This window comes from Trinickia sp. Z7, from assembly GCF_056498045.1.
This window is the reverse complement of sequence record NZ_JAUEQW010000018.1, coordinates 1-57,671: the sequence shown is the minus strand read 5'-3', so window position 1 is coordinate 57,671 and position 57,671 is coordinate 1. Positions and strand designations below refer to the sequence as shown.

Sequence of the window (57,671 nt, the reverse complement as noted above, 5' to 3'; positions counted from 1 at the left end):
CGGTTTCGGTTGCGCCGGAGCGACCACTTCGATCGAGACAGGCGGAACGACGGGTGGTATGTCCGCTTGCTTCGGCTCGAAGTGGCTCGCGAGGGCGACGAGCGCCGCGCCGTGCGCGAGCACCGATGCACTCCATACGGCTACGCTAGCGGCACGCCCGCGGCCCGCATGCGCGGACGCGAGCGTGGGACGATGCTGCCACTGCGGTGCTGTTCCGGGCCGGGCGCTCATGCGAGTCCCGCCCAGATGGCCAACGCGAGCGAACCGGACACGAGCACGACGGCAAGCGTCTTCGTTCGATGCAACTGTGTCCAGAGCAATACGCCCGTTAGCGACAACAATACGAGCGAACCGGCGATCGTATCGATCAGCAGCACCCACCCCACGCCGAGCCCGACGCCCCGGTGCAGATTCACCAGCGTGGCGACGAATGCGTTTTCGCTGCGTTTGAGCGTGACGAAATCGTTGCCCATCCAATACTCGGCCATGACGTTTTCGTTCGGCGCCGAAAACATCAGTTGCCAGTGCTCGGGCTGCATCGCGTCGTGCGCACCCCATGAAACGCGATGCGCGGGTTCGTGCTGTATGCGGCCGAGCCGCCCGGTCAAGGCGTATTGCTCGCGCAGCCAAGCCGCGAGCGCCTGCGGCGTTGCCGGCGCCGGGTCGGGCAATTTCGCCTGCACGGTCGAAACCCGTGGGGCGCCGGTCGAAATCCGCAGCGGCTCCGCGCGATGGTTGAGCACGAACCCCGTGACGCCGAACAGCATGCCGAGGGCCGCGCCCCAGAGTCCGACCCAGCCATGCACGTGACGCAGCCACTTGATGAAAGTGGCGCGCCGGCCGCGCTTCGAGCGTGGTTCTGCCATGCCGGAGTGAACTACGCGCAGCGGTGGGGGGGCTTCGGAGACGGTCATGGTTCGCTCCAGAGGCGCAAGAGATTGTGATAGCAGCCGACCAGATCGCGTCGCGCGATCTCGTCCGCTTCGGTTGCGTTCAGGCGTTGAATCGCGTTGTCCATATCGAAGAGCAGGGCGCGCTGTGCGTCGCTGCGCACGAGGCTTTGCACCCAGAAGAAGCTGGCGACGCGCACGCCGCGCGTGACGGGCGTCACGCGATGGACGCTGGTGGCCGGATAGACCACGAGGTCGCCCGCCTGCAGCTTCACGGCGTGCGCGCCGTAGGTGTCCTCGATCACGAGTTCGCCGCCGTCGTATTCCTCGGGCGCGGACAGGAACAGCGTGGCGGATACGTCGGTGCGCAGCTTGACGCCGTTCGGAAGCAAGCGCACGGCGCCGTCGACATGATTGCCGAACGTCATGCCCGCTTCGTAACGATTGAACAGCGGCGGGTAGACCTGATTCGGCAGCACGGCGCTGATGAACAACGGATGCCGCTCGAGCGCGGCCAGCACGGCATCGCCTAGTTCGCGCGCGATCGGCGAATGCTCCGCGAGTTGTCGATTGCGCTTGAGCGGTGCGCCCGAATAGCCCGCGGTTGCACGGCCGTCCACCCATGCGTCGCCCGCGCCCTCTAGCCGGCTGCGCACGATTCGTAGTTGCTCGGCGTTCAACACGCCCGGTATGTTCAGCAGCATGGTGTTCCTTTCCTCGGAAGCCGCCTAGCGAACGAACGCGCGGGTAGAGCGCGCGCCGTGCACGTGGCGGCCGCTTTCATCAAAGCCGATATTCGAGCGTGGCGAGCAGCGTGCGGCCGACGCCCGGCACGGAGCGGCCGCCGTCCGACTGAATCAGCGCGTCGTAGTAGAACTTGTTCGTCAGATTCAGCAAGTTCAAGCGCACATCCCATCGCTTCGCGTGGTACGCGGCCATCGCATCCCAGCGCGTATAGCCGCCCACCTGAACGTAGTTCGTATTCGCCGCATAGCGCGCCGACATATAAGTGGGGCCCCCGCCGATCTCCCAATGCGGCGTGAGGTTGTACGCGGTCCATAACGTCAAGGTATTGCGCGGCGTATTGGCCGGCACGTGACCTTGTGTGCCGTCTGCCGCTCGCAGAATGACCGCGTTCATGTACGTATAGCCGCCGAACACCTGCCAGTTCGGCGAGAGATGACCTGTGACGCCGGCTTGGTAGCCGCGAACTCGAATGTCGCCTTGCAGCGTGTATTCGGTTGCGGACACTTGCGTGCGCGCATTGTCTTTTTCCTGCTGGAACAACGCCGAGGTGAGTGAAAGCTTGCCGCTGAGCAAATCCCACTTGCCGCCGATCTCATACGATTTCGTATGCTCGGGCGCGAGGTTTTGCGTGAGATTGGTGACGGTTAGCGCTTCGAGCGAGGGGTCGAACGAGGTGCCGTACGAGAAGTAGTAGGACTGCCACTCGGTGGGCTGATAGATCGCCCCGCCGCGCACGCTCGTGAAGTAGTTGGTTTGCGCCGCATAAGCCGGCGCGTTGACGGTATTGCGGATGTGCGCTTGAAAGCGATCCCAGCGGACACCGCCGATGAGCTTCCAGTGCTGTCCGATCGAGATCGTGTCGTTCAGATATGCCGCCAGCGAGGTGGCGCCGGAATCGGCACGGTTGCCGGCTGCTTGCGTGACGTTCGAAGGCGTAGCCATATATACGGGGTCGACCAGCGACACGACCGGCATGTGATTGCGCGTATAGGCTTGATTGCCGTAGCTGTCGTGGCCGATCTCGGCGCCCGCGATCAAGTCGTGGCCGATCGACCCCGTGTCGAATCGATAACGAACCATCGTGTCGTTGTACAGCGAGTGATTCTCGATCACGCGGTCGTGACTGGCCAACTGCACGTAGAGCGCTTCGAGCGGCAGGCTCGTGTAGTTGCCGTTCGAAAGCGCGGTGCTGCTGGAAAGCGGCCCGGTGAGCACTTTGGCTGCCGCGGTTTCGCGCGCGTCCGTCATCGAATGAGAGAAGCGCGTTTGATTCGACAGCGAGAGCGCATCGGAGACTTTGTGCTCGATGCGCGCCGTCAGCGTTTGGACGTCCTGGATCGTTCGATCGTCGGTCAGGCCGTAATACGTGTGCATGGACGGCGCAAATGGGTGCCCGTCGATCGATTGCACGCCGTAGTCGGGCATGTCGTAGTTGTGCTGAATCAGCGCGGACAACGTGATTTCGGTGGGCGTGCCTATTCCGAAGCGAATCGACGGCGCAATGCCGTAGTCCTTGCTCTTCATTTCGTCGCGCGTCGAGCCGAGCGACTGGCCGAAGGCGTCGATGCGAAAGGCAGCGGTATCCGTGAGCGGGCGGTTCAGATCGACCGCGGTGCGGTAGCGATCGTTCGTGCCGAGCGTCGTGGAGATCTCGCCCGAAGCTTTCAGTGTGGGCCGCTTGCTGACTTGATTGATCACGCCGCCGGTCGAGCCGCGGCCGAACAGCATCGAGGAGGGGCCGTACAAGACCTCGATCGATTCGAGGTCGAACGTGTCTCGATAGTACTGATTGCGATCGCGAAAGCCGTCGAGATAGATGTCGTTTTGCGCCGTGAAGCCGCGCAAATTGATGTTGTTGCCGATCTGGCCGCCTTCGGCGCCGCCGATCGTGATGCCGGGCGCATTGCGCAAGCTGTCTTGGAACGACGTTGCCCCTTGCGATCTCATCAGCGCTTGGTTGATGACGGTGACCGATTGCGCGATGTCGCGCAGCGCGGTGGGCGTTTTCGCACCGACGGTGGAAGTTTCGCTGTGGAAGTCGTTGTGCAGAGCGTTGCCGCCGACTTTGACCGCGGGCAACGTCGCGACGGGCGAGGCGCCGGGGTCCGTCTTTGCCTGCTTGGCGGCGGCCGTGTCGCCGGTCGTGGCTGCGGTGTCGGCGCGCGGCGGGCCACTGGGAGTGGCGCGAGCCGATGAAGCTTGAGCATGTGCGGCGAGCGGAAGCGCCGTGACGTGTAGCGCGAGTGCAAGCTTGAGCGCGCGCGCAAGCGGCGTCTTGGTCAGCATAAAAACCCCCTGTGTCGATCGCGGCGCCCGTTCTGGCTGCGGCGGGCGCTCTTGTTACGCGGCTGCGTGGTTTGGACTGCGGTCGTGATTATAAATGCAAATGAGAACGATTAGCATTAATAATTTGGGATGCAACGAGGCGCGTTTGAAACGCCGGGAGACCGATCGTCGGCTGGAAGGGGAACGTGCGGCGGGCGAAGACGGCTGAGGTTCGTGGCTGCGGAAGGCGGCCGAGGAAGGCGGCCGAGGAAGGTGGCCGAGGAAGGTGGCCGAACGCGAGCGCGGCGCACCCGCCGCTCGCGCGCCGACGTCGCATGGTGCGAGTCGGCGCGGCGCCGCGCGTGGCGGCGCGCGCGAACGGCCCTATGCCACCGTTTCGCGTTCGGGCGTGGCGCTGATCTTGTGGATCGATAGGTCGGCGCCGTCGAATTCGTCTTCGTCGTCGAGCCGAATGCCGACCGTCGCCCGCAGCACGCCGTAGACGAGCGCACCACCCGCCGTGGCAATGACGATGGCCGCGAGCGTGCCGATGATTTGCGCGACGAGCGAGACGCCTCCCGCGCCACCGAGCGCGGTCATGCCGAAGATACCCGCGGCGATGCCGCCCCAGGCGCCGCACAGTCCGTGCAGCGGCCAGACGCCGAGAACGTCGTCGATGCGCCAGCGGTTCTGCACGCAGGTGAACATGTGGACGAAGAGGGCGCCCGCGATTACGCCGGTGATGAGTGCGCCGATCGGATGCATGATGTCGGACCCGGCGCAAACGGCGACGAGTCCCGCCAGCGGGCCGTTATAGGCGAAGCCCGGGTCGTTGCGTCCGGCAAGCCAGGCGGCGATCGTGCCGCCCACCATCGCCATCAGCGAATTGACCGCGACGAGCCCGCTGATCTTGTCGAGCGTCTGCGCGCTCATCACGTTGAAGCCGAACCACCCGACCGCCAGTACCCAAGCGCCTAAGGCGAGGAATGGAATATTGGACGGCGGATGTGCTGCGATACGCCCGTCGCGTTGATACCGCCCGCGTCGGGCGCCGAGCAGCAGCACGGCGGGCAGTGCGACCCAGCCGCCGAACGCATGCACGACGACCGAGCCGGCGAAATCATGAAACTGCGCGCCGAACGTCGCGGCCAGCCAGCTTTGCAGACCGAATCGGCCGTTCCAGGCGATCCCTTCGAAGAACGGGTAGACGAAGCCCACCAGAACGAATGTGGCGCAAAGCTGCGGGTTGAACTTGGCGCGTTCGGCGATGCCTCCCGAGACGATCGCGGGGATCGCGGCGGCGAACGTCAGCAGAAAGAAGAACCGCACGAGGTCATAGCCGTTGCGCTGTGCGAGCGTCGCGGCATTGCCGAAGAATTGAATGCCGTATGCGATCGTGTAGCCGATGAAGAAGTAGGCAATCGTCGATACGGCGAAATCGACGAGAATTTTGACGAGCGCGTTGACTTGGTTCTTCTTACGGACCGTGCCGAGTTCCAAGAAGGCGAATCCGGCGTGCATCGCGAGCACCATTGTGGCGCCTAACAGGAGGAACAGCGTATCGGCGCCCGATCTCAGCTCATTCATGGTTTGGTTGCGCGCAAAAAAATAGGCGCAGAACGCAAGAAGCGTACCAAACGCGGGAATTGCTGCTTGTATTTTGGGCGGAACGAGCGCAGATGGGGCGTTGCGCACCTTCATGGGTCGCGCGACACGCAGGCGGATCCAAGCACGTATGCCCTAGGTTAGTGCCTTTGATGCACGCAGTTCGAGCGCACGCACTCGCCGCGAGCATCTGGATGCACCGCTACGGCTCGGCGTTACGGCAGAGGCCTTCGGCCGGCCTCGCCGCAAGCCCGTTTCTGTCACAGCCGATCAGCAGTTTCCTTTCTTGGCCTGGCCGGGCGGGCAAAAGCCGTTGCCAGGTCCGCCCTGCGGCCGCACCACTACGCCCGGTTCATCCGGCACGTACACGGCGCAGGCCGTGAGCGCATTGGAGGCGAGCGCCAAAACGATGATGAGTCTTTTCACGATTTCCCCGAGAAGGAAGGGGGCAGCGCGTGCCCCCAAGGTGGACGATGCGGTTGCTAGAACGAGAAATTCACATTGCTCTGGCTGCCAGTCGCGATGTTGACCGCGCTCGATTGCGTCGCGCCGGAAGCTGCATCGGCTTCGACTGTGTATTGACCCGCCGATGCCGCCACGGCGGTCAATGCGATGGGCAGCGCGTTGCTGTAGCTGCCGATCATCGGCGCGGCGACCGGCAAGCTCATCGTATAGGCGCCCGTGTCCAGATTGGCGTTCGCCGACCCGATCTCATAGACGGCTCCCGACACCGTCTGAAGACCGCGCAGGCTCGCGTCCGCCGACGCGGTCACCGTCCCGCTGATCGTGTTCATTGTCGATGCGGGTAGCGTGATCGGTTGGCTCGCCGTGGAAACGTGCGTCGTCGCCCCAACGACGACGGGCACCGAGGTGATGATCCCGGTCGTCTCGTTCGGTTGCGCGATCACGATGTCGTAATTGCCGTTGGTCGAACTCTGGACCAGGGTCGAGAAGAGGAAATGGCCGGTGCCGTCCGCCAGCGTGCCGCCCAGCACTTTGCCGTTCTGCTCGGCGTATACCGCGGCGCCCGCTTGCGGCGGGGCGACATAGCCGTCGATCGTTCCGGCGACGTTGGTGGGAGTGGCGGTGATGACGGGTTTGAGTGCGTACGATCCGTTACCCTGCTGGACCACGGACTTGCAGGCGTTGAAGTCGAGCACGAGGTCGACGGTCGTGTTCGCGGCCACGTCGAACGGGCGGATGATCTTCAAACCGCTTTGCGTGGCGCTCGGTGTTGCCAGCGCTTGTTCGGTGGTCGTCCCGGAAACGACGACGGAGTTAGCCGCCGTGTTGCCTTGATTCTGTGCGAGCACGAGCCGCACTTGCTGATAATGACCCGCCGGCAGCGTGGCTTGACCGAGCGTGGACATGACGCCGTTCGTCAGCGCGAGCAGATCGACTTTTTGCGGTGCGGCGGGGGTGATCGTCGTCCAGCCCGCATCGTTGTCGCCGGCGCTGGAGCTTGCGTTGATGCGCACTTGGCTCACGGTCACATACACGTGGTCGAAGCCGCACGAGGGCGCATCGGTCATTTGAACGTTGACGGTACCGGTCGGCGTACTGCCGCCGCCGCCGCCGCCTCCACCGCACGCCGCCAGCGCGATCGATGCGCACACCGCCGAAAGCATGGCCTTACGGATGCCGTTCATGTCCCACCCCACTCGTGTTGTTTGTGATGCGAAGAATACATTTGGCGCCCGACGCTTTATCTTGCAAATTGAAACTATCCGTAACTATTACCTGATCAGTTGTAAGCCGTGCAACAAGCTGCGCGAGGTCGCCCGACCTTGCATGCCATGACGCCTCGACAAAGCGAGGGTGCGTGAGCGCAGCCCGGGCGTGGGACGGCCGCTCGCCCTTGCAACGAGGCTGACATCGAACCTTCATTCGCCGCAGCTATCGTTGCCGCACTCCATGCGTGCGACGCATGGCCTCTACGCATCAGCGACCCGGGCAATGGCCGCCCGAGTTTGCTTGCGTTCGAAGCTCGCCCCGACACGCCAATGCCTGCACCGACGCCTTCCGCCGTTTCACAGAGGCGCGAGTCGGCCCGCGCGTGGCCCAAACATTTGTGAGGCACAGACGATATGACGAAGAAGAACACGACTGCCGCATCCTCGACCGAAACGAATGCCGGTGTATCGCGGCGGGGCTTCTTGAAGCTCGCCGGCGCCTCGGGGGTCGCCGGCGCGGCCGGCGCACTCACCGCCGCTGTGAAAGCGGCCGACGCAAGCGCGGCTGCCGACGGTACCCCCGAACAAATCCATTTGACGTGGGGCGCGGATCCTACCAGTGAGGTCGTCGTGTCGTGGGCGTCGCAGGCTGCGTCTGTCCGCCCGCGTGTCACCTTTGGCGCGGATCACGGCCATAGCGAGACGGTGCATGCCGTGCAGCGCACCTACACGGACGGACTGAGCGGCGTCGTGGTGTTTGCGTACCACGCGACCCTGCGCGGATTGAAACCGAACACGACCTATCGCTACGAAGTGACGGCGGACAACAGCAGCCGCACGAGCAACCCGTTTACGGCCAGCTTCACCACTGCGCCGCGCGGACGCAAGCCGTTTCGATTCACGAGCTACGGCGATCTCGCGACGCCGAATACCGCGTGGGTCTTGTCGTCGCCCCAAAGCCGTTTCGCAGTCGAAGCCGTCGAGCGCTTCCAACCGCTGTTTCATTTGCTCAACGGCGACCTGTGCTACGCGAACCTGAATCCTGCCCATCAAACCGACGTGTGGCGCGACTTCGGCAACAACAATCAAACGTCCGCGGCGAACCGCCCGTGGATGCCGTGTCCCGGCAACCACGAGCTCGAGTTTCATAATGGTCCGCAGGGGCTCGATTCGTACCTGACACGCTATGCGTTGCCCGAGAACGGCACCCGTTTCCCGGGGCGTTGGTACGCGTTCCAGGTGAGTTCGGTGCTGTTCATCTCGCTAGATGCCGACGACATCGTGTATCAAGACGCCGCTGCGTTCGTCGCGGGCCCGGCGCCGCTCGTGCCGGCGGCAAGCACGGGCAACGCGCCGATCCAGCCCGGTACTTCGCTCTATGTGCGCGGCTATAGCAACGGCGAGCAGACGCGCTGGCTCGAGAAAACGCTGCGCCGCGCGGTCGACGATCGTGACATCGACTGGATCGTCGTGCAGATGCATCAAGACGCGTTGAGTTCGTCGAAGACCGGCAACGGTTCGGACAAAGCGCTGCGCGAAGCGTGGCTGCCGCTGTTCGAGCGCTACGGCGTCGATCTCGTGCTCTGCGGGCACGACCACGATTACGAACGCAGCTATCCCGTGTGCGGCTGCTTCCGCCACATGGGCACCGACCTCGCGACCGGCGAGCGCGTCGACACGTTGACGCCGCGACCGGTGCGTCATGCGCAGCAAGGCGCCAATACGTTCGACATGAGCCGCGGCACGATTCACCTGATTCTCGGCGGCGGCGGCACGAGCGCGCCGCTCGACGTGTACGGTGTCGATGCGGGTACCGGCAACCCGCAGGCGAAGGTCTTCACGAAGCCGAACCGGCCGATACCGGGCAAGACCGAAGGCACCTTCGTGCGCGCGCCCGCCGATGCGGTGGAAGATGCCGTGTGGTCGGCGCAGCGCGACACCGGCACGGGGTATGGCATCGCGGTGTTCGACGTGGACCCTGGCGAGCACGGCGGCAAGACCACGATCACGATGAACTATTACCATGCGCCCGGCGCGGATCAAGCGCCGACGGGCGAGTATGAGCTGTTCGAGACGGTCACCTTGACGAAGCGGCGCCGTTGAGGCCCGGCGCGCTCCCCTCGTCTTGTCGATGAGGTGGGCGCGATCTTGCGCGGCGAACTCACCATCCGCCAAATAGTCGTTCCAGCGCCGATATGATTTCGTCTTGCCGATGTACGAGTGAGCTAACCGGCTTGGTCAACGCAATTCGTGGAACTGCAGCGAGCGTCGGGGTATCGAGCATGCACTCGATACCCTCGACGACGAACACGGGAATCAGATCGGGCGGAAGCGGTACCGGGGTCATCCGGTCCAATCGGCGTAGCGGTATGACCACGCGGGTCGCCAATCCGGACAGATGATTGCCTTGGGCGTCGACGACATAAGGCACACCCGGATGACGTCTGTAAGAAAACTCCCCGCCGCCCTCACATAATCGCCCCCAACTGCCAAGGCACGAATTCGTTCTGCCCGTAGCCGTGGCGTTCGCTTTTCGTGCGCTGTCCCGATGCCGTCGCGAGCATGAGTTCGAAGATCGCCGAGCCGACCTGTTCGACGCTCTGCTCGCCGTCCGCGATGGTCCCGCAGTTCAAGTCGATGTCCTCTTGCTGGCGGTGCCACAAGGTGCTGTTCGTGCCGAATTTCAGCGAGGGCGCCGGCGCGCAGCCGTAAGCGGAGCCGCGTCCCGTCGTAAAGCAGATCAAGTTGGCTCCGCCGGCCACCTGGCCCGTCGCGGATACGGGATCGTAGCCGGGCGTATCCATGAATACGAGCCCGCTCGCGCGCACCGGCTCTGCGTATTCGTAGGTTTCGACGAGTTGCGTGGTGCCGCCCTTCGCCACGGCGCCAAGCGACTTTTCGAGGATCGTCGTCAACCCGCCTGCCTTGTTGCCGGCCGAAGGGTTGTTGTTCATGTTCGCGTTCATCCGCGCGCAATAGTTCTCCCACCAACGCAGCCGCGCGACGAGCTTTTCGCCGACCTCGCGCGAGGCGGCACGGCGCGTCAGCAGGTGCTCGGCGCCGTAGATCTCGGGCGTTTCGGAAAGGATCGCCGTGCCGCCGTGCGCCACCAGGCTGTCCACGGCCGAACCGAGCGCGGGGTTGGCCGTAATGCCCGAATAACCGTCCGAGCCGCCGCATTGCAGCCCCACCATCAGATGGCTCGCGTCCACCGGCTCGCGCGTCACACGGTTCGCCTGCGGGAGCAGCTCGCGCACGCGTTCGATGCCCGCGGCCACCGTGCGGGCCGTTCCGCCGGTTTGTTGGATCGTCATCGTCGCGAGTTGCGCGCTACGTTCGAGATGCTCCGTCTCGACAAGGGCATCGATTTGATTCGTTTCGCAGCCGAGCCCGACGATCAGTACTGCGAAGAAGTTGGGATGCCTTGCATAGCCCGCGAGCGTACGCCGCAGTACGGCGATCGGCTCGCCTTCGGAGGCCATGGCGCACCCTTGTGCGTGCGTGAGCGCAACCACGCCATCCACGTTCGGGAATGCTTCGAGCGCCTCGGGATGAATGTCTCGGCGGAAGTGATCGGCAATCGCGCGTGCGACCGTGGCCGAACAGTTGACCGTGGTCAGAATGCCGACATAGTTGCGCGTCGCGATGCGGCCGTCCGCACGACGAATGCCTTCGAAGGTCGCGCGCTGCGCAGCACGCGGCGTCTCGTGCGCGTCCACGCCGAACGCATAATCGCGCTCGAACTCGCCCATCGAAAGGTTATGCGTATGGACGTGCTCCCCGCATCGGATCGGGCGGCTCGCGAAGCCGATGATCTGCCCATAGCGGCGTACCGGCGCGCCCGGTGCGAGGTCGCGCACGGCGACCTTGTGGCCGGGAGGGATGAGCCCGGCGACGCGATGCTCGGCGTCGAGCGGCGCGCCGGGCACCAGTTGTTCGCGCGCGAGCGCAACGTCGTCGCGCGGATCGAGCAGAATCAACGCGCCGGAAAGCTGCGGTGCACAGGGTCGATTGTCGGGGTTCATCACTGGCCTCCCGCATAAGCGCCGCGCACGCCGACATAGATCGAATACACAGACGTGCTTGCCGCGATGAAAAGCCGATTGCGCAGCGGCCCGCCGAAGACGAGATTGGCTACGGTTTCGGGAACGAGGATCTTGCCGAGCAAGGTACCGTCGGGCGCATAGCAATGGATGCCGTCGCCGGCGCTGGTCCAGACGTTGCCGTGCTCGTCCACACGCATGCCGTCCGGCACACCCGGCGCGACTTCAGCGAAAACGCGCCCGTTGCGCAAGCGCCCGTGCGCAGCGACGTCGAATACCCTGATATGGTGCGGGCCATTCTCGATATGCGATGCGCCGGAGTCGGCTATATACAGTCGCGCTTCGTCCGGCGAGAACGCCAGGCCGTTCGGCTTCGCGAAGTCGTCGGCCACGCGCTGCACCGCTCCGGTTTCCGGCGCGACGCAGTACACGTGACAGGCACCGATCTCACTCGGCGCTCGATAGCCTTCGTAGTCGCCCAGAATGCCGTAGTCCGGATCCGTGAACCAAACGGAGCCGTCCGAGTGCACGACCACGTCGTTCGGCGAATTGAACCTGCGGCCGTCGTGGCGGTCCGCGATCACGGTGATGCGGCCATCGTGCTCGGTGCGCGTGACGCGGCGCGTGCCGTGCTCGCAGCTCACGAGCCGGCATTCTCGGTCCAGCGTGTTGCCGTTGCTGAAGTTCGAGTTCGCGCGGAACACGCCCGTGCCGATGCCCGGCACCCAGCGCATCATACGGTTGTTGGGGATGTCGCTCCACACCAGCAACTGAGCCGCCGGAAGCCACACGGGTCCCTCCGCCCACATGCAGCCGCCCGCGAGCTTTTCGAACTGCGCGTTCGGCTGAAGCAGCGCGCGAAAGCGTGCATCGTGAACCTCGTATTCGTTTGAATTCATCCTTGTTCCTGAAGTGACTTGATCGCGCCCGTCGAAAGCGCCGAAGCGGCGCTCACTGCCGCGCTTTGCGTCCGCTCGCGACGACGACCGCGATGATGAGCACGCCATAGACGATCGAACGTATGCCGGCGCCCGCGCCTACCGCATTGAGCATTGCATTCGTGAGATACAGGAATAGCGACGCGCCCCATACGCCGGCCACGGTGGCTTTGCCTCCGGCGACTTGGGTGCCGCCGATCACGACGACCGCCACGGAGATCAACATGTATTCGACGCCCATGTCGAGCGCGGCGCCGCCCGAGACGGCCGCTAGCAGCAGCCCGGTCAATGCGGCGATGATCGCCGCAAGCACATAGGTCACACAGCGCACGCGTTCGACTTGCACGCCGGCGAGCCACGCGGCCCGCGCGTTTTGCCCGAGCGCCGAAAGTGCGCGGCCGAACACGGTTCGATGCAGCACGAACGCCAGCGCTAGCGACAACGCCAGCGCGAGCCAGGCGATCTCGGGCACGCCGATCAAGCGCGCATTCGCGAATGCTTGCAGCGCATGGGGCGGGGCAGGCATGCCGCGACTCTGCGTGATGGCGATCGACTGGACGATGAAGCTCGACGAGAGCGTGGCGATGATAGGCGGGATGCGCAGGACGCGAATCAGCACATAGTTCGCAAGGCCCACGAGCACGCCCACCGCAAGTGCGACCGCCACGCCCAGCACGATCAAATCGTCGCGGCCTTTCATCAACTGCACGCCCAACACGCCGCTCAGCACGATCGCGGAAGGCATCGACAAATCGATATTGCCGGGGCCGGCCGTGATGACGATCATCTGGCCGAGGCCGACGAGCACCATGAAAACGGCGAACACGAGCGCGGTGACCGCGACGTTGCCGGCAATCGAGAAGCCGAACACGCCGGCAATGACGAGCCATACCAGCAGCGCACCGGCGAACGACCATAGCCAGGGCGTCTCCAGCGAGCGCAGCCGCGCCGCGACATCGATCCCCACGGGCGGCTCGACCGATCCGCCGCCCGACGCTTGCACGGTCGCGGCCGTGCGGGTACCCGAATCGTTGCCGCTCATCGCCGACCTCCACGCCGTTGTTGCAGCAGCACGCGCAGAGAAAGCACGACGATCAAAATCGCGCCCTGCATACCGACCTGCCAATCCGGCGACACGTTCAGAAACGCGAGAAACGAGGCTGCCAGCGTGAGCGTCGTCGCACCCATGACCGCGCCTATCACCGAAACGCGTCCGCCGATGAATTCGCCGCCACCCAGTATCACGGCGGCAATCGACAGTAGCGTGTAGCGCAGCGCGAGATTGGCATCCGCGGATGTAGTCAGGCCGAGAAGGCAGAGCCCCGAGAGCACGCCGAAGATTCCCGCGATGCCGTACAGCAGCGCCTTGCCGCGCACGAGCGACCAGCCGAAACGCCGCATCGCGCGCGGGTTGCCGCCCGTGCCGCGCAGCCGCACGCCGAACGAAGAGCGCATCAGCAGCAGATGCACTAGCACGGCGATCAGCGTCGACCAGAGGATCGGCGCGGCGACGAAGGGCGTTTGGTACCCCATGACCGAGGTGAGCCACGTCGGGCTCGCGCCGCCCGGCGTGGGCAGCAGCAACACGGCGAGCCCGTTCCACACGAACGAGAGGCCGAGCGTCACGACGATGGAGGGAATCTGCCGGAATTCGACGAGGGCGCCCACGGCCGCATACAGGAGCACGCAACCGGCGAGCGCGGCGATGCCGACGAGCGGCCGGTCCGCCAGCACCGTCGCTCCGATGCAAGCCACCAAACTCACGAAGGGCCCAATCGACAGATCGAGATCGTTCGCGGTGATGATCGCCAGTTGCGCGAGCGTGGCGAGCACGAGCGGCACCGCAAGATTGAGCAGCAGGCCGACGCCGAAATAGCTGAACGTGGCGGGCTGCAGCAAGAAGATCGGCACCAGCACCGCCACGAGCGAGAAGGCGGGCAGCAGCGCGCGCAGCGTAGCGCGATCGAGCGTCCAGTTCATGCGGGGGCCTCCTCGAAGTCTGCGAAGCTCGCCGCCAGTAGCGACTGCTCGTTGCATTCGTCGGCGTGCAGCAATCGCGTCACCCGGCCCGCGCGGAACACGTAGGTGCGGTTGCAGTGCACGAACTCGTCGTTCTCGGTGGTGTACCAGATGAACGTGCGGCCGCGCGCGGCCTCCTCGCGCACCAGCCGGTACAGCTCGCGCTTGGTGCCGATATCGACGCCGCGCGTGGGGTCGTCCATCAGGATCAGCTGTGCATCGGATGCCAGAGCGCGCGCAAACAGCACCTTTTGCTGGTTGCCGCCCGACAGCGAGAGAATGCCCGCGCTCGATGGGGCGCCGCGTACACCGATGCGCTCCGTCCATTCGGCGGCGAGGGTGCGGGCCGCGCGGCGATCGATCATGCGCGGCAGCAGGGCGAAGGGCTTCATCTCGCGGTTCGGTGTGCGGCGAGCGCCGAGCAGCCAGCGAATGTCTAGATTCTGCGCGATCGTCCATAGCGGAAAGACGCCGTCGCGCGGGCGGTCGCCCGCCACGAATGCCACACGTTCGTGTCCTTTCGCAGCCGCCTCGTAGATCGCGAGCAAGGCCTCGCTCTGCCCTTGGCCGGCGAGGCCCGCGAAGCCGATGACTTCGCCACGCGAGGCATCGATTCGGGTCCTCGCACCCGCACCGAGCGTCCAGTTATAGGCGAGCGTCGCGCCAGTGTTACCCGTGCCGGTCTCGCGCCGCGTTGTTTGCACGACGCTCGCATCGAGGTCCTGGCCCATCGCCGCAACGATGGCGTCTTGGGTAATCGCCTCGCGCGGCAACACAGCGGCTACGCGGCCGTCGCGCATCACCAGCACGCGATGCGCCGCGTGCACGATTTCACCGAGCATGTGGCTGATCAAGATCGTCGCGATGCCGCGCTCGCCCGCTTTTCCGACGAAAGCGAGCAACTGCGCGGCGGTATGCGCGTCGAGACTCGAAGTGGGCTCGTCGAGGATCACGAGCTTCACGGGATCGCTGACCACCGTGAACGCGCGCGCGATCTCCACCATCTGGCGCTGCGTCAACGTGAGGTCCGCGATCAGTTCCTGCCCCTTCATGCCATGCCCGGGAAAAATCGCGTCGAGTTGCTCGAGCATGAGCCGCGTGGCGCGGCGCCGCCAGTCTCGGCCGCGCAGCTCCGGGTGCAGGATCGACATGTTCTCGGCCACGCTCAGGTTCGCGCAGAGCGACAACTCCTGAAACACGCAGCGCACGCCTGCGGCACGGGCCGCATTCGGATCGTAGGCCGAGACTGCGCGGCCCTCGACGGTCATGGTCCCCTCATCGGGCTGAAAGACGCCCGTGAGCACGGCCGTCAGCGTGGATTTGCCCGCGCCGTTGTGGCCGGCAATGCCGACGCATTCGCCGGATCGAAATTCGAAGCGGATGTCGGCCAGCGCTTTCACGCGGCCGAACGTCTTGCCGATTCCCTCCAGCGTGATCAGAGCCGTCGGCGCGCCTCTCGACTGCGGCTCTCCGGGGGCATGAGCGTCTTTCAATTCGTCCTCCTGCGTTTCGTTCGTCGGGCGTCGCCGGCAGCACGCGGCTATTTGGCGTCGACGATCTTCGTCACCTCATCCAGGCTGTACAGCTTGTTGGCGATGCCGCCAGGCGGCGTCTTCGCGAGTACGGCGTCGAGTTCGTCGGCCGTGACGGCCATGAGCGGCATGCGGATATCGTGCGGGAGCTTCTTGCCCGCCAGCAATTGCTGCGTGACCCAGAATGCAAAGGTCGAGCAGCCGGGCGGGATGGTTACGGAGAGCGTCTCGTAGCCGCCGTTCTTGCGCTGCTGCGCCCACCAAGCGAGCTCCTCCTGGCGATTGCCGAGGATGATGATCGGTGTGGGGCGCCCGGCTTCCTTGATGGCGTTGGCTGCGCCAAAGCCGTCGCCGCCTTGAGCGACGACGCCGTCGATCTTCGGCAGGGTCGGCAAGATGCCGGCCACCTGTTTCTGCGCGACCGTCTGCGTCCAGTCGCCGTGCACCGAGCCGACGATCTTCAAGCCCGGATACTTCTTGATTTCGTCGGTGATGCCGCGGTGAATCTCGTCGTCGACCGATACGCCGGCCAGACCTCGGATTTCAAGCAGGTTGCCTTTGCCGTTCAAGCGCTTGGCCATGTAGTCGATTTGCATGGCGCCGAGTTGATGGAAATCCACGGCGATGCGGTACGCGCAAGGTTCCGTTGCCGTGCCGTCGAAAGTGACGACGGTCACGCCTGCCGCGCATGCTTGTTTGATCACGCCATTGAGCGCGGTGGGCGAGGCCGCATCGATCGCGATGGCCTTGTAGCCTTGCAGGATCAGATTCTGGATTTGCTGCGCCTGCTCGGTGGCCTGATTCTCCGCTGTCGTGAATGTGGACGCCGCCGCGACGATGCCGGATTTGACGGCCGGATCGGCCACCTCGGCCCAGCTTTTCAGCATGGTTTGGCGCCAGCTGTTGCCGGCATAGTTGTTGGACAGCGCGATCTTCATCGCAGCGGTACCGCTGGCGGCGGCTTGCGCCTGGGGGGCGCCGTTGGCAACGAGACACAATCCGAGAACTGCGGAAGCGAGGTACGAACGCACTTGCTGTCTCCTTTTGATCTGATTGGAACGTCCACGCGTAACGCAGCGGTGCGAGAAAGCTCGAGGGGCGCACGAGGGGACAAGAAGGTCGAGCCGGTTGACGGCCTGCACCGGGTAACTAATATACTAGTTGAACGTAGGTGTGGGTGGAGTTTCTGCATGCCGCTCGATGCGCGGTTTGCCCGTGGGGTGCGTCGAAACGGCCAACGCGAGAGTCGCGCGGCCGCCAGCCCGTAGAATGATTATTTGATTTGGGTCCGTGCCCAAGGCTCATGAAAACCGACCGTAACGATCCCGAGCAGTTCATCGCCCGCGTGCTGCCGCGCGCCGTCTCTCTGAATCGCGCCCAGCCGCTGTCCGCACAGGTGTACGAACTGCTGCGCGAGGCGATCGTCACCATGGCGGTTTTGCCCTCCGAAGTGATCTTCGAGCGCGCGTTGAGTGAAACGCTCGGTGTCTCGCGCACGCCGGTGCGCGAGGCGCTGCAGCGGCTTGGCCGCGAAGAGCTCGTTACGATCGCGGCGCAATCGGGCACCTACGTCGCGCCGGTGCGGCGCGAGCAGTTCGCGGAAAGCGCATTGATTCGCCGGGTGCTCGAAAGCGCGAGCATTCGCCGCGCTGCGGAACTGATCACGGCGCGCGAGCTCGACACCCTGCACGACATTCAGGAAGTGCACCGGCGCGCGATCGAGCGGGACGACCCGGTGGAAGCGATACGGCACGACAACCGGTTTCATGCGGCGGTGGGATTGGCCGCTCGGCTGCCGAAGGTCCTGCAATTGATCGACTTGGTCAGAGCGCCCATCGATCGCGTGCGTTACGTGACGGCACGCGAGCCGGAAGAGGGCGCGATGACGCTCGCGCAGCACCAGCGCGTGCTCGACGCACTGGTCGAGCACGACCCGGACGCGGCGGAACGTGCGCTGCTCGCGCACCTCGACGACGCGCTGCTGCGTCAACAGCGCGTGTTCGACGCGCATGTCGAATTGTTCGAGGGGGAGGCGGGCCGATGATGATCGAAACCGCTGTGACATCGGTACGACGGAAGGAAAACGAATTCGGGGGGATTACCGCCCTTCGACGTAGCGCGCAATTATGTTGAGCTCGGCCGGAGATGCTTGTCCCGCAAGGTGGGTGATTTGGCCGCGTTTGCGTATACCGTCAGAAACACCGTCATGTCACGCGAGCTGTAGCGAGACATCGATAGACGATCCCTACGCCTGTTTGCCCGATGCGGCAGGCATGAGTAGTCGACGGGCGTCCTTGAGCAATAGCAGCAATTGCTGCTCTCGCACCGGTGAAGCTTCAAATCCGAAACGCAAATAAAACCGAGCTGCATCCTCATCGATCGGGTGTGTCAGCAGCGCGCGAACGCCGACTTGTTCGGCGATGGCCACTGTACGCCGGATTGCGTCTTGCAGCATGCCAATTCCGACATCACGACCATGGTCCTGCATTGCCACCGCCAGCCGAGCAAGGATGACCACAGGGATTGGATAGGCTCCCATCCCTTTGCGGACTCGATCGGGTGCCTCAATCGTATCGATTTGTCCAACCGCTAGGCTGTAGTATCCAACCAGGCGTTGATCTTCGGTAACGACGTAGGTCTTGGCCGAGCCACTAGCTTGCGCCTGCCGTGCATGGCGCAGGAGCCAGTCATTCAGCCCGGGCTTGCCGCAATCGAAGTCCTCCAATACATGGTTGGAGCCTAGTGCTTGCAGTGCGGACAGCGACATCAGTTTTCCCAAGGCGCCGTTCGGGAGAACAACTCCTTCAAGCCCGCATTGTCTTGGGTCGGACGATCGAGCATGTCAAGCAGCGCCTGCGATTGGCTTTCCGTTACGAGGAACAAACGCTGGTCAAGCAGAGTTCGTTCGGCAACCTGGCAAGCGCTATCGAGAATAAAATCGGTCATTGATTTGTGCGCGATCTCGGCTGCACGGCGCAGCACTGCTTCCTGCTGTGGCGTGGCCCGCAAACCCAGGCGAGCGGAACGGGTCGATGTGCTCATGAAATTCTCCTTCAGATGTACGTCATGTTAGCACAAAAGGCGTACATCTTCTGTCGATATACGAACGGTCCCTTTTTCAATGCTGTACCTTTGCTGCACTCAAAAGCTGCTCCAGCGTCTGAAACCCGACGTCGTCGAGGCCGGAAGTGGCACGACGAAGCTGGGCAACTGGTACGCAACGGTTTTGTCCTGGAGGCCGCACATTGCGATGCTCGTGAGTGAGCGGACGCTACTGCCGGTGCTGATGCCGTTGGCTCCGGCGGCAAGCTTAGCGCTCAGATTCCCTGAGGCACTGGTGGATATATTGACCGCGCACGGCGTACCGCGTCCGTTCATCGAATCGGAGGTGTCCGAAATGCACAGCGTCAAATACACGAAGACGCAAAATCGCAGCGTTGTCGGCATCATGACCGAGTTTGCGCATCTCGCCGAAGCCTACCGCGCCCACGACAAACCGAACGAACTCATCGATCTGTCGCTAAAATTGGCGCACACGCCATGTAGCCCCCTTTACAAGGGCCCCGTGTCTCCGGAGCGGGCGTTGAAAGAGTTGGCGAGCGGTGGAGGGGTGGCCGCTCGATCGCGAGTTGCCGTGGCGTAGTTCGGTTTGAGTGGGCAGCAGGGCCAAAACCCAACGTGCCGGGTGCAAAGTGCCCAAGAGTTGCAGAGTCGCAAATGAGCGACTTGTCTCAGAGCGAAAAATATTCACGCTGCGAGGCTCCGCGCAGCGGTCAGCTACGCTGAATGGTCGACGCCGTCGACAACATCCTTTCGACATACCGCTAGCCTGGTCGTAGGACGATCCGGATCCTCGCTGGAGCTTTGAGTCGATGGCGGACCACGCACTGTCTTCGTCTTCAAGGAGCGAGGTAAGGTAGCCTGAGCGCTCTGCCTTGCGTCGCGCTTCTGCGGCCTCGTGTGCTTCGCGTTCCTGCTGTTCGCGAGCGAGACGATGAAGACTGACTCGTGCCTCAATTTCGCTTACACATCGGGGCGCTACTAGGCTCGCAACGCGCTTGGGAAGCCGCTCCTGTTCCCAGGTGCGGAACCTACGCCGAAGGGTTCGCTCGGCCTCCTGGTGTCGTCCTTCCAGCAGCATGCGCAGCGCAGTACGCATTTCATCTTCCGTCAACTCGGACAGCCACGGATCGAATCGGTCATTATTGTCAGAGCCGGCAGAGAATGGGGGGCTCTTTTCTGCCGTGGCGGCGAGCCAGTCCGGATCGAGCATCAGGAATTCAGCGAGGGCATTCTGCGCGGGCGTCAGTGTCTTGAGTCCGTCCGGCAATGGTGGTTCACGGTCATCGGCGCTTAACTCGCCATTACCTAGTCGGGCTAGCCAGCCGAGATAAAGCGGACGTGTGTCGCCTCTGAGCAGTTCATCGCGGATGGGCAGCAGTCGTGCCATCCACCCTGCGCCGTCAGCTTCTTCGGAGAAGCGAACGTTTTCTCCAGCGTCGTCGTTGAACCACCAGTCGAGGAGGCAATGTTCGCCAGTGTCGATGGCATCGAACGCTTTCGCAAACTGCGACCGTGCCGCGCGCCTCTCGCGACCTGTGTAATCGAGCAGCGACCGAGCATCGAATATTGTCCGCGGCAGTCGCAACAGAAGGCGGCAGCTTCCCCAGTTGGCGGAGTAGGCATGGGCGTCGAAGTAGCGCTCTACCCAGTCGAGCGGTTCGCCTTTGAGATTGCCCCAGTGATATTCGTTGATGAGGCTCGAGGCCGTGATCGTCGCTCGCGTAGAGCGGCTTCGCAACTCGGTCTGCTGCTGCCCGGTAAGCGGTCGGTCGATTGCGGCAAATTCGTAGTATTGGTATTCGCTCACGTTTCAATCTTCATGTCGGGGGAGTCAGTTGCCGCGCCAGGTTGTGGTTCGCTGAACTTTCCTGCCGTTGATCGGCTGCTATAGAAGCCGATGAGTGGGGTTGGGGTGTTCTACCCTATATCCCATTGCTCGATAACCTGCCTGGCGCTTGTCCCACATCCGGAGCAAGCCCGGATGTCCTGTGTCGACGAAATCGAGGATGCGAACATCGGCTTTCGTTGCATGCTCGCGGTGCAGTCTTCCAGCGTATTGCTGAAGCGTGCCTTTCCATGAGATGGGCATTGCGAGGACGAGCGTATCAAGCGGGGGATGGTCGAAACCTTCGCCCACGAGTTTGCCGGTTGCCAGAACCACCCGCGGAGCATTTGCCGGTAAGGCTTCGAGTTCGGCGACTACGAGGCTTCGTTGTTTCTTCGACATGCGACCATGCAGTGTGAAAATCTTCTCCACGCTTCCGGTCAGAACTTTTTCTATGGCCGCGACGTGTTCGGTGCGCTCGGTCAGAACGAGAACCTTGCGCCCGCTGGAAAGCGCGGCGACCACCTCGTCCCCGATGACCGCCGTACGGTGGGGGTCGGTAGCGACATGCCGGAAGACGTCCTGAATACCTGCTTCGGCGGGTAAATCAATCGTCGAAGATTGGATTCGGGGAATGACCTCAAGGTCGTGTGGGGCCGTGTCCGGTCGCGAGGCAGTATGGCGGATTGGTCCGCACTGCATGAATATGATCGGATGCTGGCCGTCTCTGCGGATCGGCGTCGCAGTCAGCCCGAGCACATATTTCGCTCTGGCGCGCTTCAGCAATCCTTCGAATGAGACGGCGGAGAGATGGTGGCATTCGTCCACGATCACATGCCCGTACTGCTCGATCAACTCGCTTGTGTCGCCCTGGCGTGAGAGCGACTGCATGACGGCAATATCGATTCGCCCGCTGGGCTTCGCTTTTCCGCCGCCAATTGTGCCGACGACACCTTTGCTGACGCCGAGAAACGCCTGTAGCCGCTCCTGCCATTGCCTGAGCAGTTCGGTTCGGTGTACAAGGACTAGCGTATTGACCCCACGTCGCGCGATCAGGGCTGCCGCGGTCACCGTTTTGCCGAATGCGGTTGGAGCGCATAGCACCCCGGTATCGTGTCGAAGCATCGCCGCGACAGCCTGTTCCTGATCGGCTCGCAACGTACCTGAAAAGGTGACATCAAGGGGTTTGCCTGAAAACCGCTCGTCGTGAAGTTCGCACCGAATTCTGTTGTCACGAAGCAACTTGCGGGCGGCGTCGAGACATCCGCGCGGTAACGCGATGTGCTTCGGGTGGTTATCTGCACAACCAATAATTCGTGGTTTGTCCCAGACAGGGAAACGCATAGCCTGGGCCTTAAAAAATTCGGGATTCGGAAAAGCGGCGAGGCGGATCAGCCGGTTGAGCAGAGGTTGGGGGACACGTGCTTTCTCGAAATAGACGAGATCGGCTGCGGTGACAGAGAGCGAAGCCGGCATCGGACCCGGCAGTGTATCTTGCTGGCGTTTACGCACTTTCCACGGTTCCGTCTGATCCTCCTCGGTAATGAAGGTAACGTCGAGAGGATGCGTACCGCCCGTAGCATCCGTGATGGCTTGCTCGACAGAGTCAGTCGCCATCGATTGGATCGAAGCCAGGTAAGCCCACTGGTCCGTGTAGGGTTGGAAGTCCTCGTCGACGAAAACACTGCAATCCTGCTCGCGCGGCGTCTTTTGCAAAGGAAGTGCTATCAGATTGCCGAAGCCACCTTTCGGCATCGTGTCCTGGTTAGGGAAGAGGCGGTCGTAGGATGCCAGCTTCAGTTGCCGGGTTCGCACGCATGTATGGCTGATGATCGCGGTGCCCAGGCGTCGCGCATCCCGAGCAGGTACGGCCGACCGGAAGAAAATCCAGATGTGTGCGCCATTGCCGGATCGCGAGATTTCCAGCGCAGCCGGTACGCCTAATTCGGTGCATGACGACCTGAAAGCCTGAGCATCTTCCCGCCAGTCGGCATCATCGAAATCGACGGCGAGAAAATGGCAGGTATCGTCAGCCAGCAAGGGGTAGACGCCAATCGTGTGCCTACCAGCAAGGTGGTCATAGATGATCTGGTCGGACAACGGTATCAGGAGGCGGTGGCCGCAGTCGGAGCATTTGATTCGGGGTTTCTCACAAATACGGGGTCTCCACTCGTTGGCACAAGCGGGGGAGTAGCCTGATTTGCCAGCCTTGCTTTGCCATCTGACTGGATAAACATCGGTACGACCCTGAAACAGCCGGCGAAACAAAGCGACTTTCTCGTCCGTACTAAGCCGGCACACCTCCGTCTGCTGCGGGGCTGCCGGCTCGGCCAACGACCGTTGGAAGTCGATGCCGTGCGCATCGAGCACGGCACGGAGCCGTGCATTTTCGGCGCGCAAACGCGCCAGTTCGCTAATCTCTGGCGTTGTGTCGGCGTCGCGAACGGGATGGCCACCTTTCCGTCCCTGAACACGAACTGTTGGAGAGTCGTTCAATCCTTGTCCTTTGGGTAGGCGGTTGCTATATAATGAAGATTATATAGCGAGGAGGGTGCCATGCTTACATTTAAGGTCACAACTGTCGGGGCTTCTGCCGGTTTCATTCTTACCAAGGAGGCGATGGCACGGCTCAAGGTGCAGAAGGGCGATACCGTGTATCTGACCGAGGCCCCCGAAGGTGGTTATCGGATTACGCCATACAACCCGGATTTTGAACGCCAGATGAAGCTGGCGGAAGAGATCATGCACGATGACCGCGATATTTTGCGGGCGCTAGCCAAATGACGGCATGGCGCTGGGTGCGTGCGGACCTGACTTACGCAATCCATGATCGCCAGCTCGCAGAGCATGGCGGGCTCGATGGTGTGCGCGACAAGGGAGCGGTGGAGTCGGCACTGGCACGACCGCAGAATCTCGATGTTTATGCGAGTGCAGACGCGGCCGCGCTCGCCGCCGCATATGCCTATGGGTTGGCGCGGAATCATGGCTTTGCGGACGGCAACAAGAGAACAGCTTGGGTGGTTGCGCGCCTTTTCCTGGCAGACAACGGCTATCGGCTGAAGTTTGATCCGGCCGATGCCGTTAGGACCATGGAAATGGTTGCCGCTGGCGCGCTGGACGAAGCTGCGCTGGCGGCGTGGTTCCGGCAGCGGATCGCCGAGTAAGTTGGTGGACGATAAAACTCGAAGCTCGCGCTGGTTTAACCAGTTACGAGCGTCCCTTGGGGGACGCCGATGACAGCATCCTTTCGGTGTACCGCGCAATCAAATCCACTTCGAGATTCACCTGCGCCCCGACCTTCAAGTGCTTGAGCGTCGTGACTTCGACGGTATGCGGGATGAGATTGATCGAGAACTCGCAGCCGTCATCGCGATCCTCAACGCTGTTGACGGTCAAACTCACGCCGTTGACCGTGATCGAGCCTTTGTAGGCGAGGTAGCGGCCGATGTCTTGCGGCGCGAGGATGCGCAGTTCGTGCGATTCGCCGACAGCGGCAAATCGCGTGACGACGCCAAGCCCATCGACGTGGCCCGAGACGATGTGCCCGCCCAAGCGCTCGTGCGCAGTCAGCGCCTTCTCCAAATTGACCTCGCCCGGCTCGGCGAGCCCGACCGTGCAATTCAGGCTTTCGCGCGAGACATCGACGTCGAAGGTGCGCGCCGTCTTTTCCACGACGGTCATGCAAGCGCCCTGAATGGCAATGCTGTCGCCAAGCGCTACGTCCGTCAGATCGAGCGCTCCCGCGTCTACCGTCAGTCGCACGCCGGCAGCCGGATCCGCGCCGAGCGGCTTCACTGTTTCGATGCGGCCCACAGCCGCGACGATTCCCGTAAACATCGTAGCGTTCCTTTGTCGTTCAAATGCCGTTCAGTTCAATTGGGCGTCGACGGCGGTTGCAGCCGCGCCAAGATGCGAAGATCGTCGCCAATGCGCTCGATCGTGTGAAAGGTGAGACGCGTGCGTGCATCGAGCGAGGCCGGTGCGGCCAAGGCGAGCATCCCGGCCGAATCCGAGCCGAGGAGGCTAGGCGCCAGATAGACGAGCAGTTCGTCCACGCACCCCTCGCGCAACAGCGAGCCATTGAGCTTATGCCCCGCTTCGACGTGCAGTTCGTTTATCCCGCGCTCGCCTAGCACCTTCAGCATCGCGGGTAGATCGACCTTGCCGTGTGCGTTCGCAAGCGGCACGATCTCGACGCCGCGCGCACCCAACGCGTTGGCTCGCGCAGCGTTGCCGGGCTCGATGCGCCCGCAAAAGACGAGCGGCGGGGCGCCGTCGAGCAAGCGCGCCGTGAGCGGCACGTCAAGCCGGCTATCGACGAGCACCCGCAGCGGTTGCCGCGGCGTTTGCACTTCGCGCACGGTCAACTGCGGATCGTCGTCACGCACCGTGCCGATGCCAGTCAAAATCGCACAAGCGCGTGCGCGCCACGCGTGGCCATCGGCGCGCGCGGCGGGGCCCGTGATCCATTGGCTTTCGCCGGAAGGCAGCGCCGTGCGCCCGTCGAGCGATGCCGCGACCTTCATCCGCACCCACGGGCGCGCGCGCGTCATGCGTGATACGAAACCGATGTTCAATTCGCGCGCTTCGTTCGCGAGCAAGCCGCAGCGCACGTCGATACCCGCTTCGCGCAGCCTCGACAGCCCCCGCCCGGACACCTGCGGATTCGGATCTTCCATCGCCGCGATGACGCGCTTCACGCGCGCGTCGATCAGCGCATGCACGCACGGCGGCGTACGGCCGAAGTGGCTGCACGGTTCGAGCGAAACGTAGGCCGTTGCGCCCTGCGGATCATGTCCGCGCCGCCGGGCGTCCTTGAGCGCCTGCACCTCGGCGTGATCTTGCCCGGCCGGTTGTGTATAGCCTTCGCCGATCGGCATGCCGTCTTTGACGAGCACGCAACCCACGCGCGGATTCGGCGTGGTCGTATACATGCCGCGCGCGGCGAGCGTGAGCGCGCGCTGCATATGGATGAAGTCGGCTTCGGAGAACATCGGCGCGCGGGGTTAGGACGCGCGCGCCGCGAACGCGCGGCGCGCCGCTTCGATCGTCGCGTCGATCACGGCGTCGTCGTGGGCGCTCGACACGAAGCCGGCCTCGTAGGCCGAAGGGGCGAAGTACACGCCGGCGTCGAGCATTTGATGGAAGAACGTGTTGAAGCGCGCGATGTCGCTATGCGAGACGTCGGCGAAGCTCGCGGGCACGTGCTCGGTGAAGTAGAGCCCGAACATGCCGCCCACGGCGTCGGCGCAGAACATCGCGCCCGCCTCGCGCGCCGCGGCCGTCAAGCCGCTCGCGAGCCGCTCCGTTTGCGCCGAGAGACGCTCGTAGAAACCGGGCGCTTGAATCAGCTGGAGCGTCTTCAGGCCTGCGGCAACGGCGATCGGGTTGCCCGAAAGCGTGCCCGCCTGGTAGACGGCGCCTTCCGGTGCGAGCAGCGACATGATGTCGCGTCGCCCGCCGAAAGCCGCTGCGGGCATGCCGCCGCCGATCACCTTGCCGAGGCACGTGAGATCCGGGGTGATGCCATAGAGCGCCTGAGCGCCGCCTAGCGCGACGCGAAAGCCGCACATGACTTCGTCGAAAATCAGCACGGCGCCGTGACGCGTGCACAGGCGCCGCAGCGTTTGCAGAAACGCCGGGTTGCCGCGCACGAGGTTCATGTTGCCGGCCACGGGCTCGACGATGACGGCTGCGATTTCGTCGCCGAAGGCGGCGAACGCTTCCTCGAGCGCCTGCGTGTTGTTGTATTCGAGCACCGTGGTGTGCTTCGTGATATCCGCCGGGACGCCGGCCGACGTGGGATTGCCGAAGGTGAGCAAGCCCGACCCCGCTTTGACGAGGAGGCTATCGGCGTGTCCATGGTAGCAGCCTTCGAATTTGACGATGCGGTTGCGCTGTGTGAAACCGCGTGCAAGGCGCAGCGCGCTCATGGTGGCTTCGGTGCCGCTCGATACCAGGCGCACTTTTTCGATCGAAGGCATCAGCTTGCAGATTTCCTCGGCGATCTCGATTTCCGCCTCGGTCGGTGCGCCGAAGGAAAACCCGTCCACCAACACACGCTGCACGGCTTCGAGCACTTCGGGGTGAACGTGGCCGACGATCATCGGACCCCACGAGCCGATGTAGTCGATGTAGCGCGTGCCTTCGGCGTCCCAGAAGTACGGCCCCTGAGCGCGTTTGACGAAACGGGGCGTGCCCCCTACCGAGCGAAAGGCCCGCACGGGCGAATTGACGCCGCCGGGGATGGTTTGCTGTGCGCGTTCGAACAGGGCTTGATTGCTGGACATGGGCGAAATGGGATCGACGAGGGACCGGCTCGAGACAGGCGCTGGCGCATCGAGCGCCGCGGCCGTGACCGGTAGGATGGGGCCAATTGTACCGAAAGCGGGGCGTAGGGGCCGTCGGCTCAATGGCTAACGCGCGACGATCGGGCACAAAAAAAGCGCCCGCGAGGGGCGCTTTGAAGATGCTGCGGCAATCATGCTCCAGCGGGCCGAGGCCCACTGGATGACATGTCGCTGTGCTTAGAACTTGTGACGGATGCCGACGCGGCCGAGCACTTGGTTCTTGGTCGAGCTTGCAGCGCCGAGGATCGGTGCGTAGATGTCGGCCGTCACACCGCCGCTCATCGCGTGCTGGTAGACGCCCATTGCGTAGACGTCCGTGCGCTTCGACAAACGGTAATCGGCAATGGCATTGAGCTGACCGTACTTCGGCTTTTTGTCCGTTGCGTCGACCTTGCCGGTCGTGAACGTGTAGCCGGCGCCCAGCGTCATGGCCGACGTCAGGCTGTAATTGCCCCACAGTTCGAAGCTGTCGAAGCGAACCTTGTTGCCGGTAACGCCGTTGGCGTCGTCGAAGCGAACGTCCGAGAAGTTGCCGCCGATCTGTGCCGGGCCGAATTGATACGTGGCGCCTGCGCTGATGGTTTGCATGTTCGAGGGCGAACCGACCAAGCCCCAGATGCCCGATGCGCTCGTGACAGCTGCCGGTGCTTGGTTCGCGCCGAAGTTGCCATCATTGAACTGCGTTGCCGGGTTCTTCGCGAAGAAGTAGCCAGCGCCGATGTACAGCGGGCCGCCCGAGTAGTTCAAGCCGGCGCCGATCGTGCTTTGGCTGCTGAACTGGCCAGCCACGCCGCCGAACGCGTACATCAATTCGCCCTGGACGCCACCGAAGCGCGGCGACACGTACTTCACGGCGTTGTTGATGCGGAAGCCGTTGTCCGTGTTGTCGATGTCAGCCGGGTGCGAGAAGAACGCGCCCCATTGGCCGTTGAACGTCGTTGCTTGTGCGTTGTCGACGACCGGGTCGTATTGACGGCCGAGAGTCAGCGTACCGAACTGGTCGTTCGACAAACCGACGTAGGCTTGACGGCCGAATTCACGCGAATGTTGCGCGAGGTTGCCGTTCATCACGTTAAAGCCGTTTTCCAATTGGAAAATGGCCTTCGTGCCGCCGCCCAGGTCCTCGGCGCCCTTCAGACCCCAACGGCTGCCTTGCACGATGCCGCTTTGCATTTGGTAGGCGTGCTGACCACCGATGTTGTTCGTGTACGTGAGGCCGGCGTCGATGATGCCGTACAACGTGACGCTATTTTGTGCGAACGCCGGTGCTGCGAAGGCGCTCGTCACGGCGAGTGCGAGAAGCGATTTTTTCATCAAATGGTCTCCGAGACGAAGGGAGTTGCAGTGTGAGCAACCCGGATTGGGTAATTTCTTTGCCGCGGACCCATTCCACCTCTTGGGTGTCTTGGCGCCGCCGCAGGGTCCAGGCGTCGATGGGGATACTAGGCATCTGGCCTCCGTACCCTCATTGGTAGAAACACTAGTTGCCGAACATTATTGCGTGTAGTGAAAAGGACTATATCCGCCAACGAATCATGCAGCCCCTTGTCAGATAAGGAAAGAAGTGAAAGCGAATGCTTAATTCTTTCCCCAAAGTGTTGCGTAGCCGCGACATTTTTTGACGCACCATTGTTGCGAATACGTTGAAGAAAAGTCGACGTTTCGGTGCATAGCCGGGCGAAGGGGCCGGCAAGGAGGGGCTGCCGCGGCATTTTTGCCCGTCGCCACGATAGGTGGCGAGCGTTCGTGCGATCGCAGCGGGATAAGAATAAGGCGGGATAAGGCGGTACAAGGCGGGACGAAGCGGGAGGGGCGGCGGCTTGGCGCAAGCGCCGCCCGCGCGAGACGGTTAGGCGCGAAGCGGCGCGCCAGGCCCAATGCCCCGGCGCGCCGCTTCGCTCAATCCGCCGCCGAGGACGCCGCCCCGTGGCTGAGCCAGTCGAGCACGGCCGTGGCGTCGTCGGTGGACGCCGAGCGCACCTTCGCGACGGCTTGAGTCATCTCCGTCGTTGGCTCGGCGCGGCGAATCGCGACGCCCACAGCCAGGATGTCGATCATCACGAGATGCAGGATGCGTGAAATCATCGACAACTGCGATTCGCGAATCTCGATGTGATCGGTTTCGAGCGCGACCGTTGCGCGCTTGGCGAGCGGGGTGTTGCTCGATGTGATCGCGATCACCTGTGCACCGGCCTGCATGGCCACTTCGAGCACGCGCAGCAGTTCCGGCGCGCGCCCCGACTTCGATACGGCCACGATCACGTCGCCCTTGCCGAGCAGCGCGGCCGACGCCGCCTGCATATATAGATCGCCGTAAGCGATCGTCGGGATGCCGAAGCGGAAGAACTTGTAGTGCGCATCTTGCGCGACGATGTTCGAATTGCCGAGCCCGTAGAATTCGATTCGCCGCGCGCCGTTCAGCAGTTCGATCGCGCGCTCGACATGGTCGAAGTTCAAATGCTCGCGCAACTGCAAGATGGCCGAGACCGTGTTGTCGAGCACTTTCGCCCCGAAGTCGGTCGCGGTGTCTCCCAGATGCACCTGGCTATGGCTCACCGGGATCGTGCCCGTCAGGCCCGTCGCGAGCTTGAGCTTGAAGTCGGACAGCCCCTGGCACCCGAGCGAGCGGCAGAAGCGGATCACGGTCGGCTGACTGACATCGGCCTTGCGCGCGATGTCGACGATCGGGTCGCTGATGATCGAGCGCGGATGATTGAGGGCGAGGTCGGCTACGCGGCGCTCGGCCGGCGTCAACGCATCGCGCATTTGGCGGATGCGCTCGAACACGGCCGACGAGCCGCCGCCGGCCCGGTTCGACAACTGCTCGGCGAGGATCGCGGACACCCCGAGGAACGCCGGATACTCGGCGGTGATGAGGTAGGTCGGCACGTTGGCCAGATACGGTTCGAATCGGCCTTTCGCTTCGAAGCGTTGGCGGAACGAGGAACGCATGAACAACTCGCCGAGCTTGAGCACGACGCCGCCGCCGATATAGATACCGCCGAGCGCGCCGAGCGTCACGGCCAGGTTGCCCGCGAACGTGCCGAGGATGCCGCAGAAGCAATCGACCGCCTCGAGCGCGAGCGCTTCGCCCGCATGAGCGCGGTTCACGACCTCCGCTGGATCGACGTTGGCCGGCACGCGCTTCTTGTCGCGGACCGCCAGGGCGCGGTAAATGAGCTCGATGCCCGGCCCTGCCGCGACGCGCTCGAACGAGACGTGCGGCCACTTCTTGCGGGCGTACTGCATGACGAGATCTTCGCGCTCGTCCTGCGGCGCGAAGCTCGCGTGGCCGCCCTCGCTGCCGAGAGCGATCCAGCGATCGTCGGCGGGGATCAGCCCCGATACGCCCAAACCCGTGCCGGGGCCGAGCAGCCCGATCACGCTGTTCTGCCGCCGCGCGCCGCCGCCCACTTGCAAGCGCTGCGCGTCGGTGAGGCCGGGCAGCGCCATGGCGAGCGCGGTGAAGTCGTTCACGACGAGCAGCGTGTCGAAGCCGAGCGCGCGCCGCGTCGCTTCGATCGAGAACGCCCACTTGAAGTTGGTCATGCTCACGTGGTCGCCGTCCACGGGATTGGCGATGGCGATTGCCGCGTGGTTGACGCGGCCGACCTTCGTGTCCTTCAAGTACTTCTTCAACACGTCTTCGATCGTCGGATAGTCGGCGCAGGGATAGACGCGGATCTGCGAAACCTCGCCCGGTTCCGTTTCGAGCGCGAAGCGCGCGTTGGTGCCGCCGATATCGGCCAGCAAGCGCGGACCGTCGGCGTGCTGGCGTGCGCCGGGTATCGAAACCGCCTTATTTTGCAGACCAGTAGACATCGAGTCTGACTCCCTTGTCGTTTGCCAGCTTCGAGATGGCGTTTTCTCGCGGCGCGGATGCGGCCGTCTTGAGCACGTCGAGCTTGCGTTCGCCCGAGATCAACAGAAACAGCCGCTCGACCCGTTTGAGGGCGGACATCGACAGGCTGATGCGCGCGTGCGGCGCCGCGCCCGGGTGGACGGCGACATAGCGCTCCCCGGTTTGCAGCGCGTGCGTCCATTCGTGAGCGGGGGCGTCGGCGAACAACGATGCCGTGTGGCCGTCCTCGCCCATGCCGAGCACGGCGACATTCGGCTGGGCATACGCTGGGTCGGCGTTCAAGGCGGCAACGCGCGCATCGAGCGAGACCGATACGTCGACGAGCGGCGCGAAGCGCGCGGCGCCGGCCGCCTGCGTGAGCAGCGTTTCGCGCACGAGCCGCGCGTTGCTCGCGTTGTCGGTTTCGGCCACCCAACGATCGTCGACCAGCGTCACGTCCACGCGCGCCCAATCGAGCGCTTCGAACGCAAGGGCTTGAAAGAACGGGCGCGGGCTCGTGCCGCCCGAGACGGCGAGCGTGACGCGCGTGTCCATGGCCGCGGCAAGCGACGCGCCGAGCGCACCGCCGACCGCTTTCGCCAGCGCGCCGGCTTGGGCGCGCGGGTCGTCAAAAGCGTGAAGCTCGATCACTTCTCCTCCAGACTGCTTTTTGTATGTCCAACATCGCCGGCAGCGAAGCCGCGCGCTCGAAGCTCGAGCACGCCGCGCAGCATAGTGCCGCCGAGCCGTTCTTGCATCAGATCAATTCTCTTCCTCGAGCCAGCAGGTGCCGTGCTGCGCGAGCATGGCGCTCGCTGCGGCCGGGCCCCAAGTGCCCGACGCGTAGGGCTTGGGCGGCTTGTTCGAGGCCGACCATTCGTTCAGGATGGGCTCGACCCAGCGCCAGGCGGCCTCTTGCTCGTCGCGCCGCACGAACAGCGCGAGGCGCCCGTTGATGACATCGAGCAGCAGGCGCTGGTACGCCTCCATCTGGCCTTCCTTGAAGAACTGGTCGAAGGCGAGATCCAGATGGACGCTCGAGAGGTTCATCCCTTCGCCCGGCTGCTTGGCCAGACAATAAAGGCGGATGGATTCGTTCGGCTGTAGCCGGATCACGAGACGGTTCGCGCCGGGCCGAAGCGCCGGTGCGCCGAGCGCCGAATGCGGCACGGGCCGGAAGTTGACGACGATCTCGGCGACGCGTTCGGCCAGGCGCTTGCCCGTGCGCAGGAAGAACGGCACGCCCGCCCAACGCCAGTTTTCGATTTCGACTTTCAGCGCGACGAAGGTTTCGGTCGTGCTCTGCGGCTTGACGCCGTGCTCGGTCGCATAGGCGGGGACCGAGGTGCCTTTGATGACGCCCGCGTGGTACTGGCCGCGCACGGCGATCTTGGAGATGTCGCGCGTATCGATCGGCTTCAGGGCGCGCAGCACGCGCAGCTTTTCATCGCGGACCGAGTCCGAATCCATCGAGTGGGGCGGCTCCATCGCGACGATCGACAGCAATTGCAACAGGTGGTTCTGCACCATGTCGCGCAGTGCGCCCGTATTGTCGTAGAAATCGCCGCGCCCTTCGACGCCCAACTCCTCGGCGATCGTGATCTGGATGCTCTCGACCCACTCGCGGCGCCACAGCGGCTCGAACAGCGCATTGCCGAAACGCAGCGCGAGCAAGTTCTGCACGGGCTCCTTGCCGAGGTAGTGATCGATTCGATAGATCTGTTCCTCGGTGAAGATCTCGCCCACCGCGTCGTTGATCGCGTTGGACGAACGCAAATCGTAGCCGAGCGGCTTCTCGAGCACGATGCGGGCGTTCTCGTTCAGGCCGACCGAGGCGAGCGCGCGGCAAATCGGCACGAACAACGAGGGCCCCGTCGCCAAATAGAACACGCGCGTGCCGGCGTGGTTCTCCAGCGCGTCGCGCAGCAAGACGAAATCCTCGGGCTTGCCCAAGTCGAGCTTGACGTACGCGATGCGGTCGAGAAAGCCCTGCCAGGCGGCTTGATCCAGGCCGCCCTTCGAGACGTGGGCCTTCACGTTGCTGTCGACCCATTCGAGGTAGCCGTCGCGATCCGCGGCGTGCCGGGCCACGGCGACGATCCTGCCGTGCTCGGAAAGCATGCCCGCGCGGTGCGCCTCGTACAGCGCCGGAAGGATCTTTCGCATCGACAGATCGCCAGTCCCGCCAAAGAGAACGAAAGTGAAGCCTGAATCGATTTGCATGAGTCTTGAGCCGAAGGTCGAAGGGTTGCGGGCGCGATTCGAGAAACGTGTCTTGGCCGATTGGCTGCTCGAGTTGCGACGTCTGTAGCGCGATAAAAATATTTTTGACACTGAATTGTAGTTTAACTACAATCCAAATCAAGAGGTAACGTCGATCGATTGAAAAAAGTTTGCGCCTTCTTCCTGGCGCAAGGCTCTCAAGGCGGTCGGCGGGCAGTGCGCCGCGTGTCCCTATTTCCATCGCGCGTGCATGTTAGCAGCGCGGTTTCGAGGGCGCTGCCTCCCCGAGCCGGACCCGCGCGAGGCGGGCCAGCCGAATTCAAAGAGGAGACAGTCGTTGAGCTTTGAACCACCCGTTTCCTGACGAGGCATCGCGGCCGGGTTCGCCCGATGGGGGCGAGCGCGCGTGCGTGCGCGTCGCCGCATGCGCCGCACCTCGGTCACGTTCAGTGTTGTTGTTCTGTTCTGTTGCATCCAACCACCGTTCCCCTGCCTGTCGAAGAGGGGAGACATCGTTACTTGGTCAGTAGTCTGGAGGAGATAAAGAATGAAAGTTCGCGCGATCATGGCTGCGCTGTGCGCCACGGGGCTGATGGTGGGCGTGTCGGCGGCTCAGGCGGCGGAATCCGTCGAAGTGCTGCACTGGTGGACTTCCGGCGGCGAGTCGAAGGCCATCGGCGTCCTCAAGGACGACATGACGAAGCAAGGCTATACGTGGAAGGACTTCGCGGTGGCGGGCGGCGCGGGCGCCGCGGCCATGACCGCGCTGAAAACCCAGGTGATCTCGGGCAACGCGCCGACCGCCGCGCAAATCAAGGGCCCGCTGATCAAGGAGTGGGCGGATCAGGGCGTGCTGGTGAACGTCGATTCCGTGGCGAAGTCGGAAGATTGGAAGAAGAATCTGCCGCCGCAGATCGACAAGATCATGCAAGTGGACGGCCATTACGTCGCCGCGCCGTTCTCGGTGCACCGCGTGAACTGGCTGTACATCAACAAGGCCGCGCTCGATAAGGCAGGCGGCAAGGTGCCCGCCACGTGGGACGAATTCTTCGCCGTCGCCGACAAGATGAAGGCGGCGGGCTATCAGCCGATCGCCATGGGCGGCCAGCCGTGGCAAGACTTCACGGTGTGGGAAGACGTCGTGCTGTCGCAAGGCGCCGACTTCTACAAGAAGGCGATCGTCGACCTCGATCAAAAGACGCTCACGTCGCCGCAAATGGTGAAGGTGTTCGACACGGTTCGTAAGCTCACGACCTACTTCGACAGCTCGCGCACGGGCCGCGACTGGAACCTCGCCACCGCCATGGTCATCAACGGCAAGGCCGGCATGCAGTTCATGGGCGATTGGGCCAAGGGCGAATTCGCGAACGCCAACAAGAAGGCCGGCGCCGATTACGTCTGCACGGCCGTGCCGGGCACCGAGAAGGCGTACACGTTCAACGTCGATTCCTTCGTGTTCTTCCAGCAGAAGGGCCAAAAGGCCGCGACGCCGGGCCAGCTTGCGCTCGCCAAGACGATCATGAGCCCCGACTTCCAGAAGCAATTCAGCCTGTACAAAGGCTCGATCCCGGTGCGTTTGGGCGTCGACATGAGCAGCTACGACGATTGCGCGAAGAAGTCGTACTCGGATGAGCAAGCGGCGATCAAGGCCGGCGGCTACGTGCCGTCGCTGGCTCACGGCATGGCCCAAGGCGATGCCACGGCCGGTGCGCTCAGCGACGTCGTGACCAAGTTCATGAATTCGAACCAATCGTCGCAGGACGCCGTGGCAGCGCTCGCGCGGGCCGCGAAGACGAAGTAAGCGTAGTCGAAGGGGCGGGCGTTCGCTGCATGCGGCGTCTGCCTGCGTCACTCTAGCCGGCCGGGCGCATCGAGCGTTCGGCGCGCGTCGGCCGGCCTGCAAGCACTCAGGAGTCGAGTAGTGGCTGCCTCTCTCAGCGGAAAAGGGAACAACGTGGCGCCCGTATCCCACCGCACCTCGTCGTTGTCGGCACTGGCCGATCGTTGGATCCCGAAGCTCGTGCTCTCGCCCAGCGTGGCGATCAGCCTAGTTTTCGTCTATGGCTTCATTCTGGTCACCGGGTACCTGTCGCTGTCCAATTCGCGGCTGATGCCCAATTACACGTTCGCCGGCCTCACGCGCTACGGCGAATTGTTCGAAAACGACGTGTGGTGGACGTCGGCGCAGAACCTCGGGTGGTTCGGCATCCCGTTCATTGGCGTCTGCATCGCCCTGGGGCTGTTCCTCGCCATCTTGCTCGATCAAAAGATCCGCAACGAAGGCGCGCTGCGCGCGGTCTTCCTGTACCCCATGGCGCTTTCGTTCATCGTCACGGGCACGGCGTGGCAGTGGATCTTGAACCCTTCGCTGGGGCTCGAGAAAGTGCTGCACGACTGGGGCTGGACGAGCTTCTCGTTCACCTGGCTCGACGATCCGGACAAGGCCATCTTCTGTATCGTGATCGCCGCCGTCTGGCAATCGACGGGTTTCGTCATGGCGCTGTTCCTTGCCGGCCTGCGCGGTGTCGATGCGGAAATCTTCAAGGCCGCGCAAGTCGATGGCGCGACGCTGCCCACGATCTATCGCAAGATCGTGATTCCGAGCATGCGGCCCGTGTTTTTCTCGGTGCTCCTGATCCTGTGCCACATCACGATCAAGACGTTCGATCTCGTCGTCGCACTCACGGCGGGCGGCCCCGGCACATCGTCGTCGTTGCCGGCAATGTTCATGTACACGTTCTCGTTCAACCGCGGCCAGCTCGGCGTGGGCGCGGCGTCGTCCATGATGATGCTCGCGACGGTGGTTGCCGTGCTGGTTCCGCTCATGTATCTCGAATCGAGGAGCACGCGCAATGCAGCCTAAGATGACGATTAGCCGAGCGTTCATTTACGCTGCGCTCGTCCTGTTCGCCCTGTATTTCCTGTTTCCGATCTACGTCATGCTGTCGACGTCGTTCAAGGATCTCGATCAGTTGCGCACCGGCAATCTGCTGACGCCGCCGTCGCACTGGACCTTCGCGCCGTGGATCAAGGCATGGAGCGAGGCCTGCACGGGCGTGCGTTGCGACGGCATGCGTCCGTTCTTCATGAATTCGGTGCGCATGGTGATTCCGGCCGTGTTGCTCTCGTCGATCATCGGCGCGTTCAACGGTTACGTGCTGACGCACTGGCGCTTTCGCGGCGCCGACCTCGTCTTCACGATGCTCTTGGTCGGCTGCTTCATCCCGTTCCAGACCATCCTGTTGCCGATGGCGCGTCTTCTCGGTTTCGTCGGCATCTCGAACACGATCACAGGCCTCGTGCTCGTGCACGTGGTGTACGGGATCGCATTCACGACGATGTTCTTCCGCAACTTCTACGTGAGCATTCCGGCTGAGCTCGTGAAGGCCGCCCGCATCGACGGCGCCGGCTTCTTCATGATCTTCACCCGGATCCTGCTGCCCGTCTCGCTGCCGATCTTCATGGTGTGCGTCATCTGGCAATTCACGCAGATTTGGAACGACTTCTTGTTCGGCATCGTGTTCTCGGGCGTCGATTCGATGCCGATCACGGTGGCCCTGAACAATCTCGTGAATACCTCGACGGGTGTGAAGGAATACAACGTCGACATGGCCGCCGCCATCATCGCGGCTTTGCCGACACTGCTCGTCTACGTCGTCGCGGGCCGCTACTTCGTGCGCGGCTTGACGGCGGGCGCGGTGAAGGGCTGATACGGCGCTCTCGCGGCGCGCCGCCCGCGCGCCGCGCCGCGAGACGCATACATCGCAACGCATATTCGATTATTCGAAAGCAGCAAGCAGATTAGAGGATTTCAGCATGGCAAGCCTTTCCATCCGCGACGTATACAAGACCTATCCGAACGGCGTGCCCGTCCTGAAGGGCGTCGACATCGAGATCGAGGACGGCCAGTTCTTGATTCTCGTCGGCGGCTCCGGGTGCGGGAAGTCGACGCTGCTCAACATGATCGCCGGCCTCGAAACGGTCACCAAGGGGCAGATCTGCATCGACGGCAAGGTCGTCAACGATCTGTCGCCGAAGGATCGCGATATCGCGATGGTGTTCCAGTCGTACGCGCTTTATCCGTCGATGACCGTGCGCGAGAACATCTCGTTCGGCCTGAACATCCGCAAGGTGCCGAAGAAGGAGCAGACGCAAATCGTCGATCGCGTCTCGCAGATGCTGCAGATCGATCATTTGCTCGATCGCAAGCCGGGCCAGCTGTCCGGCGGCCAGCGTCAGCGCGTGGCGATGGGGCGGGCGCTCGCGCGCGATCCCGTGATGTTCCTGTTCGACGAGCCGCTGTCGAACCTCGATGCGAAGCTGCGCATCGAGATGCGCTCGGAAATCAAGTTGCTGCATCAGCGCCTGGGCACGACGATCGTCTACGTCACGCACGATCAAATCGAAGCGATGACGCTCGGCGATCGCATCGCCGTGATGAAGGACGGCATCGTGCAGCAGTTCGGCGCGCCGCAAGAGATTTACGATTCGCCGTCGAACCTCTTCGTCGCGGGCTTCATCGGCGCACCGCCCATGAACTTCATCGAAGGCAAGCTCGTCGAGCAGGGGTCGGGCATCGGCCTGGAAATCGATACGGGCGTGGCGCGCAGCGCTCTGAAGCTGCCCTTCGAGACGAATCGCGTGAAGGCGCACGTGGGCCAGAACGTGATTCTCGGTCTGCGGCCCGAGCGCATCACCGATGCGCGCGGCGCGCACGATGCCAATAGCAGCGACCTGCAACCGTTGACGGTGAAAGTGGATGTCATCGAACCGACGGGGCCGGACACGCTCGTGTTCGCGCAGATCAACGGCAAGCGTACCGTGAGCCGCGTCCACCCGGCCTCGAACCCGCAGGCGCAGCAAGACATGACGCTGCTCGCCGACGTGTCGAAGGCCGTGCTGTTCGATCCGAAGACGGAAGCGCGCATCGCTTGACACCGATGTGAGGCGAGGCGGGGCCGCGGTACGCCTCGCCTTGCGAGCAGCATCGCTCGTTCCGTGCCATGTCATTTCTGTCGCAGAGCCGGAGTCTTCGCCGGCAGCACGCACCGGCGCACAGCCGCAACGTGTCCTCCCTCGGTGCATCGAACCGTGCGGCATGCCCCGCACCGGTGCGCAAATCCCCATTCGTCGTGACTCCGCTTCACCGCAATCAGCCGTAGCGGTACGGCCCGCGGGCGTCGGCATGCAAATTGCCTAGGTCCTCTCCGTCTTTGGGGGGCGCACGAAGCTGGGCATGCCGCGGGTTTCCCCTGTATTGCCCAATAGATCGCTGCGGGCCACCTTAAGAGGCCGGGCGACCTACGTGGATCGTCCGCCCGAGGCGGTAGGCGCATGCCATCGCCTCCATCGAAGAATGCTTGATAACCGAACGACTGCGCCCGCGCATGGGCGACAGACGGGCTCGACCGGAGCGCGCGTTTTTACGCGAGCTGCTCCGAACAACGAACGGAAATATCGGCCATGAAGCAAGCTTTCTTCAGCGAGATGTTCGAGCGCAATGAAGGTGCGGTCGCGGGCATGCCGCCTGCCGAGTTTCAGCAAAGCGGCCAGGCGCGAGCGCACTACCACGGGTTCTTCACGTGGATGTGCGCGCAAACGGAGCAGCAGATCAGCGCCAAGCGCGCGGAAGCCGATCTGAACTTCCGGCGTGTCGGCATCACGTTCGCCGTCTACGGCGCCAAGGACGAAACCGGCGTCGGCACGGAGCGCACGATACCGTTCGACGTCATCCCGCGCATCTTCCCCGCGCACGAGTGGGCGGCCCTTGAACGTGGCTTGCGTCAGCGCGTGGGTGCGCTCAATCGATTCATTCACGACATCTATCACGACCAGGCGATCGTGCGCGCGGGCATCATCCCCGCGGAACAGATTCTCGCCAACGGCCAGTACCGCCCGCAAATGCAGGGTGTCGACGTCGCGCGCGATATCTATGCGCATATCGCCGGCATCGACATCGTGCGCGCCGGCGCGGGCGAGTTCTACGTGCTGGAGGACAATCTGCGCGTGCCGTCCGGCGTCTCGTACATGCTCGAAAACCGCAAGATGATGATGCGGTTGTTCCCCGATCTGTTTGCGCGCAACCGTGTGGCGCCCGTCGCGCACTATCCCGATCTGCTGCTCGACACGCTGCGCGCGGCGGCGCCGCACGGGGCGGATGATCCGACGATCGTCGTGCTCACGCCGGGCATGTACAACTCGGCGTATTTCGAGCACGCGTTTCTCGCGCAGCAAATGGGCGTGGAACTCGTCGAGGGGCAGGATCTTTTCGTCGACGACGGTTTCGTCTATATGCGCACGACGCAGGGGCCGCAGCGGGTCGATGTCATCTACCGTCGGGTTGACGACGACTTTCTCGATCCCGAGGTCTTTCGCTCGGACTCGACGCTCGGTGCGGCCGGTCTGCTCGCGGCCTATCGCGCGGGCAACGTCACGCTCGCCAACGCCGTCGGCACGGGAGTCGCCGACGACAAATCGATCTATCCGTACGTGCCGGACATGATCCGGTTCTACCTCGGCGAAGAGCCGATTCTATGCAACGTGCCGACTTGGATGTGTCGCAAGGCGGATGACTTGCGCTATGTGCTCGACCATCTGCCGGAGCTCGTCGTCAAGGAAACGCACGGCGCGGGCGGCTACGGCATGCTCGTCGGTCCGGCCTCGACGGCGGCGGAAATCGAGGCGTTCCGCGCGGCGCTGCTCGCACAGCCTGAAAAGTACATCGCGCAGCCGACGCTCGCGCTTTCGACGTGCCCCACCTACGTCGACGCGGGTATCGCGCCGCGCCACATCGATCTGCGCCCGTTCGTGCTCTCGGGCAGCGAAGTGCGCATGGTGCCGGGCGGCCTGACCCGCGTCGCACTGCGCGAGGGCTCGCTCGTCGTCAATTCTTCGCAAGGCGGCGGCACCAAGGACACGTGGGTTCTCGAGCAGTAATTCACGCGTTCTTGCACCTCGTTCGATCAACGCCCCCTCGGAGGCAACATGCTAAGCCGCACCGCCGATCATCTCTTCTGGATGGCTCGCTACACCGAGCGCGCCGAGAATACGGCGCGCATGCTCGACGCGAACTATCAACTCGCGCTCGTGCCGCAATCGGAAGAATACGCGGCGCTCGGCTGGAGAGCGATGCTGTCGATATCGGAACTCACCGGTGTCTACACGGCTGCGCATCCAAACCTGACGAGCCGCGACGTGATCGCGTTCATGTCGAGCGATCGCGACAATCTTTCGTCGATCGTCAATTGCTTGCGGGCAGCGCGCGAGAACGCGCGCGCCGTGCGCGGCTCGATCACGACCGATCTGTGGGAAACGCTGAACACGACCTGGCTCGATGCGCAGCGCATGCTTGCCGAAGGCGTGCTCGAGCGCGATCCGGGCGAGTTCTTCGAATGGGTCAAGTTCCGCTCGCATCTGTCGCGCGGCGTGCAACTCGGCACGATGGTGCGCGACGAAGCGTTTTACTTCATGCGGCTCGGCACCTTTCTCGAGCGAGCCGACAACACGGCGCGCATTCTGGACGTCAAGTATGAGATGCTCGAGCAGCGCGGCGGTGCATCGGCGCAGCCGCTCGCACAATCGCTCGATTACTATCACTGGGCCGCGGTGTTGCGCTCGGTGTCGGGTTTCGAGGTCTATCGCAAGGTTTATCGCGATGTGATCATGCCCGAGCGCGTCGCTCACTTGCTGATTCTGTTCGCCGATTGGCCGCGCTCGCTCGCCGCCAATCTGGACGAACTCCGGCAGATCATCGGCCACGTGCGCAACCCGCGCTCGGCGCAGGCCGAAGCCATGGCTGCCCGCTTGCACGCCGACGTGCGCGCGGCGCACATCGCCGACATTTTGCGCGAAGGCCTGCATCTGTGGCTCACCGATTTCCTCGCGCGCATCAACGAGCTAGGCAGCTGCATCAGCCGTGACTTTCTGGTGCCGCTCGCCCCGGAACCGACGCCCGAGCAATCCCAAAGCCAGTCGCAATCGTCGTCGTCCTCTTCGCAATCTCAAACGCAATCGCAATCGCAGATCCATCCGCATGCGGCATGACCGTTGCGGGTCGAATCGTTCCGGTCATCTCGTCGAGGTTCACACGTGTCGATCCGTGTCGCGTTAAATCATGTCACGCAGTACCGTTATGACCGCTTGGCGACGCTCGGACCGCAAGTGGTCAGATTGCGGCCCGCGCCGCACTGCCGCACGCCCATCCTCACCTATTCGATGCGCGTCGAACCGGCGAATCACTTCGTCAATTGGCAGCAGGATGCCTTTGCGAACTACCAGGCACGCCTCGTATTTCCCGAGCCCACGCGCGAGTTTCGCATCACGGTGGACCTCGTGGCCGAGATGGCGGTCTACAACCCGTTCGATTTCTTCCTCGAACCCGAGGCCGAGACCTTCCCGTTCGAGTACGCTCCGGCGCTTGCGGCCGAACTCGCGCCGTATCTCGAGCGAGCCGCCGAGCCGACGCCGCGCTTTGCCGCCTTCGTCGAAAGCATCGATCGCAAGCCTTGCGGCACGGTCGATTTTCTCGTGGCGCTCAATCAACGGCTCGCGCGTGAGATCGGCTATTTGATCCGCATGGAGCCTGGGGTGCAAACACCCGAGGAAACGCTCGAGAAGCGCTCGGGCTCCTGTCGCGACACGGGCTGGTTGCTCGTGGAAACGCTGCGCCACCTCGGGTTGGCCGCGCGCTTCGTGTCCGGCTATCTGCTGCAACTCGCTGCGGACGAAAAAGCGCTCGATGGCCCGTCCGGCGCCGAGGTGGACTTCACCGACCTGCACGCGTGGTGCGAGGTGTATCTGCCCGGGGCGGGTTGGATCGGGTTCGATCCCACGTCGGGGTTGCTTGCCGGCGAAGGCCATATCCCCGTCGCTTGCACGCCGCGGCCCGGCAGCGCGGCGCCGGTGTCGGGCGCCCTGGATGAGTGCGAGGTCGAGTTCGCCCATGAGATGTCGATCACGCGCGTGCTCGAGACGCCGCGCGTGACCAAGCCATACGATGATGCGTTATGGGGCGAGATCCAGCGCATGGGTGCATGCGTCGACGCCGATCTTCAATCGATGGACGTGCGTCTCACGATGGGGGGCGAGCCCACGTTCGTTTCGGTGCGGGATCGCGACGCGGCGGAATGGAACACCGATGCGCTCGGACCCACCAAGCGCGGCTATGCTGTTTCGCTCATGGATAAGCTGCGGGCACGCTATGGCGCGAACGGGTTCCTGCACGTAGGGCAGGGCAAGTGGTATCCCGGCGAGCAATTGCCACGCTGGGCGCTGTCGCTGTTTTGGCGCGCCGATGGGGAGCCGTGCTGGCAGGACCCGGCGCGCTTTGCCGATGAACGAGAGCCGATGGACTACACGTCGGCCGATGCCGAGCGCTTCATTCGCCGCCTCGCGGCCACGCTCGCGCTCGACGACGGTCATATCCGGCCCGGTTATGAAGACGTCTGGTACTACCTGTGGCGAGAGCGGCGCTTGCCCGTCAACGTCGACCCGTTCGACTCCCGTCTGGACGACGAGTTGGAGCGGGTGCGGCTGCGGCGCGTCTTCGACGCCGGGCTCTCGGCGCCGACCGGCTTCGCGCTGCCGCTCGCACGCGAACGCGACACGGCGGCGACGCTCGCGGGGCCGCGTTGGGTCACGGGGCCCTGGTTTTTTCGCGACGAGCGCATGTACTTGATGCCGGGCGATTCGCCGATGGGCTATCGTTTGCCGCTCGATTCGTTGCCTTGGGTGAGCGCTGCCGATTACCCGTGGCTGCATGAGCACGATCCGTTCGGGCCGGCGTCGACCGTGCGCGGCGCGGCGCAGTTGCGCGCCCAGTACGCGCCGCACGCCGCTGCTCGCGACGGCGATGACAACGGCAACGGCGAGGCATGGGCGGATCGCGCGGCAAGCGGGCGCGCCGATGCGCCGCGAGCGGAACGCTCGGATGGCGCCACGTCCGATGCGCGTACGCCCGAGCGCGGCGAGTCGGCCTCGTGGTTGCGGCGCACGGCGCTGTGCGTGGAAGTGCGCGATCCGTCGCGTGCGGCCGGGCCGCAGGCCGAAGCCGACGCGGCGGCAGCCGGACGCCAGGGCGGCGCGCTGTACGTATTCATGCCGCCGCTTGCCGCGCTCGACGATTACCTGGACTTGCTGGCGGCGGTCGAGGCGACGGCGACCGACCTCGGCTTCGAGGTCGTGCTCGAAGGCTATCCGCCGCCGCGCGACGCCCGCTTGAAAATGCTTCAGGTGACCCCCGATCCGGGCGTGGTGGAAGTCAATATCCATCCGGCCGCAAGCTGGGGCGAACTCGTCGAGCACACCGAGTTTCTCTATCGCGCCGCGCACGAATCGTATCTCGGCCCGGAGAAGTTCATGCTCGACGGCCGCCATACCGGCACAGGCGGCGGCAATCATATGGTCCTAGGCGCGGCGACGCCGGCCGACAGCCCGTTTTTGCGCCGGCCGGATCTGCTCGCGAGCCTCATCGCCTATTGGCACAATCATCCGTCGCTGTCGTACTTGTTCTCCGGGCTCTTCATCGGCCCGACGAGTCAAGCGCCCCGCGTGGACGAAGCGCGCAACGATCAAGTCTACGAACTCGAAATTGCCTTTCGCGAACTGCAGCGTCAGCTCGATCGGCTTGCGGCGTTCGGCCACGGCGGGCAACAGGTGCCGCCCTGGCTCGTCGATCGAACGCTGCGCAACATTCTGATCGATGTGACGGGCAATACGCATCGCGCCGAATTTTGCATCGACAAACTTTATTCGCCCGATGGGCCGGCAGGCCGGCTCGGGTTGCTCGAGTTGCGCGGGTTCGAGATGCCTCCGCATGCGCGCATGAGTTTGGCGCAGCAACTGTTGCTGCGCGCGCTCGTGGCGCGTTTCTGGCGCACGCCGTATACGACGCGGCTCACGCGCTGGGGCGCCGAATTGCATGATCGCTTCATGCTCGGCGTTTTCGTGCAGATGGACTTCGACGATGTGCTGGCCGAGTTGCGGGCTGCCGGCTATGCATTCGAGCGCGCTTGGTTCGCGCCGCATTTCGAGTTCCGCTTTCCGCTCGTCGGCGAATTCGACGCGAGCGGCGTCGCGCTGACCCTGCGCCATGCGCTCGAGCCGTGGCACGTCATGGGCGAAGAAGGGGCGCCCGGCGGCACCGTGCGTTTCGTGGATTCGTCGCTCGAGCGGATCGAGGTGCGCGCGCTCGGCCTGAACGGAAACCGCCATACGGTGACGGTCAATGGCGTGCCGCTACCGCTGCAGCCGACGGGCCGCACGAGCGAGTACGTGGCGGGCGTGCGCTACCGTGCGTGGCAGCCGGCGGCCTCGCTGCATCCGACCATCGGCTCGCATGCGCCGCTCACCTTCGATCTGATCGACAATTGGGCCGGGCGCTCTCTGGGCGGATGCCAGTATCATGTCGCCCATCCGGGCGGACGCAATTATCAGACGTTTCCCGTCAACGCCTATGAAGCACAGAGCCGGCAGCGCGCGCGTTTTCTCACGATCGGCCATACGCCCGGGCCGATTTCGGTGAAAACGCGCGAGCGCAGCCTCGAGATGCCTTTCACGCTCGATCTGCGGCGGGCCGGGTTCGACGACTGACCGAAGCCAGAGAGCAATTTGCCTTTCCAATCGATTTTGCCGTTCGATGTCGCAGGTGACGTCAACAATGTCCTCGCGCGTTTGTGCGATGTCCCGCCGCGCGCGGGACATTGGGACGAGATGCGCGATGGCGCGGGGATGCTGCGCGCACCGTGGCGGCGGTTCTTCGGTCTGCTCGGCGAAGAGGGCGTGGCAGGACTCGAGCACGCCGCGACGGCGGTCGCCCGGCAAATCCGCGACAACGACATCACCTACAACGCTTACGCCGATAACGGCGAGCCGCGGCCGTGGGCGCTCGATGTGCTGCCCTTTATCGTCGGCGAGGACGAATGGGCCGTGATCGAGCGCGGCGTCGCTCAGCGCGCGCGGCTGCTCGAGGCTCTCGTCGCCGATATCTACGGCGCCCAGACCCTGCTCGAGCGCGGCCTGTTGCCGCCGGCGCTCGTATTCGGGCACCCCGGCTACCTGCGCGCAATGAAAGGCGCCGTCCCGCCGGGCGGCCGATATCTGCAGATCGTGGGCGTCGATCTCGCGCGCGGGCCAGGCGGCGAGTGGACCGTGATGGGGCACAAGACGCAGGCGCCTTCGGGGCTCGGCTATGCGTTGGAGAACCGGCTCATCGTCGCCAGCCTCTTTACGGGACCGTTTCGGTCGTTGGGGGTGCGGCGCCTCGCCCCGTCCTACTCGCAGCTCATCGCCACGCTCGCGCAGGCTGCGCGCACGACGATGACCGAGGACGAGCGACGCACGCGAGCCGGCTCGCCGCACATCGCTTTGCTCAGTCCCGGCCCGTTCAGCGAGACTTATTTCGAGCATGTATTCCTGTCTCGCTATCTGGGCCTGACGCTGGTCGAAGGCTCCGATCTGACGGTGCGCGGGGACAAGCTCTACTTGAAAACGCTGGCAGGCCTGGAGCGCGTGCATGGCCTGTTGCGCCGGCTCGACGACAGCTTTTGCGATCCCGTCGAGTTGCGCGCCGATTCGACCATCGGCGTGCCGGGCCTCTTGCAAGTCATGCGCGCCGGCAACGTCGTCGTCTCGAACGCACCGGGGGCCGGCATCGTCGAATCGGCGGCGCTGCATGGGTTTTTGCCCGGCATCGCCAATGCGCTGCTCGGCGAGACGCTGGCGTTGCCGAGCGTCGCGAGTTGGTGGTGCGGTGAACAGGCCGTGCGGGAGGACGCGTTTGCGAGGCTTTCGCAGGGATGGCTCGTGCCGACGTGGGCCGGCTTGCCGCATGCGGCATCGTCCGACATGCCGCCGGGGCTTGCCGTCGGACTGCAGGCGCTGGCCGATTGGCGCGCCCGCATCGAAGCTGCGCCCGACGCGTTCACGATACAAGCTCCGTTGCCGCATTCGTGCATGCCCCGCTACGAGGACGGGGCGCTGACCCACCGGCCATGCTCGCTGCGGGTCTATGCGGTGGCCGACGTCTCCGGCGGCTGGAGCGTGTTGCCGGGGGCGTTCACGCGGATGGCCGGGGCGCGGCAAACGAGCGTGTCGATGCAGTCCGGCGGCAGCAGCGTCGACACCTGGGTGCTGTCGAGCAGACCGGGGCCGAGCTTCTCGCTGCTGCCTTCGCCGATGAAGCCGGGCGATTTCGCCCATCGCCGGCGCACTGTGTCGAGCCGAGCCGCCGAAAACTTTTTTTGGGCGGGGCGCTATTGCGAACGCGCGGAAAACAGCGTGCGGCTCGCTCGCGTGATCCTCGAATCGCTGGACAACGATGACGCCGAGGACATGCTTGCCACGCTCGCCGAACTGGCCGCGCGCTTCGAGCTGATTGCGCCTGGCGATCCGGCCGTGCGCAGCACGCGGCAGGCGTTCAAGCGAGCACTCGCGGCGGGTTTGCACGAACATTCGGGCACGGCAAGCGTGGGCCGAACCATTGCGAGCCAGGTTCGGGCATGCGGTGAGATCCGCGCTCGGCTCTCGAACGATCACTGGCGCACGATTCTGGCCGCGCGCAACGACTTTCGCGATACGCTGCATGCTCTGTCGCTAGCGCCCAGCGCCGGCGGCCTGATTGCCCACGGCGAAGGGGACGGCGCAGCGCGCGGCGAGCGGTACGAATCGTACGATCGGGTCGCGCTGATGAGCGCGCTCGAGACGCTTGCCATGCAACTTTCGGCGATCAGCGGGGCGCAGGGCGACCGCATGGTGCGCGACGAAGCGTGGCGGCTGCTGTTCGCAGGGCGGCATATCGAGCGCGTGATCGGCATGACTTCATTCCTGCAGGTCGTGGCCGACGCCGGCGTGTTGGCCACGGCGGCCGGCTTCGATTTGCTGCTGCAACTCTTCGACAGTACGCTGACTTACCGCTCGCTCTATCCCGGGCGGCTCGAAGTGCCGGCGCTGCTCGATCTCGTCGTCGTCGATCCGACCAATCCGCGCGGGTTGTACGGAGTCTACGAGCGGCTCGGCAAAAAGCTCGACGAGATCGCCGCGGCGGCAGGCGGCCCGCCGCGCCCGCCGTTTCGCGACGCAATGCCGCCTGTCTCGTCGCTGCCGTCGCTCGAGCGCCTGTGCGCGACCGACGCGAGGGGGCGCCACGCGGCGCTCGCGGCGCTGTGCGACGAGCTTGCCGCGCATGTCACGGCCGCGGCGAACGAGATCAGCGCCCGCTATTTCATTCATGCAGACAACGCGCTTGCATCGAGGGTCTCGTCATGAGCGCCGAGGTGACGTTGTCGGTTTCCCACGCCACGACTTATCGCTACTCGACCCCCGTCGAGACGGCTTTGCATCTCGCGACGGTCCGGCCGCTCGATCGGCCTTGGCAGCGCGTGCGCTCACATCACGTGAGCATCGATCCGGCGCCGTCGTACGAAAGCGCGCGCATCGACGCGTTCGACAACGAAGTGCGCTACTTTTCGTTCGATTCGGCGCACGATAGCTTGCTCGTGACGAGCGAGACGACGGTCGTGTTGACCCCTCGCTGGGGCGGCCTCGAGCCGGGTGCGACGCCTTCATGGAACGACGTTGCCGCTGACCTGCGCTATCGCGCAGGCGGTATCTATCGGCCCGAGAGCGAGTTCGTTTTCGCTTCGCCGAATATCGCGCTGGCGCCGCAGTTGCGCACGTATGCATTGCCGAGCTTCGCGCCTGGCGTGCCGCTCGTTGCGGGCGCGATCGATCTCATGCATCGGATTCATGCCGACTTCGCCTACCAGCCGCAGACGACCGCATTCGATACGCCGGCGCTGGACGCGTTCGCCATGCGCCAAGGCGTGTGCCAAGACTTTGCGCAGGTGATGATCGGTTGCTTGCGCTCTCTCGGATTGGCGGCGCGCTATGTCAGCGGCTATCTGCGTACGCTGCCGCCGGCTGGCGCGCCGCGACTCATCGGCGCCGATGCCTCGCATGCCTGGGTATCGGTTTTTTGCCCCGGCGTGGGCTGGGTCGATCTCGATCCCACCAACGACGTGCTGGCCGACCTCGACCACGTCACCTTGGCCACGGGGCGCGATTACAGCGATGTCTCGCTGTTGCGCGGCATCATCCTTGGCGGCGGGGCGCATACGGTGGAAGTGGCGGTGAAGGTGACGGCGCAATAGCCCGCCGCCTGAGCGCATCGATCGATGCTCGCGCGGGCGTTACGCTCGCGCTCTGCACGGCGCGAGCGGGCGAGGCGTCAATGCGGCAGGCGCACGTCGAGCTTGAACGTGACGAGCCGAGCGATGAGGATGAAGCCGGTGGCGGCGATGACGCTGTAGACCGAATCGACCTGCAGATGGTCGAGCAGCAGATAAATCCAGCATCCGGCGAACGCGCAAGTCGCATACGGGCGCGAGTCGCGCAGCAGCAGCGGCACCTCGTTGCAGACGACATCGCGAATAATGCCGCCGAATACGCCGGTCACGACGCCCATCATGACGGCGATGAACGGCGGCATGCTCGCATCGAGCGCGATCGAGGTGCCGGAAATGCTGAACAGACCGAGGCCGATGGCGTCCGCGACCAGCAACGCGCGCTCGTTGAACACGCGCGAGGCCATGCGCAGCACGATCGGCGAGAACAGCGACAGCACGAAAATCAGAATGACGTAATTTTGGTGTTCGACCCAATAAAACGGCCGCCGCTGTAGCAGCACGTCGCGCACGGTGCCGCCGCCGAAGGCCGTCGCCAGCGCGACGAGGAAGGTCCCGACGGCGTCGAGCCGGCGCTTGCGTGCTTCGATGAAGCCGGAGAAAGCATACGCGAGGATCGCGAGGCCCTCGATGATGGCGAGCGCGAAAGTGAGTCTAGGATGCACTACCGCGCTCCCGCTGCACCCGCGTAACGCTGGGCTTGGCCGGCCCCGGCTGCAGCAGGACGAGCACCGCGCCGGCGCCGCCGTCATGCGCGCGAGCTTGGCAAAACGCGATGACTTCGGCTTTCTGCACGAGCCACGCGCGCACCTTCCCCTTGAGCACGGGCTCCTTGCCGACCGAGCCCAATCCTTTGCCATGAATCACGCGCACGCAACGAAGGCCGTGCTTGACGCTTTCGCGAATGAATTCGGCCAGCGCCTCGCGCGCTTGCTCGCGCCGCATGCCGTGCAAGTCCAATTGCGCTTGCACGATCCAGTGCCCGCGCCGCAATTTGCGCACGACCTCGTGGCTGATTTCGGGCCGGCAATAGAACAGCGATTCGTCGGTATCGAGCAGCACCTCGGGATCGAACTCGTCGGAGATCGCCTCGCTGAGCACGGCTTGCTCGTCGCGTTCCGTTTGCAGCGGTAGCGCGGGCGGCGGCTTGCGCCCGTGAACGGCGCGGGCCGCGGCCGCGATCGGTGCGACGTCGCCCACTTCGCGGCGAAACAGCTCGGCTTCGGCCGCCGCTTCGCGCGCCGCTTTGGCTGCGGCGATGCGCTCGCGTTCGCGTTCGGCGGCGCTTTGCTTGAGCGCGTCGCGCAGCGCGGCGAGGTCGGAGAGGCTCGAGCCGCGCGGGGCGGTCTCGGGACGCTGGGTCTCGCTCGAACGGGGGCGATTCTTCGACATGACGGTAACGACGGCTGCGTAAATCGAATGCGGATCAGGACCGGATGTGGGTTGCCGTGCGAGCAGGCCTAGGCGCGCGCAATGGAACCTAACGCAACGTCATGCAACGTAGTGCATGGCACAGCCCGGGGCCACGCGAGGAGGGCCGCCGGCTCGGCGCCGCGGCCCTCGTTCAACTGCCAGGGCGCACGGCGGCGAGGCGAGCGGCGCCGGCGGCGGCTGTTTTAACGATCGGCTTCGGCGCTCATCACGTGATCTTGATGCAGTTCGTGAACGCTTTCGAGGTAGCGCTGGGCATCGAGCGCCGCCATGCAGCCCGTGCCGGCGCTCGTGATCGCCTGGCGGTAGACGTGATCTTGCACGTCGCCGGCCGCGAACACGCCCGGCACGCTCGTGCCGGTCGCATTGCCGTTGAGCCCGCCGTTCGTGATGATGTAGCCGTTCTTCATTTCGAGCTGGCCCGCGAAGATATCGGTGTTCGGCTTGTGGCCGATCGCGACGAACAGGCCCTGCAGCGCGACATCGGTCGTTTCGCCCGTTTGCGTGTGCTTGATGCGCACGCCCGTCACGCCCGAATCGTCGCCCGTGACTTCATCGAGCACGTGATTCCATTTGATCTCGACCACGCCTTCCTTCTGCTTTTCGAGCAGACGGTCGATCAGGATCGGCTCGGCGCGGAATTTGTCGCGGCGGTGGATCACGGTCACTTTGCTCGCGATGCCGGCCAGATACAGCGCCTCTTCGACGGCCGTGTTGCCGCCGCCGACGACGGCCACGTGCTGCTGCTTGTAAAAGAAGCCGTCGCAGGTGGCGCAGGCCGAGACGCCGCGGCCCATGAACGCTTCCTCGGACGGCAGCCCCAAGTATTGGGCGGACGCGCCGGTCGCGATGATGAGCGAATCGCAGGTGTACTCGCCCGAATCGCCGATCAGCCGAATCGGCTTCTCGTCGAGCTTGGCCGTATGGATGTGGTCGAACACGATCTCGGTATTGAAGCGTTCGGCGTGCTCGAGGAACCGCTGCATCAGTTCGGGGCCTTGGACGCCGTTCGCATCGGCGGGCCAGTTCTCCACGTCGGTGGTCGTCATCAGTTGCCCGCCTTGGGCGAGGCCCGTCACGAGCACGGGAGACAGGTTCGCGCGCGCGGCGTAGACGGCGGCCGTGTAGCCGGCTGGGCCGGAACCGAGAATGAGCACTTTGGCGTGTTTGCGCGTGGACATGGTTGTTCGTTCCGTGAGAAGAATTGCGGCATGAAGGGCTGCCCGGCGGCGCGGCCGCGAAGCCGTCGAGCGGCCGCGCCGCGCCGCAACGTATCAGTTGGGCACACTCGCGTGATTATAAAGGGCCGCGCAGCCCGGCGCTGAAGGCGCGGTCAATCGTCGCGATAGCGTTTTGCACGCCCTGAGACGGTTACCGTCATTTACAGCCGGCGTCTCGACGCAGCGTTTACAATAGCCCGCATCGACCTCATGGCGGGCGTTCCCGCCACGCTGCTACGGATTCATGGCCAAAGCTCCTTATTCGGCGCCTGCGCAAGCCTTGCCGCATCGCATGTCGCGCCTTTTCACCGAAATTCGCTGGATCTTGCAGGTCGCGCTGTGCGTGTTCCTCGTGATGGCGCTCGTCAGCTACAGCCGCCACGACCCGAGCTGGACGCATGCCGCGCAAGTCGACCGCATCGCCAACTGGGCGGGGCGTGTCGGCGCGTGGACCTCCGACATCCTGCTGCTGTTGTTCGGTTTGTCGGCGTACTGGTGGGTCGTGTTGCTCGCGCGCCGCATCGCCGCCAACTATCGGCGCCTGAATCGCCACGGCGCGGCGCAAGAGGACGCGCCGCGCGACGGCGCCTGGATTGCCGATGCCGTGTCGTTCGTGGTCGTGCTGCTCGCCTGCGACGGCATCGAGGCGCTGCGCATGTGGTCGCTGCGGGTCCCGCTGCCGCGGACGCCGGGCGGCATCGTCGGCGACGCCGTGGCGCGCGCGACCTCGCACGCGCTCGGCTTCACCGGCGGCACGCTCGCGCTGTTGCTCGCGCTTGCGATCGGCTTGTCGCTCTATTTCCGCTTTTCCTGGCTGTCCGTGGCCGAGCGTGTCGGCGATTCGATCATCTCGGCCGTCACCCTGGCCAAGCTCAGGCGCGAGGCAGGGCGTGACCGCAAGCTCGGCGAAGCCGCGGCGGTCAAGCGCGAAGGCAAGATCGAGCAAAGCCGCTTCCGGTTGGATGAGCACGAACCCGTGACGATCGTGCCGCCCGTCACGTCGCCGCCCAAATCCGAGCGCGTCGAAAAGGAAAAGCAGGTTCCCCTGTTCGTCGATCTGCCCGGCGATTCGACGCTGCCGCCGATCGCCTTGCTCGACCCGGCGCCGCCCGCGCAGGAGACGATTTCCGCCGATACGCTCGAGTTCACCTCGCGCCTGATCGAGAAAAAGCTCAAGGATTTCGGCGTGGACGTGAGCGTGGTCGCGGCCTATCCGGGGCCGGTCGTCACGCGCTACGAAATCGAGCCGGCCACGGGCGTCAAGGGCAGCCAGATCGTCAATCTGGCCAAGGACCTCGCACGCTCGCTCTCGCTCGTCTCGATTCGCGTCGTGGAGACGATTCCGGGCAAGAATTACATGGCGCTCGAATTGCCGAACCAGCGACGTCAGACGGTGCGCCTGTCGGAAATCCTCGGCTCCGAGGTGTATGCCGATGCGTCCTCGAAGCTCACGATGGGCTTGGGCAAGGACATCGGCGGCAATCCGGTCTGCGCCGATCTGGCAAAGATGCCGCACTTGCTCGTTGCCGGTACGACGGGCTCGGGCAAGTCGGTCGGCATCAACGCGATGATTCTCTCGCTACTCTACAAGGCGAGCGCCGAGGACGTGCGCATGATCCTCATCGATCCGAAGATGCTCGAAATGAGCGTGTACGAAGGCATTCCGCATCTGCTGTGTCCCGTCGTGACCGACATGCGCCAGGCCGGGCACGCGCTGAACTGGGCGGTCGCGGAAATGGAGCGGCGCTACAAGCTCATGAGCAAGCTTGGCGTGCGCAACTTGGCGGGCTACAACCACAAGATCGACGAAGCGGCCAAGCGCGACGAGAAGCTGCCCAATCCGTTCAGCTTGACGCCCGATGCGCCCGAGCCGCTCACGCGCTTGCCGCATATCGTCGTGGTGATCGACGAGCTGGCCGACTTGATGATGGTGGTCGGCAAGAAAGTGGAAGAGCTGATCGCGCGGATCGCACAAAAGGCGCGTGCGGCGGGCATCCACTTGATCCTTGCCACGCAGCGACCGTCGGTCGACGTCATCACGGGGCTCATCAAGGCGAACGTGCCGACGCGCATGGCGTTCCAGGTTTCCTCGAAGATCGATTCGCGCACGATTCTCGATCAGCAGGGCGCCGAATCGCTGCTCGGCATGGGCGACATGCTGTATCTGCCACCCGGCAGCGGGCTGCCGGTTCGCGTGCATGGCGCGTTCGTCTCCGACGACGAAGTGCACCGCGTCGTCCAAAAGCTCAAGGAGCATGGGGAGCCCAATTACATCGAAGGGCTGCTCGAAGGCGGTCTTGCCGGTGAAGGCGACGAGGGCTCGGCGGCGAGCGGCGGCCAAGCCGGCGGCGAGTCGGACCCGCTGTACGACCAAGCCGTCGAGGTGGTCGTCAAGAACAAGCGCGCATCGATTTCGCTCGTGCAGCGGCATTTGCGCATCGGCTACAACCGGGCGGCTCGGCTGCTCGAGCAAATGGAGCAATCGGGGCTGGTTTCGGCGATGTCGTCGAACGGCAATCGCGAAATTCTGGTCCCGTCGCGCGATGTCGATTGACCCGGGCTTGGGCAGGCGCCTCGCCGCCAGCCGTCCGGACATCGCGCGTTTTCCGACCCATCACGGAGAGTCATGTTGAATCCGAAGCAGTTTTCTTCCCGCCTTGGCGCCCATTTGCCGGCGCTTCGCTCGCTCGCGCACCGCGTCGATCGGGGCGGCGGCGTGCGGCGCGCCCTCGTGCGCAGCTTGCGGGCGGCGGCGCTCGGCGTCGCGGTCGTGGCGTTCGCTCCTGCTGCATGGGCGAGCGGCACCGCGCAACTGAAGGCGTTCGTGGCGCAGGTGCATGCGGCGCGCGGCGACTTCGTCCAGCGCGAAGTCAAGGCGCCGGCCAAGAACGCGGCGGCGAGCGGCGGCTCGGTGGTGCCCACGCTCGGCGGCACTTCGAGCGGCACGTTCGTGTTCGCGCGCCCAGGCAAGTTCATCTGGTCGTACGAGAAGCCGTACGAACAAGTGTTGCAAGCCGACGGCGACAATCTGTACGTCTATGACAAGGATTTGAACCAAGTCACGGTGCGCAAGCTCGGCGGCGCACTGGGGGCGAGCCCCGCTGCGATCTTGTTCGGCAGCAACGATCTCGAAAAGAACTTCACGCTGCGCGATGCCGGTGTGAAAGAAGGCATCGACTGGCTCGAGTTGATCCCGAAATCGCGCGATACGCAGTTCGAGCGGGTGGGCATTGGCTTTCGCGACGGCAATCTCGAGGCGATGGAGCTGCACGATGTCTTCGGCAACGTGACGCTGCTCACGTTCTCGAACATTCAAAAAAACCCGGCCCTCAAGCCCGGCGCGTTCAAGTTCACGGTGCCCAAGGGCGCCGATGTGATCAACGGCTAGCGCATGCCCGCGAGGCCGGTCGGTTTTTCCGGCCGGGCGCGGCTGTGCCCGAATCGTTGTTGCCGCCGTCACCGCCGTTACGACCCGGACTGACTCATGTTTGAAGAGACCCGTGCCGGCATGCCGCTCGCCGAGCGGCTGCGGCCCACCACGATCGACGAGGTCATCGGCCAAAAGCATTTGCTCGGGCCGATGAAGCCGCTACGCGTGGCATTCGAATCGGGCGAGCCGCATTCGATGATCTTGTGGGGCCCGCCCGGCGTCGGCAAGACGACGCTCGCGCGGCTGATGGCGCATGCGTTCGACGCCGAGTTCATCGCATTGTCGGCCGTGCTTTCGGGCGTCAAGGATATTCGCGAGGCCGTCGAAGTCGCACAGAACCATCGCGCGCACGGGCGCCGGACGCTCGTGTTCGTCGATGAAGTGCATCGCTTCAACAAGAGCCAGCAGGACGCGTTCTTGCCGCACGTGGAGTCGGGGTTGTTCGTCTTCATCGGTGCGACGACGGAAAACCCTTCCTTCGAAGTGAATAGTGCGTTGTTGTCGCGAGCGGCGGTCTATGTGCTCAAGAGCTTGGATGACGACGACTTGCGCGAGCTGCTCGAGCGGGCGCTCGCGGCGCTCGGCGCCGTGGAGATGACCGACGAGGCGAAAGACGCGCTGATCGGCTCGGCCGACGGCGACGGCCGCAAGCTGCTCAACAACATCGAGATCGTCGCGCGCGCGGCCGCGGCGCAGAAGGCGCAGCGCATCGACGGCGAGTTGATCGCGACGGCGCTCACGGAGAATCTGCGCCGCTTCGATAAGGGCGGCGACGCGTTCTATGACCAAATCAGCGCGCTGCACAAATCGGTGCGAGGCAGCAATCCCGACGGCGCGCTTTATTGGTTCTGCCGCATGCTGGACGGCGGGGCCGATCCGCGCTATTTGGCGCGCCGCATCGTGCGGATGGCGTGGGAGGACATCGGCCTTGCCGATCCGCGCGCGCCGCGTATCGCACTCGATGCCGCCGAAACCTACGAGCGCCTCGGCACGCCCGAGGGCGAGCTTGCGTTGGCGCAGGCGCTGATTTACTTGGCCGTGGCTCCGAAGTCCAACGCGGGGTACGTCGCCTATAACGAAGCGCGCCGCTTCGTCGGCAAGGACCGATCGCGAGGCGTGCCCGTGCATTTGCGCAACGCGCCCACGAAGCTCATGAAAGAACTCGGCTACGGCCACGAGTATCGCTACGCGCACGACGAGCCCGACGCCTACGCGGCGGGCGAAACCTATCTGCCCGACGGCATGCGCGAGCCGCGCTGGTACCAGCCGACGCCGCGCGGGCTCGAGGGCAAGATCGGCGAGAAGCTCGCGCGTTTGGCCGACCTCGACGCGGCGTGGCTGCGCGAGCACAAGGCGAAGGGCGACTGACTGCGCGGGCGCTGCGAGTTCATTGCGCGTTCGTTGCCGGCGACGGATTGTTCGGGCGGCCGCGCGGCGCGGCTGGCCGGTGCGTTAAAATCGCGACTTCACTCACGATACGACTCGCATTCAACATGCTCGACATTCAGTTGCTGCGCAAAGATCTCGACGGCGTCGCAAAGCGCCTCGCCGCTCGCGGCTACACGCTCGACGTGGCTGCGTTCTCCAAGCTCGAAGCCGAACGCCGCGACATCCAAACCCGTACCGAAGAACTGCAATCGCGGCGCAACAGCTTGTCGAAGCAGATCGGCGCAATGAAGGGGCGCGGCGAAGACACGACGGCGGTGATGGCCGAAGTGAGCGGCATTGGCGACGAGATGAAAGCGTCCGCCGCGCAGCTCGACGACGTGCAAGCGCGGTTGTCGAAGCTGATGCTCGAGATGCCGAATTTGCCGCACGAAAGCGTGCCTGCCGGCGAAGACGAGAAGGACAACGTCGAAGTGCGGCGTTGGGGCACGCCGCGCCAATTCGATTTCGAGGTGAAGGATCACGTCGATGTCGGTACGCCGCTCGGGCTCGATTTCGAGACGGGCGCAAAGCTCGCGGGCGCGCGCTTCACGATGCTGCGCGGTGCGATGGCGCGGCTGCATCGCGCATTGGCGCAGTTCATGCTCGACACGCATACGCAGCAACACGGCTATACCGAGGTGTATTCGCCGTACATCGTGAACCCGGAGATTCTGTACGGCACGGGCCAACTGCCGAAGTTCGCCGACGATATGTTCCGTGTGGAGAAGGGCGGCGGCGAGAACGTGGTGACGCAGTATTTGATTTCCACTTCGGAAATCCCGCTGACGAACACGGTGCGCGAGAGCATCGTCGACGGCGCGGCGCTGCCGATCAAGTTGACGGCGCATTCGCCCTGTTTCCGTTCGGAAGCGGGGGCTTACGGTCGCGATACGCGCGGGATGATTCGCCAGCATCAGTTCGACAAAGTCGAGATGGTGCAGGTCGTGGCGCCGGAGGCGTCGTATGACACGCTCGAGCAGATGGTCGGGCATGCGGAAGCGATTTTGCAGAAGCTCGAGTTGCCCTACCGGGTGATTACGCTGTGCACGGGCGATATGGGGTTCACCGCGGCCAAGACGTACGACCTGGAAGTGTGGCTGCCGGCGCAGAAAACTTACCGCGAGATTTCCAGTTGCTCGAACACCGAGGCGTTTCAGGCGCGGCGGATGCAGGCGCGCTATCGCAACGCGCAGGGCAAGCCGGAGCTCGTGCATACGTTGAATGGCTCGGGGCTGGCGGTCGGCCGCACGCTCGTGGCCGTGCTGGAGAACTTCCAGAACGCGGACGGCTCGGTGACGGTGCCTGCTGTGCTACGCCCGTATATGGGCGGCGTGGAGCGGCTCGAACGCGACGCTGCGGCTTGACGAGCGCTGCCGCGTTCCGGGCCTGCTTCCGCGTGCAAAAAAAGCTTGGAATGTCGTGACGAGTATCCTATAATCTTCGCTTCGCCAAACGTGACCAAGTTGGCGAAGCGAAGGCGGGGCAACCCGATTCGAGAAGTCGGAAAGGTGGCAGAGTGGTCGAATGCGCCGGACTCGAAATCCGGTGTACGGTTATACCGTACCGTGGGTTCGAATCCCACCCTTTCCGCCAGAATTTTGAAGAAAGCCCTGTACAGTCAATGACTTGCGGGGCTTTTTCTATTTCAGCCCATCAGCTGGCCCATCGCAAGATTTGAGGCTATCAATCTGTCGCAAACAGCGCGACCTTCGGGCCCCGGCGTAGCAATCCTTCATCGTGGACAGCGACCGCCCCAGTCGAATTCGCTCTTAAGGATCGCACGTCAGTAGAATCACAGTCTTTCATTGCCCTGCCTGCCATCGATGAAAGTTCCGGTTAACCAGTCGGCCCTGAACAATTCATTTTGCTCGGCAAATGAGTTCACGCTGCCGACGGCGTAGCGGTTTCGAAGCCAAGCAAAGCGACGAGAATCAGGGCGTAAAAAAGCCGCAGCTTGCGCAGGATCATC

The 57,671-nt window shown here is 64.1% G+C and carries 45 protein-coding genes, 1 tRNA gene and 1 pseudogene (1 of these 47 running past the window's edge); 19 read left to right on the top strand and 28 right to left on the bottom strand.

Translation table 11 applies throughout. The features are described 5' to 3' along the window. From QQS38_RS22945 to QQS38_RS22915, 7 genes are all read right to left on the bottom strand, one after another. Positions 1–231, bottom strand: the start of a protein-coding gene (locus QQS38_RS22945) for an energy transducer TonB (protein ID WP_479647646.1). It extends 528 nt beyond the left edge of the window; 231 of the gene's 759 nt are visible here — the first part of the coding sequence; its start codon is at positions 229–231; the stop codon falls past the left edge of the window. Next, on the bottom strand, positions 228–914 hold the full coding sequence (locus QQS38_RS22940) for a PepSY-associated TM helix domain-containing protein (protein ID WP_479647645.1): 687 nt from the start codon (positions 912–914) through the stop codon (positions 228–230). Before QQS38_RS22940 ends, QQS38_RS22945 begins: the two co-directional genes overlap by 4 nt. Beyond that, positions 911–1,594, bottom strand: coding sequence for a Fe2+-dependent dioxygenase (locus QQS38_RS22935; protein ID WP_479647644.1), 684 nt, complete (start codon positions 1,592–1,594; stop codon positions 911–913). The genes QQS38_RS22940 and QQS38_RS22935 overlap by 4 nt, the downstream gene beginning before the upstream one ends. A gap of 79 nt (positions 1,595–1,673) precedes the next feature. Next, positions 1,674–3,923: a TonB-dependent receptor gene (locus tag QQS38_RS22930; RefSeq protein ID WP_479647643.1), complete on the bottom strand. Its 2,250-nt coding sequence runs from the start codon at positions 3,921–3,923 to the stop codon at positions 1,674–1,676. A 363-nt stretch (positions 3,924–4,286) separates the two neighbouring features. Beyond that, positions 4,287–5,489: an ammonium transporter gene (locus QQS38_RS22925; RefSeq protein ID WP_479647642.1), complete on the bottom strand. Its 1,203-nt coding sequence runs from the start codon at positions 5,487–5,489 to the stop codon at positions 4,287–4,289. Positions 5,490–5,777: 288 nt separating this feature from the next. After that, positions 5,778–5,933: a hypothetical protein gene (locus QQS38_RS22920; protein WP_479647641.1), complete on the bottom strand. Its 156-nt coding sequence runs from the start codon at positions 5,931–5,933 to the stop codon at positions 5,778–5,780. Positions 5,934–5,989: 56 nt separating this feature from the next. Next, positions 5,990–7,156, bottom strand: coding sequence for a DUF4382 domain-containing protein (locus QQS38_RS22915; RefSeq protein ID WP_479647640.1), 1,167 nt, complete (start codon positions 7,154–7,156; stop codon positions 5,990–5,992). A gap of 438 nt (positions 7,157–7,594) precedes the next feature. On the opposite strand from QQS38_RS22915, the gene QQS38_RS22910 reads away from it, so the two are divergent. Then, positions 7,595–9,283 carry a purple acid phosphatase family protein gene (locus tag QQS38_RS22910; protein WP_479647639.1) on the top strand — a complete coding sequence of 563 codons (1,689 nt, stop codon included), beginning with the start codon at positions 7,595–7,597 and terminating at the stop codon, positions 9,281–9,283. Positions 9,284–9,341: 58 nt separating this feature from the next. Here QQS38_RS22910 and QQS38_RS22905 read toward each other — a convergent pair whose 3' ends face one another. From QQS38_RS22905 to QQS38_RS22875, 7 genes are read right to left on the bottom strand one after another with little or no spacing between them, the layout of a single operon-like run. Next, a complete protein-coding gene (locus QQS38_RS22905) occupies positions 9,342–9,611 on the bottom strand; it encodes a CcdB family protein (protein WP_479647638.1) in 270 nt (89 codons plus the stop codon). Between the two features lie 37 nt (positions 9,612–9,648). Continuing rightward, positions 9,649–11,205 (bottom strand): UxaA family hydrolase, encoded by a 1,557-nt coding sequence (locus QQS38_RS22900; RefSeq protein WP_479647637.1) that lies wholly within the window; start codon positions 11,203–11,205, stop codon positions 9,649–9,651. Then, on the bottom strand, positions 11,205–12,122 hold the full coding sequence (locus tag QQS38_RS22895) for an SMP-30/gluconolactonase/LRE family protein (protein ID WP_479647636.1): 918 nt from the start codon (positions 12,120–12,122) through the stop codon (positions 11,205–11,207). The genes QQS38_RS22900 and QQS38_RS22895 overlap by 1 nt, the downstream gene beginning before the upstream one ends. Before the next feature lie 52 nt (positions 12,123–12,174). Continuing rightward, positions 12,175–13,203, bottom strand: coding sequence for an ABC transporter permease (locus tag QQS38_RS22890; protein ID WP_479647635.1), 1,029 nt, complete (start codon positions 13,201–13,203; stop codon positions 12,175–12,177). After that, positions 13,200–14,141 (bottom strand): ABC transporter permease, encoded by a 942-nt coding sequence (locus QQS38_RS22885; protein ID WP_479647634.1) that lies wholly within the window; start codon positions 14,139–14,141, stop codon positions 13,200–13,202. The genes QQS38_RS22890 and QQS38_RS22885 overlap by 4 nt, the downstream gene beginning before the upstream one ends. Next, complete coding sequence (locus QQS38_RS22880) at positions 14,138–15,673, bottom strand: ATP-binding cassette domain-containing protein (RefSeq protein WP_479647633.1); 1,536 nt, start codon at positions 15,671–15,673, stop codon at positions 14,138–14,140. The genes QQS38_RS22885 and QQS38_RS22880 overlap by 4 nt, the downstream gene beginning before the upstream one ends. A gap of 47 nt (positions 15,674–15,720) precedes the next feature. Then, positions 15,721–16,650 carry a substrate-binding domain-containing protein gene (locus QQS38_RS22875; protein ID WP_479647682.1) on the bottom strand — a complete coding sequence of 310 codons (930 nt, stop codon included), beginning with the start codon at positions 16,648–16,650 and terminating at the stop codon, positions 15,721–15,723. 365 nt (positions 16,651–17,015) lie between these two features. Here QQS38_RS22875 and QQS38_RS22870 point away from each other — a divergent pair, with 365 nt between their 5' ends. Continuing rightward, positions 17,016–17,756: a GntR family transcriptional regulator gene (locus tag QQS38_RS22870; protein ID WP_479647632.1), complete on the top strand. Its 741-nt coding sequence runs from the start codon at positions 17,016–17,018 to the stop codon at positions 17,754–17,756. A 201-nt stretch (positions 17,757–17,957) separates the two neighbouring features. Here QQS38_RS22870 and QQS38_RS22865 read toward each other — a convergent pair whose 3' ends face one another. Together QQS38_RS22865 and QQS38_RS22860 are read right to left on the bottom strand one after the other, a co-directional pair. Then, positions 17,958–18,491 carry a GNAT family N-acetyltransferase gene (locus tag QQS38_RS22865; protein WP_479647631.1) on the bottom strand — a complete coding sequence of 178 codons (534 nt, stop codon included), beginning with the start codon at positions 18,489–18,491 and terminating at the stop codon, positions 17,958–17,960. Continuing rightward, a complete protein-coding gene (locus QQS38_RS22860; protein WP_102608629.1) occupies positions 18,479–18,754 on the bottom strand; it encodes a type II toxin-antitoxin system TacA family antitoxin in 276 nt (91 codons plus the stop codon). The genes QQS38_RS22865 and QQS38_RS22860 overlap by 13 nt, the downstream gene beginning before the upstream one ends. 79 nt (positions 18,755–18,833) lie before the next feature. On the opposite strand from QQS38_RS22860, the pseudogene QQS38_RS22855 reads away from it, so the two are divergent. Further along, positions 18,834–19,232 (top strand): annotated as a pseudogene (locus tag QQS38_RS22855) (DUF6933 domain-containing protein); the annotation flags it as partial. On the opposite strand, the gene QQS38_RS22850 reads toward QQS38_RS22855, so the two are convergent. Further along, positions 19,233–20,582: a hypothetical protein gene (locus QQS38_RS22850; protein ID WP_479647630.1), complete on the bottom strand. Its 1,350-nt coding sequence runs from the start codon at positions 20,580–20,582 to the stop codon at positions 19,233–19,235. Positions 20,583–20,660: 78 nt separating this feature from the next. Beyond that, positions 20,661–23,096, bottom strand: a complete 2,436-nt coding sequence (locus tag QQS38_RS22845; RefSeq protein WP_479647629.1) for a TOTE conflict system archaeo-eukaryotic primase domain-containing protein — start codon at positions 23,094–23,096, stop codon at positions 20,661–20,663. Positions 23,097–23,156: 60 nt separating this feature from the next. Between QQS38_RS22845 and QQS38_RS22840 the strand changes: the two genes are divergently transcribed. After that, on the top strand, positions 23,157–23,384 hold the full coding sequence (locus QQS38_RS22840; RefSeq protein WP_009889671.1) for an AbrB/MazE/SpoVT family DNA-binding domain-containing protein: 228 nt from the start codon (positions 23,157–23,159) through the stop codon (positions 23,382–23,384). Further along, positions 23,381–23,764 (top strand): type II toxin-antitoxin system death-on-curing family toxin, encoded by a 384-nt coding sequence (locus QQS38_RS22835; RefSeq protein ID WP_009889673.1) that lies wholly within the window; start codon positions 23,381–23,383, stop codon positions 23,762–23,764. The genes QQS38_RS22840 and QQS38_RS22835 overlap by 4 nt, the downstream gene beginning before the upstream one ends. 43 nt (positions 23,765–23,807) lie before the next feature. On the opposite strand, the gene QQS38_RS22830 is transcribed toward QQS38_RS22835, so the two are convergent. From QQS38_RS22830 to zwf, 7 genes are all read right to left on the bottom strand, one after another. Next, positions 23,808–24,437, bottom strand: coding sequence for a riboflavin synthase (locus tag QQS38_RS22830; protein WP_479647628.1), 630 nt, complete (start codon positions 24,435–24,437; stop codon positions 23,808–23,810). Positions 24,438–24,472: 35 nt separating this feature from the next. After that, positions 24,473–25,594, bottom strand: coding sequence for a bifunctional diaminohydroxyphosphoribosylaminopyrimidine deaminase/5-amino-6-(5-phosphoribosylamino)uracil reductase RibD (gene ribD / locus QQS38_RS22825; RefSeq protein WP_479647627.1), 1,122 nt, complete (start codon positions 25,592–25,594; stop codon positions 24,473–24,475). A gap of 12 nt (positions 25,595–25,606) precedes the next feature. Continuing rightward, entirely contained in the window at positions 25,607–26,890 is a 1,284-nt protein-coding gene (gene hemL / locus QQS38_RS22820; protein WP_479647626.1) for a glutamate-1-semialdehyde 2,1-aminomutase, read from the bottom strand. 237 nt (positions 26,891–27,127) lie between these two features. Next, positions 27,128–28,264, bottom strand: coding sequence for a porin (locus tag QQS38_RS22815; protein WP_479647625.1), 1,137 nt, complete (start codon positions 28,262–28,264; stop codon positions 27,128–27,130). Between the two features lie 585 nt (positions 28,265–28,849). Next, positions 28,850–30,772 (bottom strand): bifunctional transcriptional regulator/glucokinase, encoded by a 1,923-nt coding sequence (locus tag QQS38_RS22810; protein WP_479647624.1) that lies wholly within the window; start codon positions 30,770–30,772, stop codon positions 28,850–28,852. Continuing rightward, a complete protein-coding gene (gene pgl / locus QQS38_RS22805) occupies positions 30,750–31,442 on the bottom strand; it encodes a 6-phosphogluconolactonase (RefSeq protein ID WP_479647623.1) in 693 nt (230 codons plus the stop codon). Before pgl ends, QQS38_RS22810 begins: the two co-directional genes overlap by 23 nt. A gap of 111 nt (positions 31,443–31,553) precedes the next feature. Continuing rightward, positions 31,554–33,014, bottom strand: coding sequence for a glucose-6-phosphate dehydrogenase (gene zwf, locus QQS38_RS22800; protein WP_479647622.1), 1,461 nt, complete (start codon positions 33,012–33,014; stop codon positions 31,554–31,556). 547 nt (positions 33,015–33,561) lie between these two features. On the opposite strand from zwf, the gene QQS38_RS22795 reads away from it, so the two are divergent. From QQS38_RS22795 to QQS38_RS22755, 9 genes are all read left to right on the top strand, one after another. Continuing rightward, positions 33,562–34,815: an ABC transporter substrate-binding protein gene (locus tag QQS38_RS22795; RefSeq protein WP_479647621.1), complete on the top strand. Its 1,254-nt coding sequence runs from the start codon at positions 33,562–33,564 to the stop codon at positions 34,813–34,815. A 120-nt stretch (positions 34,816–34,935) separates the two neighbouring features. Then, positions 34,936–35,877 (top strand): carbohydrate ABC transporter permease, encoded by a 942-nt coding sequence (locus tag QQS38_RS22790; protein WP_479647620.1) that lies wholly within the window; start codon positions 34,936–34,938, stop codon positions 35,875–35,877. Then, entirely contained in the window at positions 35,867–36,724 is an 858-nt protein-coding gene (locus tag QQS38_RS22785; protein ID WP_479647619.1) for a carbohydrate ABC transporter permease, read from the top strand. Before QQS38_RS22790 ends, QQS38_RS22785 begins: the two co-directional genes overlap by 11 nt. Before the next feature lie 106 nt (positions 36,725–36,830). Continuing rightward, a complete protein-coding gene (locus QQS38_RS22780; protein WP_479647618.1) occupies positions 36,831–37,949 on the top strand; it encodes an ABC transporter ATP-binding protein in 1,119 nt (372 codons plus the stop codon). Positions 37,950–38,477: 528 nt separating this feature from the next. Further along, positions 38,478–39,950 (top strand): circularly permuted type 2 ATP-grasp protein, encoded by a 1,473-nt coding sequence (locus QQS38_RS22775; protein ID WP_479647617.1) that lies wholly within the window; start codon positions 38,478–38,480, stop codon positions 39,948–39,950. Positions 39,951–39,998: 48 nt separating this feature from the next. Continuing rightward, positions 39,999–41,057 (top strand): alpha-E domain-containing protein, encoded by a 1,059-nt coding sequence (locus QQS38_RS22770; protein ID WP_479647616.1) that lies wholly within the window; start codon positions 39,999–40,001, stop codon positions 41,055–41,057. A 45-nt stretch (positions 41,058–41,102) separates the two neighbouring features. After that, positions 41,103–44,603 carry a transglutaminase family protein gene (locus tag QQS38_RS22765; RefSeq protein ID WP_479647615.1) on the top strand — a complete coding sequence of 1,167 codons (3,501 nt, stop codon included), beginning with the start codon at positions 41,103–41,105 and terminating at the stop codon, positions 44,601–44,603. A gap of 18 nt (positions 44,604–44,621) precedes the next feature. Beyond that, positions 44,622–47,276: a circularly permuted type 2 ATP-grasp protein gene (locus QQS38_RS22760; protein ID WP_479647614.1), complete on the top strand. Its 2,655-nt coding sequence runs from the start codon at positions 44,622–44,624 to the stop codon at positions 47,274–47,276. Next, positions 47,273–48,160, top strand: coding sequence for a transglutaminase family protein (locus tag QQS38_RS22755; RefSeq protein WP_479647613.1), 888 nt, complete (start codon positions 47,273–47,275; stop codon positions 48,158–48,160). The genes QQS38_RS22760 and QQS38_RS22755 overlap by 4 nt, the downstream gene beginning before the upstream one ends. A gap of 77 nt (positions 48,161–48,237) precedes the next feature. Here the strand turns inward: QQS38_RS22755 and QQS38_RS22750 are convergent, their stop codons facing one another. The 3 genes from QQS38_RS22750 to trxB all read right to left on the bottom strand — a co-directional run bounded on the left by QQS38_RS22750 (position 48,238) and on the right by trxB (position 50,805). Then, positions 48,238–48,858: a trimeric intracellular cation channel family protein gene (locus tag QQS38_RS22750; RefSeq protein WP_479647612.1), complete on the bottom strand. Its 621-nt coding sequence runs from the start codon at positions 48,856–48,858 to the stop codon at positions 48,238–48,240. Next, positions 48,848–49,585 (bottom strand): Smr/MutS family protein, encoded by a 738-nt coding sequence (locus tag QQS38_RS22745; protein ID WP_479647611.1) that lies wholly within the window; start codon positions 49,583–49,585, stop codon positions 48,848–48,850. Before QQS38_RS22745 ends, QQS38_RS22750 begins: the two co-directional genes overlap by 11 nt. Positions 49,586–49,809: 224 nt before the next feature. Beyond that, positions 49,810–50,805, bottom strand: coding sequence for a thioredoxin-disulfide reductase (trxB, locus tag QQS38_RS22740; RefSeq protein WP_479647610.1), 996 nt, complete (start codon positions 50,803–50,805; stop codon positions 49,810–49,812). A 283-nt stretch (positions 50,806–51,088) separates the two neighbouring features. Between trxB and QQS38_RS22735 the strand changes: the two genes are divergently transcribed. The 5 genes from QQS38_RS22735 (at position 51,089) to QQS38_RS22715 (ending at position 57,295) form a co-directional block, all read left to right on the top strand. Beyond that, positions 51,089–53,398 carry a DNA translocase FtsK gene (locus QQS38_RS22735; RefSeq protein ID WP_479647609.1) on the top strand — a complete coding sequence of 770 codons (2,310 nt, stop codon included), beginning with the start codon at positions 51,089–51,091 and terminating at the stop codon, positions 53,396–53,398. Positions 53,399–53,470: 72 nt separating this feature from the next. Next, complete coding sequence (gene lolA / locus QQS38_RS22730) at positions 53,471–54,232, top strand: outer membrane lipoprotein chaperone LolA (protein WP_479647608.1); 762 nt, start codon at positions 53,471–53,473, stop codon at positions 54,230–54,232. A gap of 96 nt (positions 54,233–54,328) precedes the next feature. Then, the gene (locus tag QQS38_RS22725; RefSeq protein WP_479647607.1) at positions 54,329–55,642 is read left to right on the top strand and encodes a replication-associated recombination protein A; all 1,314 of its coding nucleotides are present in this window, start codon (positions 54,329–54,331) and stop codon (positions 55,640–55,642) included. A gap of 125 nt (positions 55,643–55,767) precedes the next feature. Then, entirely contained in the window at positions 55,768–57,066 is a 1,299-nt protein-coding gene (gene serS / locus QQS38_RS22720; protein ID WP_479647606.1) for a serine--tRNA ligase, read from the top strand. A 138-nt stretch (positions 57,067–57,204) separates the two neighbouring features. Further along, positions 57,205–57,295 (top strand) — tRNA-Ser (locus QQS38_RS22715). Positions 57,296–57,671 lie beyond the last annotated feature (376 nt).

Bases quoted from the DNA above. Each gene is read 5' to 3' on its own strand.
- QQS38_RS22940 (WP_479647645.1), bottom strand. From the start codon at position 914: ATGACCGTCTCCGAAGCCCCCCCACCGCTGCGCGTAGTTCACTCCGGC.
- QQS38_RS22935 (WP_479647644.1), bottom strand. From the start codon at position 1,594: ATGCTGCTGAACATACCGGGCGTGTTGAACGCCGAGCAACTACGAATC.
- QQS38_RS22930 (WP_479647643.1), bottom strand. From the start codon at position 3,923: ATGCTGACCAAGACGCCGCTTGCGCGCGCGCTCAAGCTTGCACTCGCG.
- QQS38_RS22925 (WP_479647642.1), bottom strand. From the start codon at position 5,489: ATGAATGAGCTGAGATCGGGCGCCGATACGCTGTTCCTCCTGTTAGGC.
- QQS38_RS22915 (WP_479647640.1), bottom strand. From the start codon at position 7,156: ATGAACGGCATCCGTAAGGCCATGCTTTCGGCGGTGTGCGCATCGATC.
- QQS38_RS22910 (WP_479647639.1), top strand. From the start codon at position 7,595: ATGACGAAGAAGAACACGACTGCCGCATCCTCGACCGAAACGAATGCC.
- QQS38_RS22900 (WP_479647637.1), bottom strand. From the start codon at position 11,205: ATGAACCCCGACAATCGACCCTGTGCACCGCAGCTTTCCGGCGCGTTG.
- QQS38_RS22895 (WP_479647636.1), bottom strand. From the start codon at position 12,122: ATGAATTCAAACGAATACGAGGTTCACGATGCACGCTTTCGCGCGCTG.
- QQS38_RS22890 (WP_479647635.1), bottom strand. From the start codon at position 13,203: ATGAGCGGCAACGATTCGGGTACCCGCACGGCCGCGACCGTGCAAGCG.
- QQS38_RS22885 (WP_479647634.1), bottom strand. From the start codon at position 14,141: ATGAACTGGACGCTCGATCGCGCTACGCTGCGCGCGCTGCTGCCCGCC.
- QQS38_RS22875 (WP_479647682.1), bottom strand. From the start codon at position 16,650: ATGAAGATCGCGCTGTCCAACAACTATGCCGGCAACAGCTGGCGCCAA.
- QQS38_RS22870 (WP_479647632.1), top strand. From the start codon at position 17,016: ATGAAAACCGACCGTAACGATCCCGAGCAGTTCATCGCCCGCGTGCTG.
- QQS38_RS22860 (WP_102608629.1), bottom strand. From the start codon at position 18,754: ATGAGCACATCGACCCGTTCCGCTCGCCTGGGTTTGCGGGCCACGCCA.
- QQS38_RS22840 (WP_009889671.1), top strand. From the start codon at position 23,157: ATGCTTACATTTAAGGTCACAACTGTCGGGGCTTCTGCCGGTTTCATT.
- QQS38_RS22835 (WP_009889673.1), top strand. From the start codon at position 23,381: ATGACGGCATGGCGCTGGGTGCGTGCGGACCTGACTTACGCAATCCAT.
- QQS38_RS22830 (WP_479647628.1), bottom strand. From the start codon at position 24,437: ATGTTTACGGGAATCGTCGCGGCTGTGGGCCGCATCGAAACAGTGAAG.
- ribD (WP_479647627.1), bottom strand. From the start codon at position 25,594: ATGTTCTCCGAAGCCGACTTCATCCATATGCAGCGCGCGCTCACGCTC.
- hemL (WP_479647626.1), bottom strand. From the start codon at position 26,890: ATGTCCAGCAATCAAGCCCTGTTCGAACGCGCACAGCAAACCATCCCC.
- QQS38_RS22815 (WP_479647625.1), bottom strand. From the start codon at position 28,264: ATGAAAAAATCGCTTCTCGCACTCGCCGTGACGAGCGCCTTCGCAGCA.
- QQS38_RS22810 (WP_479647624.1), bottom strand. From the start codon at position 30,772: ATGTCTACTGGTCTGCAAAATAAGGCGGTTTCGATACCCGGCGCACGC.
- zwf (WP_479647622.1), bottom strand. From the start codon at position 33,014: ATGCAAATCGATTCAGGCTTCACTTTCGTTCTCTTTGGCGGGACTGGC.
- QQS38_RS22795 (WP_479647621.1), top strand. From the start codon at position 33,562: ATGAAAGTTCGCGCGATCATGGCTGCGCTGTGCGCCACGGGGCTGATG.
- QQS38_RS22785 (WP_479647619.1), top strand. From the start codon at position 35,867: ATGCAGCCTAAGATGACGATTAGCCGAGCGTTCATTTACGCTGCGCTC.
- QQS38_RS22780 (WP_479647618.1), top strand. From the start codon at position 36,831: ATGGCAAGCCTTTCCATCCGCGACGTATACAAGACCTATCCGAACGGC.
- QQS38_RS22775 (WP_479647617.1), top strand. From the start codon at position 38,478: ATGAAGCAAGCTTTCTTCAGCGAGATGTTCGAGCGCAATGAAGGTGCG.
- QQS38_RS22770 (WP_479647616.1), top strand. From the start codon at position 39,999: ATGCTAAGCCGCACCGCCGATCATCTCTTCTGGATGGCTCGCTACACC.
- QQS38_RS22755 (WP_479647613.1), top strand. From the start codon at position 47,273: ATGAGCGCCGAGGTGACGTTGTCGGTTTCCCACGCCACGACTTATCGC.
- QQS38_RS22745 (WP_479647611.1), bottom strand. From the start codon at position 49,585: ATGTCGAAGAATCGCCCCCGTTCGAGCGAGACCCAGCGTCCCGAGACC.
- trxB (WP_479647610.1), bottom strand. From the start codon at position 50,805: ATGTCCACGCGCAAACACGCCAAAGTGCTCATTCTCGGTTCCGGCCCA.
- QQS38_RS22735 (WP_479647609.1), top strand. From the start codon at position 51,089: ATGGCCAAAGCTCCTTATTCGGCGCCTGCGCAAGCCTTGCCGCATCGC.
- lolA (WP_479647608.1), top strand. From the start codon at position 53,471: ATGTTGAATCCGAAGCAGTTTTCTTCCCGCCTTGGCGCCCATTTGCCG.
- QQS38_RS22725 (WP_479647607.1), top strand. From the start codon at position 54,329: ATGTTTGAAGAGACCCGTGCCGGCATGCCGCTCGCCGAGCGGCTGCGG.
- serS (WP_479647606.1), top strand. From the start codon at position 55,768: ATGCTCGACATTCAGTTGCTGCGCAAAGATCTCGACGGCGTCGCAAAG.